Annotated in this window: 42 protein-coding genes and 1 tRNA gene; 26 read left to right on the top strand and 17 right to left on the bottom strand. The window is 52.6% G+C overall.

Translation table 11 applies throughout. From position 1 onward, the window contains the following. The first annotated feature begins 641 nt into the window (after positions 1 to 641). From HMPREF0636_RS05790 to HMPREF0636_RS05775, 4 genes are all read left to right on the top strand, one after another. Positions 642 to 2,396, top strand: a complete 1,755-nt coding sequence (locus HMPREF0636_RS05790; protein ID WP_044169099.1) for an ABC transporter ATP-binding protein — start codon at positions 642 to 644, stop codon at positions 2,394 to 2,396. A 34-nt stretch (positions 2,397 to 2,430) separates the two neighbouring features. Further along, positions 2,431 to 4,149, top strand: coding sequence for an ABC transporter ATP-binding protein (locus tag HMPREF0636_RS05785; protein ID WP_044169098.1), 1,719 nt, complete (start codon positions 2,431 to 2,433; stop codon positions 4,147 to 4,149). 581 nt (positions 4,150 to 4,730) lie between these two features. Continuing rightward, positions 4,731 to 5,171: a PepSY-like domain-containing protein gene (locus HMPREF0636_RS05780; RefSeq protein ID WP_044169097.1), complete on the top strand. Its 441-nt coding sequence runs from the start codon at positions 4,731 to 4,733 to the stop codon at positions 5,169 to 5,171. Between the two features lie 150 nt (positions 5,172 to 5,321). Beyond that, positions 5,322 to 5,945: a superoxide dismutase gene (locus HMPREF0636_RS05775; protein ID WP_044169207.1), complete on the top strand. Its 624-nt coding sequence runs from the start codon at positions 5,322 to 5,324 to the stop codon at positions 5,943 to 5,945. 91 nt (positions 5,946 to 6,036) lie between these two features. On the opposite strand, the gene HMPREF0636_RS05770 is transcribed toward HMPREF0636_RS05775, so the two are convergent. The 4 genes from HMPREF0636_RS05770 to HMPREF0636_RS05755 all read right to left on the bottom strand — a co-directional run bounded on the left by HMPREF0636_RS05770 (position 6,037) and on the right by HMPREF0636_RS05755 (position 10,891). Further along, complete coding sequence (locus HMPREF0636_RS05770) at positions 6,037 to 7,110, bottom strand: hypothetical protein (protein ID WP_044169096.1); 1,074 nt, start codon at positions 7,108 to 7,110, stop codon at positions 6,037 to 6,039. A gap of 27 nt (positions 7,111 to 7,137) precedes the next feature. Next, positions 7,138 to 7,917 carry a hypothetical protein gene (locus HMPREF0636_RS08250; RefSeq protein ID WP_052328769.1) on the bottom strand — a complete coding sequence of 260 codons (780 nt, stop codon included), beginning with the start codon at positions 7,915 to 7,917 and terminating at the stop codon, positions 7,138 to 7,140. Between the two features lie 57 nt (positions 7,918 to 7,974). Continuing rightward, a complete protein-coding gene (locus HMPREF0636_RS05760) occupies positions 7,975 to 10,383 on the bottom strand; it encodes a TonB-dependent receptor (RefSeq protein ID WP_248616886.1) in 2,409 nt (802 codons plus the stop codon). Between the two features lie 166 nt (positions 10,384 to 10,549). Then, the gene (locus HMPREF0636_RS05755) at positions 10,550 to 10,891 is read right to left on the bottom strand and encodes a hypothetical protein (RefSeq protein ID WP_005468490.1); all 342 of its coding nucleotides are present in this window, start codon (positions 10,889 to 10,891) and stop codon (positions 10,550 to 10,552) included. Positions 10,892 to 11,704: 813 nt separating this feature from the next. Between HMPREF0636_RS05755 and HMPREF0636_RS05750 the strand changes: the two genes are divergently transcribed. The 5 genes from HMPREF0636_RS05750 (at position 11,705) to rnr (ending at position 20,665) form a co-directional block, all read left to right on the top strand. Continuing rightward, complete coding sequence (locus HMPREF0636_RS05750) at positions 11,705 to 15,016, top strand: glycosyltransferase family 117 protein (RefSeq protein ID WP_044169095.1); 3,312 nt, start codon at positions 11,705 to 11,707, stop codon at positions 15,014 to 15,016. Between the two features lie 25 nt (positions 15,017 to 15,041). Beyond that, a complete protein-coding gene (locus HMPREF0636_RS05745; protein ID WP_044169094.1) occupies positions 15,042 to 15,674 on the top strand; it encodes a polysaccharide deacetylase family protein in 633 nt (210 codons plus the stop codon). Positions 15,675 to 15,863: 189 nt separating this feature from the next. Then, a complete protein-coding gene (locus HMPREF0636_RS05740) occupies positions 15,864 to 17,402 on the top strand; it encodes a sensor histidine kinase (protein ID WP_044169093.1) in 1,539 nt (512 codons plus the stop codon). A gap of 62 nt (positions 17,403 to 17,464) precedes the next feature. Next, the gene (locus HMPREF0636_RS05735; protein WP_005468496.1) at positions 17,465 to 18,205 is read left to right on the top strand and encodes a response regulator transcription factor; all 741 of its coding nucleotides are present in this window, start codon (positions 17,465 to 17,467) and stop codon (positions 18,203 to 18,205) included. Positions 18,206 to 18,418: 213 nt separating this feature from the next. Further along, positions 18,419 to 20,665 carry a ribonuclease R gene (gene rnr, locus HMPREF0636_RS05730; RefSeq protein ID WP_044169092.1) on the top strand — a complete coding sequence of 749 codons (2,247 nt, stop codon included), beginning with the start codon at positions 18,419 to 18,421 and terminating at the stop codon, positions 20,663 to 20,665. A gap of 117 nt (positions 20,666 to 20,782) precedes the next feature. Here rnr and dnaJ read toward each other — a convergent pair whose 3' ends face one another. Both dnaJ and HMPREF0636_RS05720 read right to left on the bottom strand, forming a co-directional pair. Beyond that, positions 20,783 to 21,940 carry a molecular chaperone DnaJ gene (gene dnaJ / locus HMPREF0636_RS05725; protein WP_044169090.1) on the bottom strand — a complete coding sequence of 386 codons (1,158 nt, stop codon included), beginning with the start codon at positions 21,938 to 21,940 and terminating at the stop codon, positions 20,783 to 20,785. A 24-nt stretch (positions 21,941 to 21,964) separates the two neighbouring features. Beyond that, a complete protein-coding gene (locus tag HMPREF0636_RS05720; RefSeq protein WP_044169203.1) occupies positions 21,965 to 22,552 on the bottom strand; it encodes a nucleotide exchange factor GrpE in 588 nt (195 codons plus the stop codon). A gap of 729 nt (positions 22,553 to 23,281) precedes the next feature. Between HMPREF0636_RS05720 and HMPREF0636_RS05715 the strand changes: the two genes are divergently transcribed. From HMPREF0636_RS05715 to HMPREF0636_RS05695, 5 genes are all read left to right on the top strand, one after another. After that, the gene (locus HMPREF0636_RS05715) at positions 23,282 to 23,752 is read left to right on the top strand and encodes a hypothetical protein (RefSeq protein ID WP_044169088.1); all 471 of its coding nucleotides are present in this window, start codon (positions 23,282 to 23,284) and stop codon (positions 23,750 to 23,752) included. A 19-nt stretch (positions 23,753 to 23,771) separates the two neighbouring features. Continuing rightward, positions 23,772 to 24,593: a metal ABC transporter permease gene (locus tag HMPREF0636_RS05710; RefSeq protein ID WP_044169086.1), complete on the top strand. Its 822-nt coding sequence runs from the start codon at positions 23,772 to 23,774 to the stop codon at positions 24,591 to 24,593. Further along, positions 24,554 to 26,905 (top strand): type IX secretion system periplasmic lipoprotein PorW/SprE, encoded by a 2,352-nt coding sequence (porW, locus tag HMPREF0636_RS05705; RefSeq protein WP_044169084.1) that lies wholly within the window; start codon positions 24,554 to 24,556, stop codon positions 26,903 to 26,905. The genes HMPREF0636_RS05710 and porW overlap by 40 nt, the downstream gene beginning before the upstream one ends. A gap of 361 nt (positions 26,906 to 27,266) precedes the next feature. Then, positions 27,267 to 27,340, top strand: a tRNA-Ala gene (locus HMPREF0636_RS05700). Positions 27,341 to 27,575: 235 nt separating this feature from the next. Then, positions 27,576 to 27,794, top strand: coding sequence for a hypothetical protein (locus HMPREF0636_RS05695; RefSeq protein WP_005468504.1), 219 nt, complete (start codon positions 27,576 to 27,578; stop codon positions 27,792 to 27,794). 237 nt (positions 27,795 to 28,031) lie between these two features. Here HMPREF0636_RS05695 and HMPREF0636_RS05690 read toward each other — a convergent pair whose 3' ends face one another. From HMPREF0636_RS05690 to HMPREF0636_RS05680, 3 genes are read right to left on the bottom strand one after another with little or no spacing between them, the layout of a single operon-like run. After that, entirely contained in the window at positions 28,032 to 29,444 is a 1,413-nt protein-coding gene (locus tag HMPREF0636_RS05690) for an MFS transporter (protein WP_044169082.1), read from the bottom strand. 5 nt (positions 29,445 to 29,449) lie between these two features. Continuing rightward, complete coding sequence (locus HMPREF0636_RS05685; protein WP_044169081.1) at positions 29,450 to 30,784, bottom strand: bifunctional folylpolyglutamate synthase/dihydrofolate synthase; 1,335 nt, start codon at positions 30,782 to 30,784, stop codon at positions 29,450 to 29,452. A gap of 8 nt (positions 30,785 to 30,792) precedes the next feature. After that, a complete protein-coding gene (locus HMPREF0636_RS05680; RefSeq protein ID WP_044169079.1) occupies positions 30,793 to 32,079 on the bottom strand; it encodes an adenylosuccinate synthase in 1,287 nt (428 codons plus the stop codon). Between the two features lie 616 nt (positions 32,080 to 32,695). On the opposite strand from HMPREF0636_RS05680, the gene HMPREF0636_RS05675 reads away from it, so the two are divergent. The 8 genes from HMPREF0636_RS05675 to HMPREF0636_RS05640 all read left to right on the top strand — a co-directional run bounded on the left by HMPREF0636_RS05675 (position 32,696) and on the right by HMPREF0636_RS05640 (position 40,854). Beyond that, a complete protein-coding gene (locus tag HMPREF0636_RS05675; protein ID WP_052328768.1) occupies positions 32,696 to 35,221 on the top strand; it encodes an FtsK/SpoIIIE family DNA translocase in 2,526 nt (841 codons plus the stop codon). A 53-nt stretch (positions 35,222 to 35,274) separates the two neighbouring features. After that, positions 35,275 to 35,904 (top strand): outer membrane lipoprotein periplasmic chaperone LolA1, encoded by a 630-nt coding sequence (locus HMPREF0636_RS05670; RefSeq protein WP_044169077.1) that lies wholly within the window; start codon positions 35,275 to 35,277, stop codon positions 35,902 to 35,904. Between the two features lie 26 nt (positions 35,905 to 35,930). After that, positions 35,931 to 36,677 carry an MlaE family ABC transporter permease gene (locus HMPREF0636_RS05665; RefSeq protein WP_005468510.1) on the top strand — a complete coding sequence of 249 codons (747 nt, stop codon included), beginning with the start codon at positions 35,931 to 35,933 and terminating at the stop codon, positions 36,675 to 36,677. A 20-nt stretch (positions 36,678 to 36,697) separates the two neighbouring features. Beyond that, positions 36,698 to 37,429 (top strand): ABC transporter ATP-binding protein, encoded by a 732-nt coding sequence (locus tag HMPREF0636_RS05660; protein WP_044169075.1) that lies wholly within the window; start codon positions 36,698 to 36,700, stop codon positions 37,427 to 37,429. A gap of 15 nt (positions 37,430 to 37,444) precedes the next feature. Next, entirely contained in the window at positions 37,445 to 38,125 is a 681-nt protein-coding gene (locus HMPREF0636_RS05655) for a PASTA domain-containing protein (RefSeq protein WP_044169073.1), read from the top strand. Next, positions 38,112 to 39,269 (top strand): RluA family pseudouridine synthase, encoded by a 1,158-nt coding sequence (locus HMPREF0636_RS05650; protein ID WP_155807302.1) that lies wholly within the window; start codon positions 38,112 to 38,114, stop codon positions 39,267 to 39,269. Before HMPREF0636_RS05655 ends, HMPREF0636_RS05650 begins: the two co-directional genes overlap by 14 nt. 485 nt (positions 39,270 to 39,754) lie before the next feature. Beyond that, a complete protein-coding gene (locus HMPREF0636_RS05645) occupies positions 39,755 to 40,318 on the top strand; it encodes a CvpA family protein (RefSeq protein ID WP_044169072.1) in 564 nt (187 codons plus the stop codon). Continuing rightward, a complete protein-coding gene (locus HMPREF0636_RS05640; protein WP_044169070.1) occupies positions 40,315 to 40,854 on the top strand; it encodes an HD domain-containing protein in 540 nt (179 codons plus the stop codon). Before HMPREF0636_RS05645 ends, HMPREF0636_RS05640 begins: the two co-directional genes overlap by 4 nt. A 134-nt stretch (positions 40,855 to 40,988) precedes the next feature. Here HMPREF0636_RS05640 and HMPREF0636_RS05635 read toward each other — a convergent pair whose 3' ends face one another. The 6 genes from HMPREF0636_RS05635 to murC are packed head-to-tail and all read right to left on the bottom strand — an operon-like array spanning position 40,989 to position 47,423. Further along, positions 40,989 to 41,471 carry a MoaF-related domain-containing protein gene (locus HMPREF0636_RS05635; protein WP_248616885.1) on the bottom strand — a complete coding sequence of 161 codons (483 nt, stop codon included), beginning with the start codon at positions 41,469 to 41,471 and terminating at the stop codon, positions 40,989 to 40,991. Positions 41,472 to 41,526: 55 nt separating this feature from the next. After that, complete coding sequence (locus tag HMPREF0636_RS05630) at positions 41,527 to 41,961, bottom strand: BT0820 family HAD-type phosphatase (protein WP_044169068.1); 435 nt, start codon at positions 41,959 to 41,961, stop codon at positions 41,527 to 41,529. 23 nt (positions 41,962 to 41,984) lie between these two features. Then, entirely contained in the window at positions 41,985 to 43,466 is a 1,482-nt protein-coding gene (gene ftsZ, locus HMPREF0636_RS05625; RefSeq protein ID WP_044169067.1) for a cell division protein FtsZ, read from the bottom strand. 29 nt (positions 43,467 to 43,495) lie between these two features. After that, complete coding sequence (locus HMPREF0636_RS05620; protein WP_044169066.1) at positions 43,496 to 44,932, bottom strand: cell division protein FtsA; 1,437 nt, start codon at positions 44,930 to 44,932, stop codon at positions 43,496 to 43,498. Further along, entirely contained in the window at positions 44,929 to 46,044 is a 1,116-nt protein-coding gene (locus tag HMPREF0636_RS05615) for a hypothetical protein (protein WP_044169064.1), read from the bottom strand. The genes HMPREF0636_RS05620 and HMPREF0636_RS05615 overlap by 4 nt, the downstream gene beginning before the upstream one ends. Then, on the bottom strand, positions 46,041 to 47,423 hold the full coding sequence (murC, locus tag HMPREF0636_RS05610) for a UDP-N-acetylmuramate--L-alanine ligase (protein WP_044169062.1): 1,383 nt from the start codon (positions 47,421 to 47,423) through the stop codon (positions 46,041 to 46,043). Before murC ends, HMPREF0636_RS05615 begins: the two co-directional genes overlap by 4 nt. Positions 47,424 to 48,327: 904 nt before the next feature. Here murC and typA point away from each other — a divergent pair. The 4 genes from typA to HMPREF0636_RS05590 all read left to right on the top strand — a co-directional run bounded on the left by typA (position 48,328) and on the right by HMPREF0636_RS05590 (position 53,216). Further along, positions 48,328 to 50,133, top strand: coding sequence for a translational GTPase TypA (typA, locus tag HMPREF0636_RS05605; RefSeq protein ID WP_005468525.1), 1,806 nt, complete (start codon positions 48,328 to 48,330; stop codon positions 50,131 to 50,133). A gap of 34 nt (positions 50,134 to 50,167) precedes the next feature. Beyond that, entirely contained in the window at positions 50,168 to 51,133 is a 966-nt protein-coding gene (locus tag HMPREF0636_RS05600; RefSeq protein WP_044169061.1) for a capsular polysaccharide synthesis protein, read from the top strand. Positions 51,134 to 51,267: 134 nt separating this feature from the next. Further along, complete coding sequence (locus HMPREF0636_RS05595) at positions 51,268 to 52,455, top strand: dicarboxylate/amino acid:cation symporter (RefSeq protein ID WP_044169060.1); 1,188 nt, start codon at positions 51,268 to 51,270, stop codon at positions 52,453 to 52,455. An 11-nt stretch (positions 52,456 to 52,466) separates the two neighbouring features. After that, positions 52,467 to 53,216 carry an inorganic diphosphatase gene (locus HMPREF0636_RS05590; protein ID WP_044169058.1) on the top strand — a complete coding sequence of 250 codons (750 nt, stop codon included), beginning with the start codon at positions 52,467 to 52,469 and terminating at the stop codon, positions 53,214 to 53,216. Positions 53,217 to 53,635: 419 nt separating this feature from the next. On the opposite strand, the gene HMPREF0636_RS05585 is transcribed toward HMPREF0636_RS05590, so the two are convergent. Together HMPREF0636_RS05585 and pheT are read right to left on the bottom strand one after the other, a co-directional pair. Continuing rightward, a complete protein-coding gene (locus HMPREF0636_RS05585; RefSeq protein ID WP_044169057.1) occupies positions 53,636 to 54,364 on the bottom strand; it encodes a YebC/PmpR family DNA-binding transcriptional regulator in 729 nt (242 codons plus the stop codon). 36 nt (positions 54,365 to 54,400) lie between these two features. Beyond that, positions 54,401 to 56,875, bottom strand: coding sequence for a phenylalanine--tRNA ligase subunit beta (pheT, locus tag HMPREF0636_RS05580; RefSeq protein WP_044169056.1), 2,475 nt, complete (start codon positions 56,873 to 56,875; stop codon positions 54,401 to 54,403). Positions 56,876 to 57,671 lie beyond the last annotated feature (796 nt).

Raw genomic sequence — 57,671 nt, 5'->3', positions numbered from 1 at the left:
TTGCTTGAGGGGATGGCATGAAGTAGCCCCTAGGTACCCTAGTACCTAGGGGCTACTTTGTTTGGATATGCTTCCTTTTCCCTCAATCACTCATGTTTACTTGTGCCAATATCCCTGTTTAGTCATCTGTAAACCAGGCTGATATGAATGTGTGAGGATGCCTCTAAACGACTTACCATAACTCGTCGCAGCGAGTTGTGGTAAGTCGTTTAAATGAGTTATGGTAAGTCATTACGGCGAGTTATGGCAAGTCGTTTTGCCCCTCTCGAAAAGCCCCTATTTAGGCACATTTACAAAGGGTAGTAACCGAATAAAGAAGGAGAGAGAATTAAATGACAATGAGCGACTATTTCCTATGCACCGAGCTTGCATCATAGTGGTTACGTACATGGGATCTCGTATGACACTATGCATACAGCAAATACCCACATATATGTATCTAATGAACTAGAGGAAGAAGCATCCCCCAAGGTAGGAGGGGAGAAGGTGAGACTAAACACAACTTGCACATCGTTCAAAGAGGCTTATAAAGAGGCGATTAATGCTTGGTAATAGTAGCTGGCTTTCTTACCTTTGCCCCCAGAGCTAGGTAGGTATCAGGAAGTCCCCGAAGGACATACCTAGCCAAAAATAAATACAGTATGATGGATATACTCAAACGCTTCAAAGACTATATGCAGGGCAGGACGAGCCTACTACCCATCTCTCTCATCCTCTCTGCTCTGAGTGGAGTACTTTCACTTCTCCCCTACTTCTTCATTTGGCTGATTATCCGTACACTCCTCAGTGGGAGCGTGGAGTATACCCATGTGATGCGCTACGCACTGTGGGCACTCGCAACAGCTGTGGGAAGTCTCGTTTGCTACTTTGCCTCGGGGATGCTATCACATCTAGCAGCCTTCCGTGTGGAGGTAAACATGCGTAGACGTGCCATGCACTCACTCCTCGCTCTGCCATTAGGTTTCTTTGACGGGCAGAGTGGAGGGCGGATACGCAAGGTGATTGATGAGAATGCCTCAGAGACGCACACCTTCATCGCTCATATCCTACCAGACCTAGTGGGCAGTATCCTAGCTCCTGTCTTAGTTTTCATTCTGATCTTTGTCTTCGACTGGAGGCTAGGGCTAGCATGTCTCATACCAATCCTACTGGCATTCCTTACGATAGCCACAATGATGAAAGCCGAGACAAATACCTTCCAAAAGCAGTACCTTGCTGCTCTGGAGGTAATCAGTGGTGAGGCTGTGGAATATGTACGAGGGATCCCTGTAGTTAAGGTCTTCCAGCAGACGGTCTATTCGTTTAAACGATTTTATGACAGCATAATTAATTACCGAGACCTAGTCACCCAGTACACAAAGAGTCTAAGGGTGAGGATGCAGCTCTATCAGACATTTATTCATGCTCTTCCTTTCTTCCTCGTCCCGACAGCAATGCTTATCATCCATCACGGAGGAGACTATGGAGGGACAATCTCTGACACGCTACTCTATATCCTCATCACCCCAATCCTTACGGGGAGTGTCATGAAGATCATGAACCTACAGTATTCGCTCTATAATGCGGGGCAAGCCATCGACCGCATGGAGAGCCTAACACAAGGTACGGAGCCTCTATCTTACCCCAAGGTTACATCTCTCCCCAAGCAACATGACCTACGTTTTGAGCATGTTTCATTTCGCTATCCTGGAGCAAGCGAAGACACCCTGCGAGACATCAGCTTCCATATCCCTGAGGGGAAAACATTTGCTCTTGTAGGACCCTCTGGCGGAGGAAAGACGACAATTGCACGGTTAGTTCCTCGCTTCTGGGACGTAGCAGAAGGCACAATCTCTATCGGAGGTGTGGATGTAAGGGATATGGCCAAGACAGAACTCATGCGGGAGGTATCCTTTGCCTTCCAAGATGCACGCCTCTTTAAAACCACACTGAGGGATAACATTGTCTACGGGTCTACACACACTACAGAGGAGGACATCCATCGGGTACTTCGTCTTGCCCAGTGCCAGAGCTTCGTAGAGCAACTACCCAAAGGACTCCAAACACAGATAGGGGGCAAGGACGGAGTATATCTCTCAGGGGGAGAACAGCAGCGTATAGCACTAGCTCGTGTCCTACTGAAGGATGCACCTATCGTTATCCTCGATGAAGCTACAGCCTTCGCAGACCCAGAGAATGAAGCTTTAATCCAACAAGCGCTCACCGAACTCATGCGAGGGAAAACAGCACTCATGATTGCACATCGCTTGACAACGATCCAGCATATAGACCATATCCTTGTCATTGACAAGGGTTGTATCGCAGAGCAAGGTACACATGACGAACTTCTCGCCCAAGGTGGACTCTATGCCCATATGTGGGCTGAGTACCACAAAGCAGTGGCATGGAATATCTAAGCTGACATATTCACCTCTATTTCTATTACGTCTTATGACTTTCCTTCAACATCGCCTCGCCCTTTCACCCTCTGGGGAGAGGGACTTCAAGCGAGGTGTACTCTATACGACGTTACTCAACATTGCCTTTATCCTCCCCATCACCTTTATCTTCCTTTTCCTCTCAGATTACCTCCGTCCACTACTGGGCATGGGCGAGCCGACATATAGCTGGACGCTCTATGCAGGGCTAGCTATCGCTTTCTCTGTCATACTCTATATACTCAGTGGACTACAATACAAGAGTACCTTCGAGGCTGTCTATAACGAGAGTGCAAACCGTAGAATACGAGTGGCGGAGAAGCTCCGTCGCCTCCCGCTTGCCTTCTTCGGACAACATGACCTCTCCGACCTCACTTCGACAGTGATGGCTGACAATACCGAGCTAGAGCATACCTTCTCTCATGCTGTGCCTCAACTCTTTGCTGCGGTCATTAGTGTTCTCCTCATAGCTCTCGGACTCTTCTTCTATGATTGGCGATTAGCTCTCTCGATCTTCTGGGTCGTACCTCTTGCACTTGTCGTTATTCTCTTTGCTAGGAGGCTGGTCGCCCAGCGCTTTGTAGAGAACTATCAGCTCAAGCGCCGTGTGACGGAGGATATCCAACAAGGCATCGAGAACATTAGGGAGATCAAAGCTTACAATGGGGAAGAGGCATACCTGCGAGATCTCAATCTCTCACTCATAGCCCTAGAGAAGGAGATGGTTCGCGATGAGCTTACGGGGAGTGTGCTGATCAATACCTCTGTAGCTCTACTCAAGCTAGGCCTCGTCTCTGTCATCATTACGGGGATTACCCTCCTAGAGACAGGTAAGGTAGACCTGATGACGTACCTCATCTTCCTCGTCTTTGGTGCTGGGGTATATGCTCCCGTGGAGGAGGTATTCAATTACTCCATCCTCCTCAGCTACCTCGATGTACGTATCAAGCGTATGCGCGAGATAGAGGAGATGCCTACACAGATAGGGAAGACCGACTACACACTCCGTAGCTATGATATTACCTTCTCTCATGTGGACTTCTCTTACGAGGAAGGCAAGCAGGTACTTCGAGATATATCCTTTACTGCCAAGCAAGGCGAGATCACGGCACTTGTAGGTCCTTCGGGTGGAGGAAAGAGTACAATTGCAAAGCTTGCTGCCCGCTTCTGGGATATTGATAATGGTCTGATTACTCTGGGAGGAGAAGACATTTCGAAGATTGATCCCGAAGCCCTACTTAGCCACTTCGCTATTGTCTTTCAGGACGTGGTACTTTTCAACACATCAGTACTGGAGAACATCCGTATCGGGAGGCAAAGTGCTACAGACGAAGAGGTGAGGGAAGCCGCTCGACTAGCTCGTTGCGAAGACTTCATCACCCGCCTACCTGACGGCTACGAGACTGTAATCGGGGAGAATGGGCAGAAGCTCTCTGGAGGTGAAAGACAGCGTATCAGCATTGCACGAGCCTTGCTGAAGAATGCCCCTGTCATCCTCTTAGATGAAGCCACGGCAAGCCTCGATGTAGAGAATGAGACGTTGATGCAAGAAGGCATCAGCGAACTAGTGAAGGATAAGACCGTACTAATCATAGCTCATCGTATGCGTACCATCCGTAGAGCCAACCAAGTGGTTGTGCTACGAGATGGTGCAGTCTCCGAGTGTGGTACTCCCGATGATTTGCTAGCTCGCCACGGCGATTTTGCCTCGCTTGTCGAGAGACAGTCCTAAGAAATAATACAACAAGCCAAGAGCGGCAGGCATGGGTGCATGCAATTAGACACTTGATGATGTATTAACACGCATTCGGCACATTAGGTATAGCCACTCTACGTAGCGTTGAAGTAGCTATTCGGTTAAGCTCATCTACACAGTCCATAGACTAAGATGACGCCCTATGATGGCTGCTTCTTCGCTCTTTTCTTTTTAGCTCTCCTCCCTCCTCCGTATACCTTATTCCTCTACCCTTCACAAACACCCTAAATACGAGGCTTGTGAAGAGGCGATAACAACTTACCATAACTCGTCTAAACGAGTTACCACAACTCGCTTCGAGGACTTACTATAATTCGCTGAAGCAAGTTACCACAACTCTCTGTAACGACTTATGGTAACTCGTCATCACTAATTTTTCATCCTTCGTATTTCATTCAGTATAAGCTCGATACAAGCCACATCTGAAAGGGTTGATGAACTCATGCCCAAATACACGCATACACTGAGAATAAACTGGTGTAAAACAACCTTTTCTCCTTACCGCTGGTTATAAAGGTAGTTTCGTATTTTATAAACTACATAGATTCACATTCATTATGAAGAGATTCTTGGCCTTTGCCCTCGCGTTCCTCGCCCTGTCGGTGACGACACTCCGAGCAGATAACGATCGCATCATCGAGTTCAATGAGCTCCCTAAAGCTGCACAGCAGTTTGTGACCAAGTACTTCGCTGGCCGTAGCGCTGTCCTAGTCAAGCTGGATCGCGACTTTCTGTCCACGACCTACGAGGTAACTCTCTCCGATGGTACAGAAATAGATTTCAACTCCAATGGTCTGTGGAAGGATGTCGATGCTAAGTACAACACTATGCCCCTTGGCTTCATCCCAGCCCAGATTACCAAGACCCTCAATGCTCGCCATGCTGGTGACCCCATCAAGCAGATCGAGCGTAAGGGACGAGGATATAAGGTAGAGCTGAGCTCAGGGCTGGAGGCGTACTTCAACGCTAAGCTACAGCTCGTCCGCTACGACGACTAACCCACTATTACAATGAAAAGACGAAGCATCATCCCGCTGACCCTCCTAACCCTTTCCCTACTCTCTACCCCTATGCTCTCGGCACAGGAGGGGGGTAAGGTAAGTAGTGAGGCAGGGCTTCAGCCCCGCACAGCTGCCCTCCAGCAGGGCATGGCAGACGGCGCAGTCCACCAGCTCATTGCACTACCCTATGCAACGAACGCCCTTGAGCCTGTGATCAGCGAGCGTACGGTGAAGCTACACCATGGCAAGCACTTAGCTGGCTATGTCTCGAAGCTAAACCAGCTACTCGTTGAGAATAAGATCATGGAGCGGGATCTGGTGAAGCTGGTGAAGTTCGCTAGTGGTTCGGTCTTTGACAATGCTGGTCAGCTACTGAACCACAACCTGTACTTCACGCAGTTCAAACCTGCCAATATGAAACAGATCGAGGAGCCGAAGGGTGCCCTGGCTGAGGCTATTAAACGTAGCTTTGGGAGCTTCGAGAAGTTTCGTGAGCGGTTTGAGAAGGCTGGTACTTCGATTTTCGGATCCGGCTGGTTGTGGCTAGCAGCAAATGAGCATGGTAGCCTCTATATCGACAAGGAGCCTAATGGGGGCAACCCTGTCACGATTGGCCTTATCCCTATCCTCGGGATAGATGTCTGGGAGCACGCCTACTACCTCGACTACGAGAATAGACGTGCCGAGCATCTCAAGCAGATCTGGCATATCATTGACTGGGAGGTAGTCAGCCGTCGCTACGAGGAGCGTGCGAGCTTCTTCTCAAAGTAAGCAACCACTCTCCATCATACCATATAAGTAACAGGGCTATCCACGAGAAGTGGATAGCCCTGTTACTTATATCCTTATCGGAGGGAGGGGGCTAGAAGTAGCCCTCGGGATCGTTGTTATGCTTGTAGCTCTTGTAGTAGCGGAAGAAGTCGAGCGAGACGCTCTCCCAGTCCTTAGCACCAAGGAGCTTCACGATACGTAATGCATATACCTTGTTCTTATCCGATAGCTTCTCGAAGGGGTATGGCTCTGGCTTAATATTTTCCTTCTCGTTATCGGGAGCTGCATCTACCCTGCGGTCGTAGTCTGTACTGATGTAGGAGACAACCTCGTCCTGGAAGTCCTTGGAGGCATAGACATTCATTGGCAGACTCATGTGGAGGAGCTGCTTCCCTGACTTAACCGTAGCATTAGGCGCATAGAAGGGAGAGGCCTTACCCTCCTCTAGCTTCCCCTTGGGGCTGTGCCACAGGTCGATGTTCAGCGTGAACTGACTGATTGTAGGATTCTGGAAGTACCCCTTGATACCAATGGGCTCTGTGTCCTTGAGGAAGTAGTAGAGCTTATTCCCCTTGTCATCCTGGGGGCTCTTGCTCGCAGACTTGTTCCATACGTTCGTATCGCAGTAGACATACTTGAGTATGCTGGTAGGGTTGCTTGCGTCGAAGCTAATACTCTTACCATCGAAGTCCTTAGCCTCCGTGGGGTAGAAGAAGAACTGATAGTAGGGGCGGTTAGCCTCGGAGGCATACTGATCGTTGATGAGCTCTCCCTTAGCATTGTAGAGGTAAATGATGGCTCCATAGTCAGGCGCTGCAGAGGTGGGGTCGTTGGCGTCGTATTGCTGGACTTGGTAGCCGATGAAGTCTGTATAGGGAGCATCACTGGAGAGCACCCACTGGTCCCCATTCTTGACGAAGGTATATTCCTGTCGGTCGTAGATATTCCGATACGTGAACGTACCCCCTGATGGGACATAGTGGAAGACCTTCGTGCCGTGCAGGTGCCCATTGCTCAGTGTGATGCGCACCTTGGCTATCTCGTCTATCGTAGTCTGTTTATTGTCTGGCTTGGGGATGACGGGCTCATCCTTTCGGCATGAGGTGAGGGCAAAGGCGCAAGCCATGAGGCCTAGAGAGAAGGCCTTTATGATACGTGTTCTCATCTTGTTGCTAGTTGTTTGGGTGGATACTTAGTTAGCTTTTATAGTGAAGTCTATATTCATATTGATGTCCGTGTCGGCACCAGGTGTGACAGAAGTATGGAAGGGGAGCACACTACCATCCTTAAACTTCGTTCCGTAGAAGTGCGCTAGCGTGATGACCATCTTTAGCTCCTTGGTCTTATCTGTGTCGGTAACCCGAGGACGAACGAACTGAATGAGCCCAGTGAAGCCTACAGGATTACGCTCTTGGTAAGTCGTCCCGTTAGCCTTCTTACGAGTGAAGACATCGCAGTAGGCATACCGGTAGCTCAGCAGGGAGGATGGAGCATAGTCCACCTCATTATTATCACGGACTCTCCATATTTCCTTGAAGAAGTGCTGGTGGCGATTGATCTGCTCATCGGAGATAAGCTGGTCGTTCATGAGCTGCCCCGAGAGGTTCTTGTAGGCGATCTTCAGTAGGTAGACACGATTGGGCGTCTTGGCTGTACTCTCGATGGTGAACTTCTTGGAGTAGCCTGGCCCCTCGATGAAGCGAAGAGTACCCCCACTGTTATCCAAGCCTATCTTCTGTACTGCTTCTGTGGAGAGGTCTACGTCATCGAGGGTCGTCTCGGTGGAGAAGGTCTTACCTGCCTTCAGGGTCGCCTCGGTGAGGGTGAGCTCAGCGTAGGTAGGGTTATCATGCCCCTTGTTCTGCCTTTCGTCTACGGGTGGCTTCGGTGTATTCTTGCCACAGGAGACCAGCGTGCCGGTGAGGGCTAGGGCGAATGCTCCGAGGAGGAGCGGTGCTAGTGTCTTACTCATTGCTTTATTATTGATAAGAGAGTTCTGTCAAAGGAGTGAGGGATAAGCAGGGATCTGCTAGAAGTGCCAGTGCAGAGCGAGACGGACATCCCGCCCGACATCGTGCGAGTAGTAGCGTGCGCGGTTCGTGTACTCCTTGTACTCGGTGTCGAGGAGGTTATCGACACTGAGGGAGAGACTGAGCGACTGCCGCTCCGTCATCTGCTTCGTCACACGAGCCTCGAGCCCGAAGAGATGGTAGGCAGGCGGACTCTGGGTGAGGTCGGTAGCAGGGTCAAAGCGACGCTGACGATCTACGAAGCGGTGCGAGAGCGAGAACTCCCCCGTGTACGAAGAGCCAAAGACCTTGCGCAGACCAAGCTCCTCCGAGATCCTAAGCGCAGGTATGTAGGGATAGTAGCGTCCCGTCTTCATCTCATTCGCCCAGATCATAGAGCCCTGCACACGGGCATAGAGGAGACTAGGGATGAAGAAGTAACGGGCATCGAGGTCGAGCCCACGGAAGAAGGCATCGCTCTGCTTGTAGCGGAAGACGGGATACTGTCCCGCCAGCGTCTCGGCATACTCCTGCGAAGGCTCATCATAGATATAGCCCTTGATCCAATGCAGGTAGCCATCGAGTGTCAGATCCCATCGCTCAGAGTGATGGACGAGGGAGCTCACCCACTTGTAGCCTCGCTCGGAGCGCAGTGTGCGGTCACCATAGACGAAGATAGCAGAGCCGTGCTGGCTACCTAGGCTGTAGAGCTCCTGCACGTGGGGACTGCGCCAGGCGAGTCCGAAGTTGGAGGTTACCTTCCACCCCTGCCCGAGGTGCACGTGTCCACCTAGGCTGTAGGTGAGGTTCAGGAAGGAATGGTCGCCCGAGAAGTATTGGCCTGCGACATCGTAGCCTGCTACGGACATCTGCTGGCCGTCTAGACGCACCCCCAGCTCTGCCCCGAAGTGATCATCCGCATAGCGCTGTAGGGCATAGCCACCCCAGGTACTCTGGGTATAGTTGGGGATAGGAGGTGTGAAGCCCGTACCACTATTGCTGTAGTTATCGACGTACTCGCCATGTACCCCAGCCTCGCTGTCCCAGCGGTGGTAATGCTTGCGCCATGAGGCATCGAGCTGGGTGGAGGAGAGAGAGAGGGAGAGGGTGGGGACATTAGCATAGGCGGTATTACGGCGGATTGCATACTCGTCTCTATTGTCCCGCTGGAGCGAGGCCTGCAGGGTAAAGCGACCGAGGTGGTCGTTCTCCCAGCTCCCCTTGACCTTGCCGAGGTAGTGGACGACATGGTGGTAGGGATTGCTGATACTGCGGGAGAAGGGACGGAAGATGTCGGGCATCCCACGACGCAGGAGCTCCGCCATACCCTCACGGCTACGTAGGTGCCCCGAGGGAAGGAGACCCGTCTTATTCTCATAGCGACTGAAGAGCCCTTCGACACTCCACTCCCCGTGCTTCCAGCCCAGTGCCAGCGAGGTATTGAACTCACGTACACCGGTATTCATCAGCCGATACTTAGCAGAGGAGCGGTCACCAGCATTGGTATAGGAGCCTTGTACTCGGTAGGCTAGGCTACGATCGGAGAGTGTAGCCCCCTCTAGGCGTAGAGAGGTACTCCCCCGATGACCATTGGTAGCATAGGCAGCCCCGACGGCTCCGTGGAGCGACTCCTCGCCGTAGGGTAGACTCGCCTGCTCCATGACGATAGCCCCCGCCATAGCCTCGGCACCATAGCGTACGGCCTCAGCACCCTTAATCACCTGTATGTGGTTATTGCCCTCGACATCCACCTCGGGGGCATGGTCCTCGCCCCACTGCTGTCCAGACTGGCGCACACCATTATTCATGATGAGCACACGATTGCCATACATACCGTGGATGACAGGCTTAGCGGTCGTGGTGCCCGTCTGTAGGCTCGTCACACCGCTGATCTCGGTGAGGAGCGAGGCGAGGTTACGCCCGAGGCTTCGCTCGATCTGCTGGGAGCTGAGGCGACTGACCACGGCATTAGCCGAGACCACACGACGTGTACCCTGCACGGTGACCCCCGTGAGCACACGCTCCTCGCTCGTCATATATAGGGTATAGCTCCCCTCGGTAGGACTCCCTTCGCTACGGCGTAGGGTCTCGAGGGAGACGAAGCCCTCATGATAGCCGAGGGCATGGACATGTAGACCATCCGTCTCATCGGGAGAGAGGGATAGTTTGACCTCGCCAGAGGTGTTAGCCTGATACGTTTGCTTGCCGAGGTGTGCGACAGCCTGTGGGAGGGGCTCCTTCGTGCGGGCATCGAGGATGCGCACGAGGATATTCCTCACCGTTACCTGTGCCCTAGCTGGACTATATAGCCCTAGGAGTAGGACAACGAGCACACATCGGTACCAAAGATGGATACGTGATGAATGATACATGAAAGGATGGATGGAATGACACTCACCGAGGAGCTGTGTGCCATAGAACTGGGACACGACGACGCTCGATAAGGCAGATAGTGACATGGATGAGACGACCCTAGGATAGGGTATTCATACATGTATGTTGTGTATGGAATCGTGATGTGAGACGGAGGAGTTCCATTCCTAGGAACTCACCCTCCACCAGAGAGGCGCATGAAGCCCCTCAAGCGTTCTTGGCTTAGGCTAAGGTATCAGCAGGTGGTGCTCGTAGCTGGGCTAGGCACAGATGGTCACACGACCAGATGCTCTCGAGACGAGAGCTGAGGAGACGCACACCGAGCACTGTGGCGAGCAGTATGACGCCTAGAGTAAGTGCAAGGAAGGGGGTATGGACGAACTGACAGAGCACACAGTCCGTCTGGTCTGCGTGTGTGGTTAGTTCCTGAGAGGTAGATACAGGGACAGCCTGCACATCATCAGCTCGGTGGCTGAAGTCATGCAGGGTAACCATCGCTAGAAGCCCTAGGAAGAGCCCTAGGAAGATGGCAGCTAGTCGTCTCTGATATCCCTTTGAGTGCATTTAGCTCCCGTTTACCAATTATTGCGACAAATATAGTGATTTCTACCAAAGTTTATCCTTTGCTCACAACTCGCATCTTGGTGCCTCGGTAGGCTTTTCTTTCGTTCTTCTCCTCTAGCTGAGCTATAGATTCTTTGCTCATATAACGATGGTGCGGTGGGTTAACGTACGTTACCAGACTAGAGTACTGTGGAGAGACCCTTCTCCACCATCTTCTGCTTCTCCTTCATTCTACTCTCATGGTCTATGGGTCTAATGATCTGTAACAAGATGTCCCAAGTTGTCTTGTGAAAGTGTCTGGTTTATAGTCTGTTGCGGAGGTGTAAAAAACAACAGCAAGCGACTTACCATAACTCGCCGTAACGAGTTATGGTAAGTCGCTTGTACGAGTTGTGGTAAGTGGTCGAAGAGAGTTATGGTAACTCGTTACGGCGAGTTATGGTAAGTCGTTGGAGCCTTTCGCAAAAGCCTCTAGATAGGGAGATTTGGGGAGGGTTAAATGATGAGTGGAGGATGCTCTCGCTGAGCTGGCTCATTGGAGAAGTAATAGATAGGGGGAGGGGAGGCGGAGGTCTATCTATGTGCTTGAGGCGTAAGACAAGAGCCAACGATGCGTTTTAGAGGAAGGAGGAGGTGCAGAGGCTGGGCGTATATGTGGCGTAGGTATAGGTCATGGGTGGGGGTGGAAACGAAGAGGGGTAGGGGGGATGCAGTAGGGTGACGGACAAAGGTATGTTGCTTGTATTGACTATCTTTGTGCACATTTGATCATAGTGAGTCCACTGTTGTGTTGGGCTGATAAGTATAGACTACATGAATTGGAAACAATTTAATCGAGCAAATAACCTCTTGGGATGGGCTATCTTTGCTGTGGCTACCTTGAGCTATTTGCTTACGATTGGTCCCTCGGCGAGCCTCTGGGACTGTGCAGAGTTCATCGCTTGTGTCTTTAAGCTAGAGATTGGGCACCCGCCAGGAGCTCCCTTCTTCATGCTCGTATATAATGTCATCTCACATCTAGGTGGAGGTATCGCACATGTAGCATGGCTTGCTAACGCAACGAGTGCCGTGCTTAGTGGGCTGACAATCCTCTTCCTTTTCTGGACGATTACGCACATGGTGCGGCGAGTGCTGACTCCAGAGGTGCGCTTACTCTCGGGTGGTCTTGCCCCTGAGGGTGAGGTGATGAGCCTTGGACAGGGGATCACGATCCTTGGTGCAGGGCTGGTGGGTAGTTTGGTCTATACCTATTCGGACTCATTTTGGTTCAGCGCAGTAGAGGCGGAGGTATATGCGTTTAGTTCGTTCTTTACGGCTGTGGTCTTCTGGCTGATGTTTAAGTGGGAGGAGCGTAGTCAGAATGAACGCTCTGATCGCTGGCTGGTGCTGATTGCTTACCTCATGGGGCTAAGTATCGGTGTGCACCTGCTGAACTTGCTTTGCCTACCAGCGATGGCCTTGGTTTACTACTATCGTACAGCCAAGACTGCGACACTCAAGGGCGGAGCCTTGGCACTACTGGCATCATTTGCTCTTGTGGGGCTGATGATGTATGGTGTGATACAGGGTGTGCCTAAGCTCGCTGGGAAGTGGGATATGATCTTCGTCAATGGGCTAGGCATGAGCTATAATAGTGGCTTGTATATCTACCTCGTTGTCCTAGCACTCGTCTTGATATGGGGCGTCTACGAGACACAGCAGGCAGTGGCAGGGAGAACCAAGGCTGGGAACCTTCGCCTTCGTCTTTCGCTCGCCCTCTCCTTAATATTGATGGGACTTCCACTCATCGGTGGAGGATTGATTTCCATTGTCCTAACCCTTGTTATCCTAGGCTCCCTCTACTACTATAAGGGGATTACGGCACGTGTGGCACACCTCATACAGATGTGTCTCGTAGCTATTGCCTTCGGCTTCTCTACCTATGGGGTAATCCTCGTGCGTGCGGTAGCTGATCCTCCGATGAATGAGAATGCACCTGCTGATGCCTTCTCGCTACGCTACTACTTGGCACGTGAGCAGTATGGTACTGCCCCCTTGTTTTATGGCCCAACCTTTGCCTCACAAATAAAGTATGGCCCCGATGGCTACCCTGTGATGAAGGAGGGCGAGCCAACCTATGGGCGCATTCATAAGGCTGATGCCAATACCCCTGATGAGTATGTGGTACGCACTAAGAAGGAAGAGCCTGAATACGAGCCCGAAGGGATGATGCTCTTCCCTCGTGTCTATGACCGAGGGCATGCTGCGATGTACAACTCCTGGATGGGACGTGCGGAGGATGATATGACGGTACCCACCTTCGGCGATAACCTCACTTACTTCTTCAACTACCAGGTGAACTACATGTATTGGCGTTACTTCCTCTGGAACTTTGTGGGACGGCAAAACGACCTACAGGGCGACGGAGGACTGCTCCGTGGAGGTGTGATGACGGGTATTCCCTTCATTGACTCGATCTTCTACGGAGATGCTGATACCTGGCCTGAGCAGATGGTTGATAACAAGGGGCATAATGTCTACTATGCTCTTCCTCTCCTTCTTGGCTTGCTTGGTCTCTTCTTCCAGCTAGGCTACGGACGAAAGGGTACGGAGAGCTTTTGGACAACGTTCATGCTCTTCTTCATGACAGGGCTTGCCATCGTACTGTATATCAATCAATATCCTGGTCAACCACGAGAGCGCGACTATTCTTTCGCTGGTTCATTCTATGCCTTCTCTATATGGGTGGGCTTTGGTGTGGCTGCTCTTGGGGTGTTCCTCAGCCGCTTCCTCGATAAGAAGTCGAAACAAGCTAGCTCAGCTAAGGGACAAACCACACAGCCACGTCTTGCTCCGATTTCTCCAGCTACGGCACTCATCGTGACTCTAGTAGGGCTTATCATCCCGATACAGATGGCTGGGCAGAATTGGGATGACCACGACCGATCTGGGCGCACTGTCGCTAGTGATATGGGACATAACTACCTAGAGAGTTGTGACCCAAATGCCATCCTCTTCTGCTTCGGTGATAACGATACCTTCCCCCTGTGGTATGCACAGGAGGTAGAGGGGATACGCACCGATATCCGTACAGTGAACCTCTCTTATCTCGGTGGGGATTGGTATATAGATCAGATGAAGAAGCAGGCCTACGAAGGACAACCATTGCCTATAGGGCTTCTCCCAACCTCATATTACTATTATCACATCTATGCCCTCGTCAATGGACAGGGACAGACCGTACAGACTGTACCTGAGGCTCTAGGCTCTCTTGCCTCAGTGGGCAAGGATGAGCCAGGGCGTATCGCTACACCACACCTCATTCTCCCTGTGGATAGTGCTGCTGTAGCTCAACGCTTCCAGAGCAAATATCCTTCGCTCGTCAGTAGCTTCACGCCCGAGATGGAGCTGTCGCTCTCCGGGAAGAACTATCTCGATATAGGCGGACTGACGGTACTTGACTTGCTAGCTAGCAATAAGTGGGAACGCCCAATCTATTGGGCTATCACCTCTCCCCGCAATATCTTCGCTGGGATGGATCAGCGTATGGTGCAGATGGGGATGGCGTATCAGCTACTCCCTCTGAAGCAAGTCTCCGACAGCTCAGGGCGTGCCTTGAGCTATGGGATTGGTGATCTAGACCGTATGTACGAGCTGGTGATGACAAAGTTCCGCTGGTGTGGAGCAGATCAGGTTGGGACGTACTTTGACGAGAATGCTCGAGGCATCGTCGCCACACTACGTAATCAGATCTTTACGCCTCTGGCTGAGGGCTTCCTTGATCGAGGAGACAAAGCCAAGGCACAAGAGGTGCTCAGGAAGTGCCTCAGCGTAATCCGTGAGGAGACTGTACCCTACGAGGTGAACTCTGTGTATTTCGCTCGCACACTCTACCGTGCAGGTCTCACGAAGGAGGCCGATCATGTCCTACAAGCTATCACACGCAAGTCGCTGGGGATGCTGGTGTGGATGACTCGCCTCTCACCAGAGAAGCTGGAGCAACTTAGTAGCCACGGAGAGATGCAGGAGGCCTATATGGGCATTAGCTATCCGCTAGATATCGCGAAGGAGTTTGGCTCTACTGCGCTCAAGCATTATGAGGCAGAGATTAACCAGCTCATCCGAGCCCTCGGGGGCGGACGCTAGCGGTACAAACCTTTAGCTGAAGCAGATGGTCGAGAGACTCCTTTGCCGTGTACCGATGTGGTACCGTATGCTTATCCCTGGGGCAAGATGGCGTATCCCAGCTATCACAGGGCGGAGCATCTACCTTACGTTCGATGATGGTCCAATACCCGAGGTGACACCTTGGGTATTGGATCAGCTTGACGAACTTGGGATCAAAGCCACGTTCTTTTGTGTCGCGGACAATGTACGTCGCTATCCAGAGCTCTTCGCTGAGATACAGCGTCGAGGGCATCAGGTGGGTAATCATACCTACCACCATATACAGGGACTCTTTCATTCGACAAAGTCCTATATGAAGGATGTGCATGCTGCGCACGAACTCATTCATTCACGCTACTTCCGCCCTCCGCATGGGCATCTTCGTCTCTCGCAGAATCTCGAGCTGAGCCATAGCTTCGAGCTCATCATGTGGGATGTCGTCACCCGTGACTATAACCCTAAGCTAAGTCCAGAGACGATCCTTGGTTATGTGAAGCGTTATGCTCGTAATGGCTCGATTATTGTCTTCCATGACTCATTGAAGGCAGAGAAGAATATGCGTCAGGCGATGCCTGAGGCTGTTCGCTGGCTTCAGTCGGAGGGTTATCACTTCCTGCGTATAGGTGATGCTCCGTAGCTATTTACGTTGGATAATGACATCGCAGGGCTCACAGGTTTGGTCGTTGCCACCTATGAGCCCTGCTCTGTTTCTTACAGAGTATTTGCATTTTACACGATATGTAAAATTCGGGTAGAATACGTACCTTTGCTGAGTCAAGTAAAAGATTTGTAGCTAGTTCCCCCTTGCTCTTCAGGACAAGTAGGTATGAAAAAAAGAGTTATCTGGGTCATCGTCCTTGCGCTTATCTCAGCATATGGTTTGCTGTCATGGGTGCAGTACCAGTACTATGACCGCATCTTGACCCTGCGCAAAGAGAATATGCGTAGTCAGATGAAGGATGCTCTTAGCGAGGTCGCCGAGGAGCTACAAGTGCGTGAGCTCGTCCGATATCTAAATAAAGGAGTTGGGAGTAAGGATGCTCCTCTCTCCTCCCCAGAGTTTGTTGCTTCTGACGTTGCCCCATTCGATATCTGGCCTCGGACGAAGACCGATACGCTGACAGTGCGGCAGGCGATAGATGCAGATCAGGTTGTGCTTCGGCTGCCCAATAAGGGGAAAACAAATCGCATAGACTACCGTCCTTCGGAGATGCTACTTCATGCTTACTTTGTTAATCTCCATGCATTAGATAAGTACCTGCTGAAGTATATCTATGACACCAGTATGAACGAGAGCGTCGAGCAGCTGGTGAATGTACGCCTACTAAAGAACCTTATTCGTGAGCGTCTCGACAGTAAGAACCTCTGTGTGGCTTACCAAATGACGCTCTATGACTATCAGGGGAATGTACTCTACGAGTATCGTCCACCAGGAGTAATGCGTGGTGACTGGGAGGAAGATGAGAACTCAATAACACAGCATCTCTTCGTCCCAACAGATGGCTCAACCGAAGGTAGACCCTATATGCGCGTATCGCTAGACCTCGATCCAACACGTGCAGAGGTGCTTCGTCTTGCCTTGCCGAGCTTCATCTCTACAATTATTGTGTTGCTCCTCGGCTTCTCTGCGCTGGGAGTCTTGCTTAAGTATTTCAGTTTCTCCTCACAGCGGACGAACTTCATCAATAACATGACCCATGAGCTGAAGACCCCGATTAGCTCGATCGTCCTCTCAACAAAGCTCCTAGAGGAGAGTACCTCACCAGCAAGTACCTCACCAAAGCAACGGCAGATGGTGTCGGTCATCTCGATGGAGGCGCAGCGGCTGAAGTTCTTAATCGATAAAGTCCTTCAGCTATCCATCCTCGAGGGCCATACGGGTAAGTTCTCCCTTGAGACCCTAGATGTCAACGAACTTATCCTGCCTGTGGCGGAGATATATACCTTTCATGCTCAGCAGAGAGAGGGAGACCTAATCTTGGACTTGGAGGCAACGAATACGTGGGTGCGAGGAAATCAAATGCATCTCTCCAATGTCTTCTTTAATCTCTTGGACAACGCTGTGAAGTACAGCAATCCCGACCGACCGCTCCGACTGAGGGTGAGTACGCAGGACGATGGAGACTATATCCTCATTACGGTTGAGGATAATGGTATCGGTATGGAGCGGAAGGAGCTTAGACGTATCTTTGACCGCTTCTATAGGATAAGCTCCGGGAAGAGGCATGATGTGCGGGGCTTTGGTCTGGGACTCGCCTATGTCTACTCTGTTATACGCCAGAGTAAAGGCAAAATAACAGCAGAGAGTGATATAGGAGTAGGCACGAAGATGACCATTCGCCTTCCTGTCTATCACGATGTGTAGAAGGGTTATTTTCCCCTGTATGATATAAACTGAATTATTTACCCTCAAAAGATAAACGTTTCATGGATGAACAAGTCAGAATCCTTCTCTGTGAAGATGAAGAGAACCTGGGTACAATCCTCAAGGAGCTCCTCGAGAGCAAGCATTATAAAGTAGACCTGTGTGCCGATGGAGAGCAGGGCTGGAAGGCCTTCCGTCTACATAAGTATGACCTTTGCCTTCTGGATATCATGATGCCTAAGCGTGATGGTCTAACGCTGGCAAAGGACATTCGTAGTATGAGAGATGATGTGCCTATCATCTTCCTCACAGCTCTCGGTATGCGTGAGAATATCCTTGAAGGCTTTCGCTCTGGAGCGGATGACTACATTACGAAGCCCTTCAGTATGGAGGAGCTTGTGCTACGTATTGAGGCCATCCTCCGACGTACAGCTAAGCATGATGCCGAGAGGGAGCCACAACGTATCTACTATATTGGTGGATATACCTTCAACACAACAAACCAAACGCTTACCTTCAACGAGCAGTCTCGTCGTCTGACGACTAAGGAATGTGAGCTACTCTCTCTGCTCTGCCTCTTTGCCAACCAGACACTAGAGCGTGCGTATGCACTGAACGTCATCTGGGGAATTACTGAGCCCTCAGGTGCGAATGAGAATTCATTCAGCCAGCGTAGTATGGATGTCTATGTGACTAAGCTGCGCCGTATGCTCGCTGATGATCCTAGCATCGAGATTAAGAACGTGCATGGTAAGGGTTACAAGCTCGTTATCCCTCCTGTTGCAGCTCCCGAAGAGCACTAGAACTACGAAGCTTACTCATCCGACAACATACATCCTCAAGCCACCCCACATCGATAGTGGTCGCTATCGGTGTCGGGGTGGCTTCCCCATTTATTCTCCCAATGAGCTGAGCACACCTAGGTGGCCTGGGTTCCCAATAAGTACTGATGAGGTTTGCTGGGCTAGGTCGACAAACCTTGTATCACTAGATTACTGAAACCTTTAGACAAAACGATGAGTAAAAAGAAACAACTATCTACCATAACGAAGAAGGGTAAGCACCATTCTCATGAGACATCCTCTATGAATAAGCGTGAGATCCAGCGTATCGCTCATCTGGTCTTTGATGCAAACGAAGGACATGTCCTGTCTTATAAGCAAGTATGCCACGCTTTTGGCAAGACTACAATGGGACAGAAGCGTATGATCTATCAGGCTCTCTCCGAGATGGCACAGCTGGGAGAGCTACAGGAGCTGGAGCCTGGACGCTTCACCCGTGGTAGCTCGGAGGGAAATACCCTCGAAGGGCGTTTTGACTGCCGTGCAGGTCGCCCCTCCTTCATCCCAGAGGATGCGGAGCTTGATCCTATTTCGCTCTCTGATCGTTCGTGTGCGCATGCATTGCATGGCGATAGGGTACGTCTTGCCTTCCACCGCACACGGAAGGGGGAGATTAAGGCGGCACGTATCATCGAGATCCTTGAGCGTAGGGAGGCCATCTATGTTGGTACCTTGCAGAAATCTCGTGGCTACTCCTTCTTTGTGACGAATAATAAAGAGCTGCGCCAAGATGTCTTTATCCCTGATGATAAGTGCCTCGGGGCAACCAGCCGAGATAAGGTTGTTGTGCGGATCCTTGATTGGGATGCTCGAGCCAAGAATCCTCGCGGGGAGGTCATAGATGTCCTAGGTAAGTCGGGGGAGAACTCTACCGAGATGCATGCCATCCTCGCTGAGTTTGGTCTCCCATATAAGTATCCAGAGGAGGTGGAGCGAGCAGCTGAAGAGCTGTCCGGTGAGATCACAAGCGAGGAGCTTGCCCAGCGTGAGGACTTCCGTGGTGTACTGACCTGCACGATTGACCCACGTGATGCGAAGGACTTCGATGATGCCCTTTCGTTTCGTCCATTATCAGGTAACCGCTACGAGGTCGGGGTGCATATTGCAGATGTGAGTCACTATGTGCAGCCTGGAGGGATTATTGATGACGAAGCTTACCGCCGAGCCACCAGTGTGTATCTCGTGGATCGAACGATACCGATGTTGCCTGAGCGACTCAGTAACTTCCTTTGCTCGCTTCGCCCAGATGAGGATAAGTATGCCTACAGCTGTATCTTCACCCTTGATGCAGAGGCTCAGCTCGTCTCAGCACGCATTGCGCGCACTGTGATTCGTAGTACTCGGCGTTTCTCCTACGAGGAGGCACAGGAGATTATTGACACGGGGCAGGGAGATTATGCTGAGGCAATCCTTACACTCCACCAGCTGGCACAAAAGCTCCGTGCGAGGAGGTTTGAGAAGGGTAGTATTGCCTTCGACCGCCCAGAGGTGCGGTTCGAGTTAGATAAGGATGGGAAACCGATAGCAGTCCATATCAAGGAAAGCAAGCCTGCTCACCAGCTGATCGAGGAATTCATGTTGCTGGCAAATCGTACCGTTGCCGAGCGTATCTCGGATGCTTCACGTCAAGATATCACACCAGCTCTTCACCTGAAGAAGCGCACCCCTCCTACCTTCGTCTATCGTATCCACGAGGCACCTGATGAGGGGAAGCTACGTAGTCTCTCGGAGTTTGTTGCCCGCATGGGCTATAAGCTCCGTACGGAGGGGGGGGCTGAGGCGGTTACCCAAAGTCTGAATAAGCTCCTCAATGACATCAAGGGGAAGCCTGAGGAGAATATGATCTCCATGCTAGCGATACGCTCCATGGCGAAGGCTCGCTATACGACAGCGCATATTGGGCATTATGGGCTGGGCTTTGAGAGCTATACACATTTCACCTCTCCCATACGTCGTTATCCCGACCTCATGGTGCATCGCCTGCTCACTCGCTATCTCATCGAGGGTAAGGAGAGTGCAGATGTTTCTTCGACCGAAGAGCAGTGTGACCATGCCTCTGATATGGAGTCGGTGGCCGCTAATGCGGAGCGTAGCTCCATCAAGTATAAGCAGGTCGAGTACATGATTCCACGGCTGGGGCAGACATTCACTGGTGTTATTACGGGGCTTGCAGACTGGGGAATCTACGTAGAGCTGGATGAGAATAAGTGTGAAGGGCTTGTGCCAGCTCGTGATCTAGAGGATGACTACTACGAGTATGATGAGACGAATTTCTCTTTGGTTGGTCGGCACACAGGTCGTCGCTTCCGTCTCGGGGATCAGCTAGAGGTCACTGTGGCGCAGGCTGATTTGGCTCGTCGGCAACTCGACTTTGCCCTTGCCGAGAGCTCTAGGCTTCGCCCTCGCAGACGCCTTCGCTAGTCTTGCTCGGAGGAGCTGGGAGCTCTAGCTATCCCCTCTGTCCGCGACTTGATATGACACAGCCCGATTACCTCACTGAGAGGTAATCGGGCTGTGCTGTATTTAGTGGGATGATGCCTATCGAAGCATCTGCCGGTAGTGTTGGTCGATTTCCTTGCGTGCTTCCTCTGTAGGCTGGAAGGCTGAGCCCGACATCTCTCCAAGTACGCTAGCATCCGCTTTTTCATCCAGCTTGGGGATGAAGACATTCACGTTTATAAGCAGGTCTCCTCGTCCATAGCCGTTTACAGAGGGCAATCCCTTGCTGCGTAGGCGTAGCACCTTACCTGGCTGTGTGCCTGCGGCGATAGTCACCCGTGCCTTCCCGCCTATGGTAGGCACCTCTACTGAGCCCCCTTGAGCTGCAGTGGGGATAGAGACAAGGAGGTTGTAAATTAGGTCATTCCCATTGCGGATGAGATTGGGGTCTTCTTCCTCCTGGATAATAATATGTAGGTCCCCAGGTTCGCCGCCACGAGGACCTGCGTTCCCCTTACCAGAGACGTTGAGCTGCATACCTTCGGACACCCCAGCTGGTATGCGGAAGGTCACGACTTCCTCACCGATCTGAGTTCCCTTACCCTTACAGTAGGAGCAAGGCTTGGTAATCACCTCGCCAGAGCCCTCACAGGTAGGACAGACACTCTGGGTCTGTACCATCCCGAAGATGCCTCTCTGCGCCGAGATGACGACCCCTGAGCCATGACATGTCCCACAGGTCTGCTTCCCATCCTTGTCGTTTGTCCCTTCGCCGTGGCAGTGGGTACATGCGACTTGCTTCTTGACCTTGAGCTTCTTCTCGACGCCCTTGTCGATCTCCTCGAGGTTGAGACGTACCCGAGCTCTGAGGTCTGAGCCACGCATCACGTGACGCCCTCCTCCGCCAGAGAAGCCTCCGAACCCGCCGAAGTCAAAGCCTCCACCCCCGAAGAGGTCGCCGAAGCGGCTAAATATATCCTCCATGGACATACCGCCACCACTGAAGCCTCCGCCTCCTGCAGCACTGCTCCCTACACCTGCGTGACCGAACTGGTCATACCGCTGGCGTTTCTGTGGGTCACTCAGTACGTCGTAGGCCTCGGCAAGCTCCTTGAACTTCTCTTCGGCCTCTTTGTCTCCTGGATTTTTATCTGGGTGGTACTTGATGGCGAGCTTGCGGTAGGCTTTCTTGAGCTCTTCATCGCTCGCCCCCTTGCTGACACCTAGTACCTCGTAGTAATCTCTTTTTGTTGCCATTGCTGTATTCTATCTCTTCCTTCGTTACTGCCCGACGACGACAGAGGCGTGGCGAAGGACCTTATCGTTCAGCGTATAGCCCTTCTTGACGCAGTCGATGACCTTCCCCTTCTGAGCCTCTTCGGTAGCAGGGAAGGTGGCGATAGCCTCGTGGTACTCCTCGTTGAAGTCCTGTCCCGTCGCCTCGATGGGGCGTACCCCTTGTCGCTGGAGGTAGTCGAGGAACTTTGTGTGGATGAGGTGCATACCCTCCTTCAGAGCCTCTAGGTCGGTCGCCTTGTCGAGGTTTTGTAGGGCAATATCCAGATCATCCACGACAGGAAGGAGGTCTCCTAGCACCTTCTCTCCACCACTGCGAATGAGTTCGCTCTTCTCTTTGAGGGTGCGCTTGCGGTAGTTATCGTACTCCGCTACGAGGCGCAGATGGGTGTCCTTGAGCTTCTCTAGCTCAAGGCGTAGGCGGTCTTCTTCATTCTCGGGAGAAGAATCTTCCTCTGACAATTTTTCCGTAGACGCCTCGTCTGCAGGTATTTCACTCTGACACTCTGTCTTGCTCTCCTGCTCTAGGAGCTCTTCTTGTGCAGTAAGAGGCTCCTTGATTTCTTCGCTCATATTGTAGTCTTTTATTCTGTTACAAAGCCTGTTAGCCCATACCATGGTCGTGCCCAACCCCCTCAAGGGGATGGGGATAGCCATATAGGTATAAGCCCGATATACATCTTCCCAGCAAATATGATACCGAAGCCCGAATATTCTATTGGGCTCGTGTGGCTTGGTGTCGATCTTCCCGAAGGCATCGAAGGAGACCTGTATCCTGACCTTATTTTTGTGCTCTAGGGGGATGTTGTATTGTGTTGATAAACAGTTGTATGTGAGATGGCCTGAATGTCCCCTTGGCGAGTTGTGGTAACTCGTCTAAACGACTTACTATAACTCGTTGCGGAGACTTACCATAACTCTTGATGACGAGTTACCATAACTCTCTGCGACGACTTATGGTAACTCGCTGAAGGGGGATTTTTGGGGGGCATTTTCTCTTTTATAAGCAGTTGTTTTCATGTGCTTTAGGGGAGGAGAATGACCGATGCCTTAACTCTAGTGAAGTTTTGTCTTTGGAGGGTTAAGGAGATAGGCCTCGGTTTCTTTATCTGCTTCTTTGCTCCGTGGTGACGGGGCATGTGCTAGGGAACACAGAGCTTGCTCCTGCTGTAGAGTATATAGATAAGGGGATTGTCGGATATCGTCGCTCTGGGTGGGGGATATGCTTGCTTGTAATGAACTATCTTTGCACGAATGCGCTTATTCTATTGCATTTAGAATAGGATCTTAGACAACGATTTTATGGGAAGTATTTTGGTGATTGTACTGGCCTTGCTCGTGCTGGGTGCTGTAGCTGCGCTTGTGGCTTCATTACAATCGTACCTCAAGGCTCGACGTATCGCCCGTGGTGAAGACGTGGCAGAGGAAGAGGAGTTCGTGCCGAGCGAGGGGGGATGCTGTGGTAATCACTTGACCTGCGAGCATGATAGCCTCCTAGCTGCTGTTAGCCCAGAGATCGTCTACTACGACGACGAGGAGCTAGATCGGTATCGTGGGGTGACTGCTGGTGGCTATACGGAGCGACAGGTGGAGGAGTTTCGTGAGATCCTCCTCTCGCTTGACGATGACGATGTGCCTGGGTGGGTACGTAGCTTACAGCTGAGAGGAATAGAGTTCCCTGAGACGCTTCGCCCAGAGCTTTACCTTATAGTTGTCGAGCATCGTGACTACCATGCTATCGTAGGAAGGCACGAAGCAGAGCCCACACTTTAGCCCAAGCCTCACGAAGCACATGGAGAGCATCTTCTCGTATCAATTCTTTCAGAATGCCCTCATCGCCTCACTGCTCACTGCGGTGGTGTGCGGTGTGGTGGGTTCGTATATCGTGGTACGGAGGATTGTCTTCATCAGCGGAGGGATTACCCATGCCTCCTTCGGGGGGATAGGGTTAGGGCTGTACCTTGGTATTAATCCTCTGCTCTCGGCCGCTGGGGCAGCTGTACTCGCTGCCTTCTCCATAGGTAAGATGAGTGAGACCGAGGGGGTGCGTGAGGACTCTGCAATAGCCAGTGTGTGGGCTCTAGGGATGGCGCTGGGGGTGCTCTTTATGACCTTGACCCCGGGCTATACGACAAGCCTGCCATCCTATCTCTTTGGGAACATCCTGCTTGTCACGAGGGAAGACCTCGGAGTACTTACCGTACTTGCCCTGGGGCTTATCCTGCTCTTCTCCCTGCGTTATCGTACCATCCTTTATCTCGCTTTTGATAGAGATTTTGCTGCAACACGAGGGGTAGCTGTCGTGTGGTGGGAGCGTGGACTTCTGCTGGTCATTGCCATAAGCATGGTGCTAGCTATCCGTACAGTGGGGATTATGCTCCTCTTATCTCTGCTGACCCTTCCCCAGACCATTGTGGGTTTTTTCACGGCTGACTTCAAGAAGATCATCCTCGGCTCAATCCTGCTCTCCCTACTGGCAAGCGTCGGGGGGCTACTGCTGAGCTACTATGTACTCTCTGTGCCATCAGGGGTGCTGATCATCCTATTGCTTTTCCTCTTTTTAGCCCTTAGCTGGTGTGTACGTTCGCTCAAGCATCGACGAGGCATAGGCTAGGCTGCTTATTCCTTGTTGCCCTACTCCTTGGCCTTAACTTCGGTTGTTCGCGTCGGACAACTACCGCCACTAGTCGCCTTTACCATGCTCTATCTGCACGCTACAACACCCTATATAATGCCTCTCTTGCTTACGACGAGTCCTACACAGCCTTCTTGGAGGGCGTAGCGGAGGACTACAATGCACTCCTGCCTCTTGACCCTATTGCCTATGCTGTGCGAGGGGAGGGGAAAGGTGGAGACTTCCAGCGAAGTAAAGCCAAGGCAGAGAAAGCCATACATGAGCATAGCCTACAGCGTAAGCCTGCCCGAAAGCCTGGGTGGCGACGTGATCCAAGAGCCGTCGCTGAGCAGGCTAAGACAGAATATAATCCTGCCCTCAGCTCTGCGTGGCTCCTGCTCGGGAAGTGCTACGTCTACGAGGCGAACCTCCCCAAGGCACTGGCAACCTTCCAAGAGGCAAGCCGCATCTATGCTACCGAGGCGGAGGTAAGAGACGTGGCTCTGCTGTGGCAGGCACGGTGCTACCTCATCGAGGAGCGAGCCTCCGAAGCTCTTGAGCTCCTACAACGCATAGAGCGTACACCGAACTCCCCCGTTCGTCAGACCGAACTCTTCCATACCGTTGCTGCCGAGTATGCCCTCCTTTGTGGGAACTATCCACAGGCAATCACCAGCCTTCTTCACCTCATACCTTCTACACAGCCTCGCCTGCAACGGGCCCGACTCTATTACTTACTCGGAGAGCTATATGAAGGGATGGGGGCGACAGAGAAGGCTCGAAAAGCCTATCAAAAGAGCGGACGTACGAGTCTCAAGCCTGCCCTAGAGTTTGCTGCATGTCTGAAAGAAAACAGCCTAAACCCTTCGCGTAAAGATGCTATCCGCACCCTCACGAAGCTCGTGAAGACCCCGAACTATCGTGCGCATCGCTCCGATGTGTACCTTGCCTTAGGTCAAGCGCATCTGGCTATGCGAGATAGCCTGCGAGCGGAGCAGAGCTTTCGGGCTTGTGTTGATTCTGCTCTTGGTAGCCCTTCCTCAATGGCTTTGGCGAACCTATTGCTGGTCGAGCTGTCCCTCTCTCGTGAGCTTTACCCAGAGGCTCTAGAGCATCTACGCCTTAGCCTGCCCCACCTTCCCCCGAGCTATCCGAGGTACGACGAATTAACCTCCCTCTCTGCCAGCCTCACAAGGCTGGCTCCACTTGCCCTCACCCTTCGCCATCAGGATAGCCTTGCCCTCCATACCTCTTCCCCGGAAGAGCGAGCTAAAGCTCAGGCACAAACTGCCCCTGTGCTCCTCGGTATGGCACAAATCCTCTATGGGGAGCTGGGGGATAGCAAACGAGCCGAAGCCCTTTACCTTAGGATCATGAACGACTTGCCGAAGACCAAGGAGCGTCCAGAGGCAATTTACCGCTATTTGCTATTAACACTTAGGGAAAAGCAGGGCGAACGAGCCGAGATGCTCCGACATCGCTTCCTCTCAGAGTATCCCGACGACCCAAGGGCAAAGCTCTTAGCTCAGAGTGACTATATCTCTGGTCTCGAAGCAAGAGAGGCTCTCGCCACTAAGCTCTATCACGAAGCCTTCACTGCCTATCGTAAGGGACAAGGAGAAGAGGCGGAGGTACGGCTGAAGCAGTTTAGGGAGCTGTACCCCGATCATGAGCTGAGGCCTCAAGCACTTCTCTTGGGGGCTTTGGTTCGAGCGCAGGGAGGGGATAACGAGGGCTTCCGCAGGCAACTAGAGCAACTTATTCGCACTACCCCCCGAGGGGATGTGGTGGAGCTAGCTACGGCGATGCTTCGCAAGCTGGACGGAGGGCATCGGGTAGCGGGTGGTGTGCTTACGACACCCCAAGGGCTGATTCACCCTCAAGAGCAACCTATACGTACCGATAGCCTCTTCACCCGACCTCACCCAGCGGAGATCCCAGAGCTACTTCTCATCTATCCGATAGATCGCCTCGCCGCTCATGAGGTACTCTTTGCCATCACAGCGTTTGACTACCAGTACTTCACACAACGACCACTCGAGGTCACGCCCTGGGAGGGCTCTTCGCTACGTGGGTTTCGTATCCGAGGCTTTCAGAGCCAAGGAGAGGTCGCTCGCTATCTGCGACTTGCAGGGGAAGTAGGGGGACTGCTTCCAGCCCTACCCTTGGAATGCCTACTCCTTCCCATTACGCCCAAGAACCTTACTCGTTTGACTCAAGAGACGCTGGCGATCTACCGACAATGGCTGGCGGAGTCATCCCCAAGCACCCCAACTAATCCAAGCGAAGGACTTGGCAAAACTTCCCGTTAAATATATTGGAATAAGGTAGGGGAGGTTGAGCTGGAGGCTCTGATGCCTCCCTCTGTGCGCCCGTAAGGGTTTCCTCGGTACCTTGAGAGAGGTATCCTCGTAACCTCCGAGGAGTTTCCCCCGATACCTCTTTAGAGTTTCCCTCGGTACCCCTTGGGGGCTTCTTCTAGAGCTTTGAAGAGGTCTCTCTTACGACCCTATGTCGAGCCATGGAGTGGGTAGGGTAGGGAGAGAGGAAATACAAATAAAGGGAGGACAGGTAGGAGTCCTTTGTGCTGAACCATAGTGTGGTATAAAGAAATATTTGTACCTTTGTCCGCAAATGAGGGCAAGTGGCACCTCAGGTTAAATGAGATGCTATGGGGTATTAGCTCATCTGGCTAGAGCGCGACACTGGCAGTGTCGAGGTGAGCGGTTCGAGTCCGCTATACTCCACCGTGAGGAATATAGGCAAGCGTGCCTTCGCTCCTCACTAATACCGAAAGACCCTTACCTACCTAATGGAGATTTGGGCATACGTCGAGGTGGCTTTAATTCTAAGGACACTTCGGTGTACGTAGCATGAGCTGGTCGATACCCTTGTTTGGTGAATCGAAAAGTTGGTGTATCTTTGCGGTGTTATTAAATAGCGAATTCGAAATTTATAACCAATTAAACGTAAGAAAGAAAGATGAAGAAGTTTTTCGCCTTCGCAGTTGTAGCTGTAGCTACACTTGCTTCTTGTGGTGGTAACAGCGAAAACAAGGCTGCTGATTCAACAGCTGTTGATTCTGCTGCTGTTGTAGCTCCAGTCGTTGAAGAAGTTGTTGCAACTGTTGATTCAGCTGCTGCTACTCTAGACTCAGCTGCTACTCAGGCTCAGGCTGCCGTAGAAGCTGCTACAAAGTAAGCTAAGCTCTCACGCGAAGAGTTTGATTTAGGGCTCGGAAAATTGCCCTAAACACAGACAGTAAACACGCCTCATGATCCTCGGATCGTGAGGCGTGTTTCCGTATACCCCTAGTCTGTATACTCCAGACTACCAGTAACTATATTGGGGAAGTCTCAGCTGAGACTTCCCCAATATAGTTACGACCGAATAGTCTGTTTGACTCTTGGGCAGAATAGATGCAGACCGAGAAGTAGATTACTTCTTGACGTTGGGGAGCTCTAGCCCATACCCCTTCTTCTTGTCTACAATCTTCAGGAAGGCACTTAGCACGAAGGCTGCTACACCGAAGCTAGCGAAGATGAGCATCGCCAGCGTGTAGTCCTTGGGCTGACCTTCGGGCACATTCTTGTTCACGCTGTCCAGCACGCTACCCACGATGATGGGCACAGACATCAGACCGACATTCTGTATCCAGAAGATGGCTGAGTAGGCAGACCCCAGTACCTTATTATCTATAAGCTTGGGCACGGAAGGCCAAAGCGTAGCAGGCACGAGTGAGAAGGAGATCCCGAGGAGTATAATCGCAGAGAAGGCCACGGCTGTACTAGACGAGCTTCCACTCACAAAGGGATACAGCGCAAAGGTCATGTGGCACACAATCATCAGGATCGAGCCAAGGATGAGCATGGTAGCCCCTTTACCCTTGCGGTCGAGGAAGTAACCCAAGAAGGGGGTAACAATCATAGCTCCGATAGGGAAGTAGCTGAAGATATCCGAAGCTTCCTTTAGCTCGAAGCCCACCTTATAGTGGAGCATCTCGGTGGCAAACTTCTGGAAGGGGAAGATGGCAGAGTAGTAAAGTACACACAGGAGTGCTACGATCCAGAAGATACCCTTACCAAAGACCTTACCCAGGTCACTGAACTTAAAGGGTTCCTCTTCCTCTACTTCCTCGTCTCCGAGTTCATTATCAAGTGCACGATCCATGAACCAATACACGACGTAGAGGAGCAGGCCAATGCAGAGCAGGAGCGCACAGAAGATCACTGGAGCCTGTACTGACTCAAACTTCTCGGATAGCCAAGGAGAGATACGGAAGATCATGAAGACCCCGAAGCGAGCTAGCGCCATCTCTATACCCATGGCTAGCGCCATTTCCTTACCCTTGAACCACTTGACAATGGCTCGGGACACCGTTACACCTGCCATCTCGGTACCACAACCAAAGATCATGAAGCCCAAGCTAGCAAGCATCGCCGTCGGTGGTAGCTCCCATCCGAAGACATTCTTGATACCTCCGGTGAGGCCACTAATCGTCTCATAGCCTATTCCCCCGTTACGGAAGGTGGCACTAAGAGCATAAACCTTGAGCCCTGCCCCTATGACCATCAGGGATCCCGACAGTAGAGCCGTGAAGCGGACTCCCATCTTATCTAGGATGATGCCTGCTAGGATCAGGAAGCCAACGAATACGTTAAGGAAGAATTCACTCCCCCCGTAAAGTCCGAAGACCGTAGAGTCCCACCCGAGTTCCTTCTCTACAAGTATCTTGACGGGCGAAAGCACGTCAACGAACATGTAGGCAAAGAACATCGTCAGTGAGACCAGTGCTAGTGCTCCCCAGCGAGCTGCGGGTTTGTCTCGGAGGGAGCTACGTAGTTGTTCCATAGAGATTATAATTTGTGAGTTGATTGATATTCCAATAGATCTGCCACGAGGAAGTTACTCCCCCCTACGAAGAGGACATCCTGAGGCTCTCGCTCTGCCTTCGCCGTCTCTAGGGCAGAGGCTAGAGTGGGAAATGCCCGTCCCTTCAGACCGCACTCCGTAGCTAGACGAAGGAGCTCCCCTGCAGGCATTGCCCTAGGGACTGAGGCCTCGGTGAAGTAGTAGGTCGCCTCGGGTGGTAGGGCGGAGAGGGCGGAGGTTATATCCTTGTCACTGACCATGCCGAAGATGATCCTCAGTGGACGCTTTAGAGCTCGTAGTCCCTCGGTGACGTAGCGAATGCCCTCCTCGTTGTGCCCTGTGTCGCAGATGAGTAGCGGGTCTGTCTCCACGATCTCCCAACGTCCTCTTAGCCCTGTCCTCTGGGCTACATCCCGAAGGCCTGCCCGTAGACCCTCCTCCGAGACTCCGAGCCCCACGGAGGTCAAGATACGAGTAGCCGTAAGGATCGTCCTTAGGTTCAGTCGCTGGACACCACCCTGCAAACCGAAGAATAGCGAGGGGGTAGAAAGCAACCTATGAGGTGAGGTAAGGATAGGTGAGGATGGATCGAGGGTGAAGAGCTGTCCGTGGGGCTGAGGCTCCGCAGTGGAGACTATGACCTCCTCGTCAGCAAAGGCAATAGGTGCACATAGCTCCTGAGCCCTCTCTACGAAGACTTGGCGTACCTCTGACTCCTCGGCATGCCCGATGACCACTGGGGTCTTAGCCTTGATGATCCCAGCCTTCTCCCCTGCTATCTCGGTGAGGGTATCCCCGAGGTACTGCGTATGGTCTAGGCTGATCCCCGTGATGATGGAGAGTAGAGGCTGGATGATGTTGGTACTATCAAGTCTGCCCCCCATGCCCACTTCTATCACAGCGATATCGACGTTAGCCTCACGGAAGTACACGAGTGCCATCAGGGTAGTTAGCTCGAAGAACGAGGGGCAGTATTGCTCGACAAGAGGACGAACTTCCTCTACAAAGCTGATGACAAACTCCTCACTCACCACCTCTCCGTCTACACGGATACGCTCCCTGAAGTCCACCAAGTGGGGCGAGGTAAATAGCCCTACTCGGTAGCCAGAGGCCATGAGGATACTGGCTAGGCTGTGTGAGGTAGAGCCCTTGCCATTCGTCCCCGCCACATGGATCGTCTTATAGGTGGTGTGTGGGTGCTGGTAGTAGGCATCGAGGGCTTGGGTTGTCTCTAGCCCAGGCTTGTAGGCACTACCGCCATCTCGCTGGAAGACTGGGGTAGCCGTATAGAGGAAGTGCAGTGCCTCCTGATAGGTCATCGTGGGGCTTAGTGAGGCAAGAGAGTGGGGTGCAGTGTGATGGTTTGCTCTCGGTCAGGTCCTACTGATACTACTGCAATGGGCACACCGACTGCCCGCTCAATGAAGGCGATGTAGTCACGTAGCTCCTGTGGGAATTCCTCGGCAGAGGTCATACGAGAGGTGTCGCATCGCCAGCCGGGGAGCTCCTCATAGATGGGCTCAACATCCGCTCCTAGTTCATAGGGTAGATCCTCGGTCTCTGTGCCATGGATACGGTAGCGTGTGCAGACATGTATCGTCTCAAAGGAGTCGAGGACATCACTCTTCATCATGATCAGTCTCGTCACTCCGCTCAGCATGATGGTATAGCGAAGTGCTACGAGGTCGAGCCAGCCACAGCGTCTACGACGCCCCGTAACCGATCCGAACTCATGCCCGAGGGAGCAGAGGCGTTCGCCTGTCTCGTCCTCCAGCTCTGTCGGGAAAGGCCCTGAGCCGACACGAGTACAATAGGCCTTGAAGATCCCATAGACCTCGCCGATACTTCGTGGGGCAATCCCCAGTCCGGTACAGCAGCCAGCAGCGATTGTGTTGCTAGAGGTAACGAAGGGATAGGAGCCGAAGTCAATGTCCAGCATCGAGCCCTGTGCCCCTTCGGCGAGCACACGGCGACCCTCACGTAGGGCACGGCCTAGGTACTGCTCACTATCTACGAAGGAGTACTGACGGAGATACTCGATAGCCTCGAGCCATTCACGCTCTAGAGCCTCCAGCCCGTCTGTGGGATAGTCGTAGGCACGAAGCAGGGTAAGGTGACGTTGCTTTGCCTCTTGATATTTCTTGGGGAAGTCGTGTTCCGTATCTCCGACACGCAGGCCGGTGCGGGCGACTTTGTCGGTATAGGTCGGGCCTATTCCCTTGCCTGTCGTCCCGACCTTAGCATCGCCCTTCATGGCCTCTTGTGCCGCATCTATGAGGCGATGTGTCGGTAGGATCAGATGTGCCTTACGAGAGATAACGAGTCGTCCCTTCAGGTCATGCCCGCTACGGGAGAGCGACTCTGCCTCCTCACGGAATAGGATAGGATCGAGGACGACGCCACTACCGATCACATTGACCTTATCCCCCTGGAAGATCCCCGAGGGTATGGAGCGAAGGATGTACTTGTTGCCCTCAAACTCCAGCGTATGTCCCGCATTGGGTCCACCCTGGAAGCGGGCGATGAGGTCATAGGCAGGCGTCAGGACGTCCACGATCTTTCCCTTACCTTCGTCGCCCCACTGCAGGCCGAGCAGGACATCTACCTTTTCCATCACGTTGTATGTATTTATAGTTGTTAGAGTCTATCTTTTGTCCTCAGAGGGTGCTAGCCCCTAGAGCACACAGAGACGACTGCCCCTAGGAGCTTCGCCCATGCGGTCTCGAGGCAACGAGGAGTCAATCGTACAGCACAAATATACTCTTTTTCGACCACTATTTCGGAGGGAGAAAGGTCACTCCTTTGGCTCACCCTCCTTCGCCACCCTCATGGAGGTATCGAGGGAAACTCTAGAGAGGTACTGAGGGAAACTGCTCGGAGGTTACGGGGATACCTCTGGAGGGGTTACGGGGGTACCTCCAGCGAAGGGTTAGGTGAGGAGCAAAAATGGTCGCAGTAGCGCAGGAGAGGAGCGTAGAGCATGAAGACGTTTTGTGTGCCTAGCTCTCCTAGGGCGTAGACGGCATGTAAGGGAATAGGAGGATGTGGGATAGCTATGAGCCTGAGTAGGGGTGTGGCTTGCTAGAGCCTAGCATCAGCGTATTTCTAAGAATGAGCGGGTTTCGTTAATTTTGTAAGCTGGTAGCGTGTGCGAAGTTGTAGCTAGAGGCATGCAGGACTTAAACACGTTGCACTGATACATTTAGAGAAGATAGAGGCAAAACATATCAATGGGTAAACCAACAAAGCAAGCATCAGGACGTGGCGCCAGCTCCCGAGGGAAGAGTGCAGGGCGAAGCTCCAGAAGCGAAGGAGAGGTCTTCGCGTGGATTTCAAGAAGTATCTCGGGGTTCTTCGGGCACGTCAGTACCAATTATCGGAATAGGCGCATCCCCGTCGTCCTCGGGCTTTGCCTGCTTGCCTTCATGACCGTTGCCCTCTTCTCTGTCTTGACCTTCCTCCTCTCCAAGGGGAGTGACCAGAGCCTCATTGCTCCGCTAGCAGAGGGCGAAGTGCTGGAGGAGAGCAGTCGGAGTACAGCTAACCTCTTCGGGATACCTGGAGCAAGGCTTGCCGATTACCTCTTCAATCGTCTCCTCGGCTGGGGGATTTTCTTCCTCTTTGCCTATGCCCTCTACTTCATCTATCATCTCATCTGGCGTCCAGGGGAGCGCATCCTAAGGTATATCTCACGATTCCTGCTTCTGGGCTTCCTGAGCCTCTGGACTGCCATCGCTATGTCTGCGCTCCAGCATGCCTTCCCATCAGATACCTTCCTTGTATGGGGAGGTACCCAAGGGGTGCGCCTCTACCGTTATATACAGGACAGTGTTGGCTCGGCTGGACTCGTAGTCATTCTAGGCTTTAGCTTGCTCATCTTCGCTGTGCTATGTAACGACCGAGTCCTTAGGACGGTGCAGTCGCCCTCAATCTCAAAGCCTCAGTTCAAGAAGCCCTCCTTCCTAGAGCGTATCGAGGCTCTCTTTAAGCGAAAGAGAGAAACGGAGTATGAGGTAGGTGAGGAAGAGGATGCAAACGCCCTACAGGACGAGGATGCTTGGCGAGACGAACTCAAAGAGGATGGGAACCTAAGAGATGAAGAAGAGGAACCCTTTATCCAGCCTACTCCACAGACACGATACAGCTACCCAGAGCATGGGGATGAGGGTGATGAGCTCCAGATGATCGTGGAGCAAGCACCAGAGGACGACCTCGTGGAGGATAACCACTTCTCCCCCGAGCCTACGAACCCAGGTGTCCTGCTGGCTCTATATCAGAAGCCCTCTACCGAACTCCTTCGTGACTACGAGCAGGGTAGCTCGGAGATTGATATGCAGGAGATCGAGCTCAACAAACAGCGCATCATCGACACGCTAGCCAGCTTCAAGATGCGGGTGACACCGATGAAGGCAACCGTAGGGCCCACCGTGACCCTCTACGAGGTTGTCCCCGACTCGGGGATCAAGGTCTCCCGTATCAAGACGATGGAGGATGACATAGCCATGAGCCTCAAGAGTGAGGGGGTGCGTATCATCGCCCCTATGCCTGGTCAAGGGACGATTGGCATAGAGGTGCCGAACTCCTTGCCCCAGACCGTCTCCATGCGTAGCATCCTTGCCTCGAGGAAGTTTAAGGAGCAACAAGAGAAGATGGAGCTCCCCATCGGTATCGGGAAAACCATCACCAACGAGCCCTTCATCTTCGACCTAACGAAGATGCCTCACCTCTTGATCGCTGGGGCAACTGGGCAGGGGAAGAGCGTTGGGCTAAATGCACTGATTACATCGCTGCTCTACAGCAAACGCCCCGAGGAACTCAAGTTCGTCATGGTAGACCCTAAGATGCTGGAGTTCTCTATCTACGAGGAAATCGAGAAGCACTTCCTGGCGAAACTTCCCGATTCGGACAAGGCAATCATCACCGATATGAGCAGGGTCGTGGCGACTCTCAATTCGCTGTGTATCGAGATGGACAACCGCTACCACCTCCTACAGCATGCTGGGCGTGCCGTCCGAAACATCAAGGAGTATAATGAGCAGGTGCGCTCGGGAGAGCTACGGCGTATTGACGGGCATGAGATCCTACCCTATATCGTGCTGATCGTGGATGAGTTCGCCGATCTGATGATGACGGTCGGCAAGGAGGTCGAGCAACCCATTGCCCGTCTAGCTCAGAAGGCTCGTGCCGCAGGCATCCACATGGTCATCGCCACACAGCGTCCTTCGACAGACGTTATAACGGGACTCATCAAGGCGAACTTCCCAGCCCGTATTGCCTTCAAGGTCTTCTCGATGGTAGACTCACGCACCGTACTGGATTCCCCCGGGGCCAACCAGCTCATTGGGCGGGGAGATATGCTCTTCTATCAAGGCAAGGAGATGGTACGTGTGCAATGTGCCTTCATGGATACCCCCGAGACTGAGGCGATTGTCTCACACATAGCACATCAGGAGAGTACGGGGAGCGCCCTCATCCTACCTGAATATGTCCCCGAGGGGGAGGATGGCGGTGCAAAGACCTTCAACCCCAACGAGAAGGATAGCCTCTTCGACGAGGTTGCTCGCATGGTCGTACAGACACAGGTGGGATCGACGTCTAACATCCAACGCAAGTTCAACATCGGCTACAACCGTGCAGGACGACTGATGGACCAGCTCGAGGGTGCAGGTATCGTCGGCCCACAAGAGGGCAGTAAACCCCGAGAGGTGTTCATCAAGGACCAGATTAGCCTCGAGGAGCTACTCCAGCGACTCTAGTCAAGGGAGGCTGGGAGAAGTTACCAATATTTACACTTATCTTTGGAAGCAATATGAGACATATAGTTTTGATGCTTGCTCTCTGCCTCGTGAGCCTCGCAGGTCAGGCGCAGAGCAAGGGGAATATCCCACAGATGCTTGAGCGTGCCGAGAAGGCTCTTTACTCATCGGGAGCAACCATCGTAGAGTTCTCCTCCACGATGGGAGACAAGTCAGGTAAGATGGGGCCAACCGAGAAAGGAATGATGTATCTACAGGGAGATGCCTTCCGACTAGAGATGGGTACCCTCACGGCAGTGTACCAGGGGGGGACACTCAGCTACTACGATAGCTCCGAGGCAACCTTCACCATCTCTCGCCCATCGGCGGACGAGCTGATGTTGATTAACCCATTGTACTTCCTCCGCTCACGTGCTAAGGGCTTTGCTCCTCAGTCGCTCTCCGTCACCTCCTCGCAGGAAGTGGTGCGTTTTACCCCACAGCAGAAGAGCAATGTCAAGCATGTTGATGCCACATTCAATCAAGGGAGTGGCCTGCCAAGCCAGCTTATTTTCTTAGCCAAGGATGGTGGGCGTCTCATCGCTAACATCCCGCAGATTAAGCGCAGAGCAGCGTACCCTCAGAGCTTCTTCACTCTGAGTGCTGACAGCTATCCTGGCTGCGAAGTAGTGGATCTACGCTAGTCAAGCTGCCCCAATATATCCAATAGATGCAATCAAAGTTCTTAGTCAGCATAGGTGAGTACACTCAGCTCATGGGACGCGTCTTCACGCTACCGATGCGCTGGCGTATGTTTCATCGATCTGTCCTCAGAGAGGTCTACAGCCTAGGCGTGGGGTCGATGTGGATTGTCTTCATCATCTCCTTCTTCATCGGTGCCGTCATCACGATTCAGCTTTCGATCAACATGACGAGTCCCCTTATCCCACGCTTCACCATTGGTTATTCCTCACGTGAGATCATGATCCTAGAGTTCTCCTCAACGGTGATGTGCCTCATCCTCTCGGGGAAAGTTGGGTCAAGTATTGCCTCAGAGCTGGGGACCATGCGTGTGACAGAGCAAATAGATGCGATGGAGATCATGGGGGTAAACTCCGCCAATTTCCTTATCCTCCCCAAGATCGTTGGCTTCATGAGTTTCATCCCCGTACTGTCCATCTTCTCCATGGCTACTGGGATATATGGTGGGTACGTAGCGTGTGACTTTGCACAGAGTCTCTCCCATCAAGACTACATCTATGGTCTGCAACTCTACTTCACACCTTCGTATGTGGGTCACTCAATTGTCAAGTCTCTGGTCTACGCCTTCATCATCTCATCGGTAGCCTCGTACTACGGGTACTGTGTGAAGGGTGGTGCGCTACAAGTCGGCTCATCTAGCACGAAGGCTGTGGTCAATAGTAGCGTGCTCATCCTCTTCTTTGACCTCGTGCTGACAAACCTCATGCTTACTTAATCCTCAGCTGGCTACTACCTATGATACAAGTCAAGTCACTCTATAAGGAGTTCGCAGGCAAAGAGGTCATCAAGGGCATAGATGCCACCTTTGAAGCGGGGAAGACCAACCTAATCATCGGGCGAAGTGGTGCTGGGAAGTCCGTCTTCGTTAAGTGCATGATTGGGCTTATCCAGCCCGATAAAGGCGAGATACTCTTCGATGGACGAGACATCACTCAGATGGATAAACCCGAGCTACTTCGCCTCAGACGTGAGATGGGGATGCTCTTCCAGGGCTCTGCACTTTTCGATAGCATGACGGTCATAGAGAACGTACTCTTTCCGATGGAGATGTTCTCATCTGATTCCTATGACAAGTCGCATCATCGAGCCCTTGAGCTACTGGATCGTGTCGGCCTTGCCGATGCAGCGGATAAGTACCCTGCCGAGATAAGTGGTGGGATGATGAAGCGTACCGCCATCGCACGAGCCATAGCTCTTAATCCGAAGTACCTCTTCTGCGATGAGCCAAACTCAGGGCTCGACCCCAAGACCTCTACGGTGATCGACCAACTCATTTACGAGATCACCAAGGAGTATAATATTACCACCATCGTCAATACGCATGACATGAATTCTGTCCACGCTATCGGGGATAAGATTATCTATATCCACCACGGAATCAAGGAGTGGGAAGGCACGAGTGCTGATCTCTCCCAGCCGAACCTCCCCGAGAGTGTTGTACACTTCATCAATGCTGGACGTCTCTAACAAACCGATCGAGCTATGACCAACCTCAAGAATAAGCTCTTCCGCAAAGACTCGCTCCTCACACACGTACTTGTGATGGTGCTTATCTCTATTGTCTTCATTTTACTCCTGACCTTCGGGCTAGATCTCTATACGAAGCATGGGAATTCTATTGTTGTGCCAGACCTGCGTGGTAAGACACTTGAGGAGGCACGAGCCATCCTCAAGGAAGCGGATCTGGACTTTGAAATCAACGACTCTACGTTCTCCAAGACAGCTCGTCCTGGGACGATACGTGATGTCGTCCCCTCCCCTGGTAGCAGAGTGAAGGCAGGACGTATCCTCTTCATCTCCATCAATGGCTTTTCACCTCGTAAGCAGACCATCCCTATCTATAAGGATCAATCTGCCCGACAGATCCTTGCTCTACTACGGGGGCTTGGCTTTGAGTCTGTCGAGCAACGTGTCGTCCCCGGTGGGTATATTGGCTCTGTCGTGGGTCTACAAACCCCAGATGGGCGTAGCATAGAGCCAGGAGCACAAGTCTCGATCGACACCAAACTCATCCTATTGGTCTCTGGTCAGAAGGTAGATACGCTCGGGTTGGATCGCTTAATAGAGGGCTACGGACAAGAGGGACGGATGGATAGCACGATGCTTCCCCCTAACCCTAACCAGCAGAAGCGAGACAGTAGCGTCAGCAATGACTGGTGGTAGCGAGATGAGTGTCGAGCTCTTCGACGAGGGGGAGATATGGGCTGACGAAGAGGACCTTCTCGGGTCGGAGGAAGACCTTGGTGTAGAAGTTCTCTCCCCAGAGGAAGCTGTATCCTATATACAGCATGCCGATAGCTCACCGCTCTATGAGCACTATCGTGTCATTGCCGATAAGGGGCAAGCACTGCTGAGGGTAGACAAGTTCCTCGCCTCACGTATGACAGGCTCTTCACGCAGTCGTATCCAGCAGGCGTTGGATGGTGGCTACGTCTTCGTCAATGGAGTAGCTGTCAAGGCCAATTACCGCATCAAGCCACAGGATGTCGTCACGCTCCAGCTACGACGCCCTAAGCACACACTAGAGATTATCCCCGAGGATATCCCACTGGAGATTGTTTACGAAGACCCATACCTGCTCGTGGTGAATAAGCCTGCTGGGCTGGTCGTTCACCCTGGGCATGGGAATTACTCTGGTACGCTCGTCAATGCCCTTGCTTATTACCTCAAGGACGATCCTCACTATGATCCTGCAGACCCTCGTGTAGGGCTTGTGCATCGTATCGATAAGGATACGAGTGGGCTGCTTGTCGTAGCCAAACGACCAGAGACCAAGACACATCTAGCTCGACAATTCTTTGAAAAGACGACCCATCGCTCCTATCGTGCATTGGTATGGGGACGCTTTACTGAGCCTCAAGGTACCATTATAGGCAACATTGGACGGGATGAACGAGACCGCCTGCAGATGGCTGTCTATCCCGAGGGAAGTGAGCGGGGTAAGCACGCTGTGACCCACTACGAAGTGCTCGAAGAACTCACCTATGTCAGCTGGGTGGAGTGTAGGCTAGAGACGGGGCGCACCCATCAGATACGTGCTCACATGAAGCATATCGGGCATCCTCTCTTCGCTGATGTGCGCTATGGGGGCGACAAGATACTCTGGGGAAATCAGTTCTCTCGCTATAAGCAGTTCGTCCAAAACTGTTTTGCCCTCTGTCCTCGTCAAGCACTTCATGCCAAGACCTTAGGCTTCGTCCACCCCGAGACGGGCGAAGAGCTTCTCTTTGACAGCAAGCTCCCCTCCGATCTCTCTGCCCTGCTGGATCGTTGGCGCACCTATGCTGCTCACGTTGCCGATGAGTAGTCTCTAGCAGAGCCTACGCCCCACTAGTTACATCCCCTAGTGCCCATTGCTTCTTCTGGGAGGCTAGCAGATCTGGCCTTCTAGATTACTCGGTCTGTTGAGAGATATAGACTAACTAAAACCACCTATGCTCTCTTGCTTGTTGTCGCAGGGCGTTGCCCTAGGTTTCTCCACCCGCTACCCCAAACCTTTTAGCACCCCTAGCAGACTTAGTGGATAGCCGTATGGGTAGAAACAAACTCCCTCTTAAACACCTCTGAAGATCAGTGTCTTACAAATCCTCTCGTCGAGTTACCATAAGTCGTTGCGACGACTTATGGTAACTCGTTTTAAAGAGTTGTGGTAAGTCGCCACAGAGAGTTATGGTAAGTCGTCACAACGAGTTACCATAACTCGTGAACAGGAGGTTTTGGAGGTCTCTACATCCTTGTGTATGTGGTAGATAAGAAGTACCTTTGAGCTCTGTAATTAGGTAAGGAAACAAGATGAACCAACTAGATATATTCCTGGGCGGTGTCGTGCTACTCTTCACCCTAGGAGGTCTTTTCGGGGGTGCGGTGTACCGAGTGGTGCAGGTAGCTGCTCTCGTCATTGCATTCCGTGAGTCGTGGCGTATCACACCTTGGATTGAGAGCCTCATCGAAGGCTTTGTAGGGCACCCCCTTGGCGGATGGGGTTTCCTCATACCGCTGGTCTCGTTCACGATAGTGTATTTCGTGATTCGCTCTTTGGGCAAGTGGTTTTCGTCCCTTACCAAAGGGACATTCCTCTGGGTGATAGATAAGCTCCTCGGCCTACTCCTTGGGCTACTGGTGGGTGTTTACCTGATGGGCTATGGCTGTTTGCTCTTTGAGGGAATATTCCCCACACCACCTTACAATTCCTCCAACTCAGCACCTCCAAGTGTACGTCAGCGCTCCATGCTCTACCCCAAGCTCATTCATGCTGTCGAGGATATTCGTGTGGCCAAAACATTGCTTTTCGGTGGCGAAAAGGAGGAGCCACAAGAGACTACACCTGCTCCCTCTCCCAAGAAGAAGGAACGATGAATCCACTAGAGCTTATCCATCGTTATTATCCCGAGGGGAGTGATATAGAGCGTGTCCTGCGTATGCACAGTAAGGATGTCACAGGGCTGGCCCTTGAGCTAGCAGACCGACACCCTGAGATGGAGCTTGACCGAGCGTTCATAGCTGAGGCTGCGATGCTTCATGATATCGGGATATTCAAGACCAACGCTCCAGATATATACTGTGTAGGTGATGCGCCTTATATTTTGCATGGCTACCTTGGGGCGGAGCTACTAAGAGAACTCGGTTTGCCTCGCCATGCATTCGTGGCGGAGCGTCACACTGGGAGTGGGCTGACGGATGAGGAGATACGAGCGAGAGGGATTGGTCTGCCTCCGGGGATTTATACGCCACAGAGCCTTGAGGAGAAGCTCATTTGCTATGCGGATAAGTTCTACTCAAAGACAAAGCTCGGTCAGCGCAAAAGCCTCGAAAAGGTACGCAGTGGCTTTGCCAAGCATGGCGATGATGTACTCCGTCGCTTTGACGCACTCCACGAGCTATTTGGTCAGTAGATATAAGGGGTAAGTACTCGGTGGCTTCTCCCTAGAAGCTGTGAGGTGTAGTCCCCACTTCCCCATAAACTCCAAACGATTACCGCCCCAGTTCCTCGAGAGGAGCTGGGGCGGTAATCGTTTGGCGGGAAGGGCTACTCGAAGAGGATATGTGTACTGTCCTCGATGCGAGAAATCTTGCCTGAGAGGACGACTGTGACTCGTTTGTCCTTGTTGGGCGAATAGATATTCGATGTCAGGAAGGCTTGGCAGGTGCGTGCCCTTAGATCGAGTACCTGGCTCACTGTCGTACCATCACGCTCCACCCAATTCACAAAGAAGACATGGGGCTCGATGTGTAGAGAGTTGTAGAAGTCTTTTCCCTCCTTTGTGCCATGAATGGAGTCACGAGAGAGCCAGAAGAGATGTTGGTCCGAGAGATACTCCACGACGGAGATATTTGACTCAAACTCTAGGTACAGACGCTTCCCAACGAGTGTGGTGTCGCTACCCTGTACGGTGGTGGAGTCCGTGCGGTGAATGGGCGTTGCATTTACTTTCGTTGTGGTCTTTGTCTCACGACAAGCGACAAGGGGAAGCAAAGAGAAGCCAAGGATGGCCAGCATTCTCGATGTCATAGAATAGAATATTGATATAGGGAAGTCAAAGAAAAGGAGACCACACAAGCATCTGCTAACGCTTGCCAAAAAGCCGAGAGAGAAAACCCTTCCGTTCGCCCTCTTCATCATCCTCATAGGCCAGGTGTGACCAATCGCTCTCAAGCGCTTTCCCTGCACGTATGCGGTGATAGATCGTCCCCCAGTCGGGCAAGCCACCGAAGTTGCGATCGTCGATGAAGAGGTCAGCCTTGATCTTACGTGAGAAGCCTGAGCCCGTGGCATCCTCCTCTGGGAAGTCTCGGTTAACAGCGTAGAACTCTACGCCACGAGCCTTGCACCACTCGATAGCCTCATCCAGCAGCCTACCCTCACGGACAGTCCACAGAATCAGTCGATGACGCTCGCTGATGAGCATGCGGAGCGTATCGGTAGCGAAGGGGATTTCCTCCCCGATCTTTGGATAGCGATGGCGTACAATCGTGCCATCAAAGTCTACGGCTATAGTCATTCGTTTTTTGGAGCCTCTTGTCCTTAGAAGTTAGAGAAGTGGATGACCTCTGCCTTCGATTCCTCATCGTTAGGCTCTTCCCCTGTCTCTGTGCCATTGGGTACATAGGCAGGAGATACTGGCTCTGGAGAAGGCTGAGGCCTCTGTGGGGAGGGAGAGGAGAAGCTGGAAGAGCTATTGAGGGAGAATCTGTCTGCCTTCGAGCTGAGGTGACTCCCCTCGGAGGGCTGTCGAGAGCCAAGGGGGGCAATGCGGACTGTGCGCTGTGATGACCGCTCGGCACGCTTGGTATAGAATAGCTGGCTGTTACGCTGGATAGAGGGTGTCTCCTCGAGCAGAAGCAGTAGCTCTTCATCGTCAAGCTCGTCGATGAGTAGTGCTATCGGCTCGACCTTAGGACGGATGAGGGCGGAGTCACCATAGGTGCGACGAATGAGATCGTCCTCTGCATTTCGCCTTCCCTCTCTGTGGATACGTTCGAGGGGGTCTTGAGGCTTGGAAATGCCAGGACGAAAGTCTTCTTCCTCGAAGTCAAAGCCCGAGGCTAGGATTGTGACTGCGACCTTAGGGCCGAGGTCTTCTCGGTAGGCATAGCCGAAGATGGTCTCTACATCGTTGGTGAAGGTCTCGGTGAACTCCGAGAGTTCGCTTAGCTCCTTCGTCGTCAGAGGTTCTTCGGTACTCTGGTAGACATTGATGAGTAGGTGCCGAGCTTGGTTGATGCTGTTGTTGTTCAGCAGAGGCGAGTTCAGAGCGTCGTTGATGGCGGTCATCACACGACCAGGGCCTTCGCCGTAGCCTGTGTTGATTACCGCCACACCTCCGCCTCTCAGTGTGGTCTCTACATCGGCGAAGTCGAGGTTAATCTTCCCCGCAGCATTCACCATGTCCGAGATGCCACGTGCGGCATTGCTGAGCGTGTCGTCAGCCTTCTCGAAGGCGTTATCCATCGTGTAGTCCGCATAGATCTCTATGAGGCGTTGGTTGTTGACGACAAGGAGGGCATCCACACTTTGTCTCATCTGCTTCACCCCATCGAGAGCCTGCAAAATCTTCCTCTTTCCCTCGAAGAGAAAGGGGATCGTTACAATGCCGATGGTCAGGAGCCCTGCCTGCATAGCGATACGACCGATGACGGGAGCGGCCCCTGTACCTGTACCGCCTCCCATCCCTGCGGTGATGAAGACCATTCGGGTGTCGCCCTTGGTAAGTGCCTCTTGGATGACCTCGTGGCTCTCCTCGGCGGCTGCCCGGGCTCGCTCGGGTTTATTTCCTGCACCCAAGCCCTGTGTTACGCTGGGGCCGATGACGATACGCTCGGGGACAGCACTCTTGCTGAGAGCCTGAGCATCGGTGTTACAAAGTAGGAAAGATACGCCTGGGACAGTTCCCATCGTGCACATCTTGTTTACGGCATTCCCACCGCCACCACCTACGCCTACGACCTTGATGAGTTGTGGGGCTTCGGTCTCACTGTATTGAAAGTCCAGACTTCCTCGTTCCATTGTTTTCTATCCTTAATTAGTGGTGTGGACTAATCATCTTCTCCCGTGTCAAAGATTTCGGTGAGCTGGTCCTTCACCCGAGAGATCCATGAGGGACGTTGCACACGGCTTTCCTCGCGACTTTCTTCCTCTTCGCCTGCATACTCCTCGGGCAGAGGGTCTGTTTGGTTGTGGAAGGTATAGCCACCCTCGAGTCGCTCTCCGCTCGTAGTCGAGGGAGAAGGGCGTGAGGGCTCTATGGTGGAGAAGGCTGGCTCTGGTCTCTCCTCCATTAGGGTTTCCAAAGGAAGGACTTCATACGACACACCTTCCTTCTTTGCTCCCCAAGCTAGGGCAATGACTGAGGCATATTCCTCCACAAACTCTGGGCTAACTCCCTCTGCGTATACGTCACGCCTTAGGCGGGCTTCGCGGAACTCAAAGCGGAGCTTCCTTAGGGTCTCATAGAAATAATCCGTCCGAGTAACGCCACCAGCCAGTATGAGCCCCTTGGGGACATTTGCCCCGAAGCCTGCCTCATCGATGATGCTGATGACATTCTTCAGAATCTCTCGCACCCGAGCATCGATGTAGCGGTTGATGTCCAGCTGGGAGAACGTCTTGGATTGTCCGCCTGTGGTGGAGGTTGCCTCAATCTGGAGCGTCTTGGAGACGGATGTATTCATCGAGCCATGCTGCAGTTTGAGTAGCTCTGCATCGCTCTCCAGGAGGCGGGTATTCAGGTGGGTCAGATCACGGGTAATATTATCCCCCCCGAGGGGTAGGATATAAAGAGCCGAGAGGAGCCGCTCCTGATAGATGGCAATAGAGGTTGTCCCCCCGCCTATATTGACGTAGGCACAGCCTAAGGCACTCTCCTCTGTGGTGAGGGTTGCCACAGCCTCAGCGATAGGGGTGGGGATGATGCCGAGTAGGCGAAGACCAAGACGCTTCGTGATGGTCTCCTCTACGTTTGTTATGATATTCTGCCGAGCTACGACGAGTTGGTAGGTAGCCTCCAGCTGTCTGCAACGTACGCCTCGAGGGGTGTATTCGCGCTTACCATCGGCACGGTAGCGAGGGTCGGTGACCGAGAGAATCTCCATCCCCGAGTATTTGGCTTGGTTGACTTCGTCCTCTAGGGCCTTGAGGTCATCTTGTGTCACGATACGGCCATCCTCGCCAAGCTGTATGGAGGCGAGGTAGGTCTCTGCATGCATGGACCTACACTCCAGCCCTACATAGACCCCTGTGATGGAGGCTCCATCGGGTAGGGACTCGGAGAGCCTGTCGATGAGTAGACTAATCAGACGTGCCGCCTCCTCGATGTTGTGGATACAGCCCTGACGGATGCACCCATGCGTCGGGATACGATGTGCTGTGATGGGCTCTACTCTCCCATCTGACCCCTTGTAGGCCAGCAGGCCAGAGAGGTAGGAGCTACCGAGGTTAATGACGGCGTAGATGCTGTCCCTTCGTTCGTTCATTTCTTCTTTGTCTGATTGGTTTTTTGCTTCGTGGACTCGGGCTTCTTACTGTCCCTTGCTGGGGCAGGGGTGGAGGTGGTGCCCTTCTTAGGCTTGGGGCGTGCCTCGGGGGCAGGCTTAGGCGTGGGCTTGGAGGGCTTCTTGGGGGAGGAGCTTGGAGGTTTCGGGGAAACCTCTCGTGAGGTTACGGGTGTACCTCCCTTGGGGTTACGGGGATACCTCTCTTGAGGTGCTGGGGATACCTCCCGAGGGGATGTTGGAGCAGGAGCTGTGCTGGGCTGTGGATAGGCCTCGTCACTGCTGAGGCGTACCAGCTCTCCGTCTTCATCTCGAGCAAAGCCCTGGATGCCGTGGCGATCCCGTGCCACTACTTGCCCTTCGTAGTCGAGGTTTACGTAGGCAAAAGCGTTCAAGCCTCGCTTGGGAAGCACAGCTTCGCTAAAGAGCCTCCATTTATGAAGTTTCTCTGCCCAGTTTGGGCTTTTACCCATGATAACACGAGTCGTCCCTACCCGAGGAATGAGGATGACCCCCTGTGTGGCGTCTACATAGATCTGCCCGAAGTAGTCAGCGAAGTAGCTGTCTCGCCTTAGGGTCTCCACGAGGTCATAGACCGCTGTGGTGGCGTAGGGGAGGTCGAGGTCTCCTGAGGCAATGGGTAGGTAGGTTGCGAAGCCTACCCGTACGGGGATTGTCCCTCTACCCTCGGTGACGTAGTGGCTTTGCCCCTTCCGATCCTGCACGATGAATAGAGGATGTTTTTCCCGAAGGCGAATCTGCACCGATGCCGAAGCGGGAGAGACGAAGGCCTCGACACGCTCATAGACGGGTACGGCTCGCAGTACACGCTCTACACGGCGTAGGTCGATGGAGTCGAGTCGTTTGCCCTTGAGCAGGACTCCGTGGTGGGTGAGTTCATCCAGCACCCCTTCTGGAGGGAGGAAGAGCGGTTCACCACCTCCTCGCGCCTCTATGTGTATGTCCACACGCTGACAGCGCACCCCGGAGCCCTCTCCTCGTGGAGTACTGAGCATGAAGTACACGAGGGCAAGGAGGGTTACGAGGGCGAGTATCCCGATGATGCTGTTTTTGATGAGCCGTGCCTTCCTCATAGTCTGGTGCGTATCCACTCTGCTACCTGGGGAACAAGTCTATCGATGTCGCCTGCCCCGACCATGAGGATCACTTCGGGTAGTTTACTCTGCTCTTTGAGGAAGGGAAGTAGGTCAGCCTTGGACAAGACTTGCACCTTCGCCCGATGCATTTCCCCTGCGATTAGCTCGGATGTGACCCCTGGGATGGGGCGCTCTCGGGCAGGATAGATGTCCAGCAGGATGACCTCATCTAGTGTGTCAAGTGCCTCGGCAAATTCCCGATAGAAGTCCTGCGTCCTGCTGTAGAGGTGTGGCTGGAAGACCCCGAGGATGTGCCTACCAGGGTAAAGCTCCTTCACAGAGCGAATGCTCGGGGCTAGCTCGTGTGGATGGTGGGCGTAGTCATCGATAAGTACACACTGGGGGGTATCGATGACTCGGTCGAAGCGGCGGTGTACCCCACGGAACGAGGCTACGCCTGCCTGTAGCTCCTCTTCGGTAGCCCCTACGAGGAAGGCTACGGCCATAGCCGCCACAGCATTCTCCACATTTACCAGTAGGGGTACACCGAGCTCTACACGGAGCTGTCCTGCTGGTCGCCCCTCAAGTGCTGGGTAATGCCAAGTGAAGAAGAGCTTCCCCTCTGCTACATGGATATCTGTCGCCCTAAAGTCGGCTTCCTTGTCCTCTAGTGCATAGGTGTAGAGGCGTGTACCTGGTTGCAATCGGGGCGTCATGGGGATGCCCTTCTTCATCACCAATGCTCCCTCAGGGGAGATGAGCGAGGAGAAGTGCTCGAAGCTCTCCCGATAGGCCACTGCCGTATGGTATATATCCAGATGGTCGGGGTCTGCCGAGGTGATGATGGCGATGAAGGGGGAGAGGTGGTGGAAGGAGCGGTCGAACTCGTCCGCCTCTATGACAGCGTAGTCGCTATGCTCAGAGAGGAGGAAGTTTGTCTTGTAATTATTGGAGATCCCGCCGAGGAAGGCATGGCAGTCTACGTGGCTCTGTCGTAGGAGGTGTGCTAGTAGGGTCGAGGTGGTTGTCTTGCCGTGTGTCCCTGCGACACAGAGCCCCCGCTCGCGACGTGTCAGTTCACCCAGTAGCTCGGCACGCTTGATGACCCGATTCCCTTGCTCTCGGAAGAAGCGTAGCTCTTTGTGGTCTTGGGGTACGGCAGGTGTATAGACCACCAGCACATCAGGAGAGCGGAAGGCGGTAGGGATGCTCTGAGGGTCATCCTCAAAGTGTACGCTTGCTCCCTCTTGTACGAGAGCATCGATAAGGGGGGAGGGGGTGAGGTCATATCCTGCTACTTGGTCGCCCTTGCTGAGGAAGTAACGTACCAAGGCACTCATGCCGATCCCACCGATGCCGATGAAGTATAATTTCATTTTACACCTCTGTATATTATCGTTTAGCACAAAGATACAAAAGAAACGCCCAAGTCCCTACATTTTAGGGGATAAGCTCGGTGTTTTCTCTCCTTTTGAGAGCAAAGCCTATTTGGGTAAAGCTGCACAAGATGAATGGGGTGTCTTCCCTTCCCTTTCCTGCCTCTCCTCATTTCGCCTCTCTTGGGGAGGTACGCTCCGTATGCGTGGCAAAGGAGCGAAAAGCAAGTAGGTCATGCCTCTCATCTCATCTGAGGAAGCATGACCTACCCTATTGGGGGAGCCACGAGCGGATAAAGCGAAAACTCCTATGAATAGGATTTGAGCGCCTTGATACCTTTGTAATCTACTGTATCCCTCAGCGTGTGAGGGAGCGAGAGCCGAGGCTCTCGTTATAGCCCGCCATTAGTACCTCGGTTTGTCTCGGTTTTCTATAATTGTACGATGAGTTTCCCTATCGACACCGTGGCTCTATACTTTTTCTTACCAGCAAAGGTAGCTTTTTCTAACAAATAAAGCAAATCATAACACTTTGCTTATCTGAGAGTGCTTCTCCTGCTCTACTTGGGTTCCCTTAGGGTCTTTGTTTGTTATTTTGCTTTTTCTTTTCCCCGCTTATCTAAGCTCTCTTTATTGCCTTTTTCAGCCTACGTCCTGATAGGGGGTGCCACTATGTCTCGGGAGGTACCCTCGATACCTCCCGAGAGGTTACGAGGGAAACTCATCTGAGGTTACGAGGGTACCTTGAGGGAGGTTTCCCCGTAACCTATTGGGTGGCAATCAGGGAGGAAGGCGAGGCCTGGTAGGGGTAAGCTAGGGGAAAAGGTTGGGGTGCTCGGGCGAAAGGAGTGCGCATATTTGACTACCTTTGCGCTCGTAAAATAGATGACTTTTAGAGAAGAAAATGCAAGACATTCGCAATATAGCGATTATCGCACATGTGGATCATGGTAAGACCACCCTTGTCGATAAAATGCTCCTAGCTGGCAAGCTATTCAGGGATGATAAAGCTGCCGAAGTGGATACCTACCTCGATAATAACGACCTCGAACGTGAACGAGGAATTACCATCCTATCCAAGAACGTAAGTATCCGATACAAGGACGTAAAGATCAACATCATCGATACGCCAGGTCACGCTGACTTCGGCGGTGAGGTAGAGCGTGTGCTTAACCTTGCCGACGGGTGCCTTCTCCTCGTAGACGCCTTTGAGGGGCCGATGCCTCAGACCCGCTTTGTCCTGCAAAAGGCCATTGAGATGGGCTTGAAGCCAATCGTGGTGATTAACAAGGTCGATAAACCTAATTGCCGTCCTGCCGAGGTAGAGGATATGGTCTTCGACCTCATGTTTAGCCTCGGTGCTACGGAGGAGCAATTGGGTTTCCCAACGATCTACGGCTCAGCTAAACAAGGCTGGATGAGTACGGACTACAATCACCCGACAGAGGATATAACGATCCTACTCGACACCATTATCCAGCATATACCTGCCCCGACACAGATTGAGGGGCCAGCCCAGATGCTCATCACCTCACTCGACTACTCCTCGTATGTGGGACGTATAGCTGTGGGGCGTGTGCACCGGGGGACGTTCTGCGAGGGTCAAGAGGTTGCCCTCTGCAAGCGTGACGGCTCGACGACGAAGATGCGCATTAAGGAAGTCAATATCTTTGAGGGGCTTGGGCGTACGAAGGTGGAGCGTGTTTCTTCGGGAGACATCTGTGCTTTGGTTGGCATAGAGGGCTTTGAGATTGGAGAGACGATTGCCGATAGCTCCTGCCCAGAAGCTCTCGAGACCATCGCCGTGGATGAACCAACCATGAGCATGCTTTTCACGATAAATAACTCGCCTTTCTACGGGAGGGAGGGGAAGTTCGTCACCTCACGCCATATCCACGATCGCCTGATGCGTGAGCTGGACAAGAACCTTGCCCTGCGTGTAGAGCCCGCCGAATCTGCCGATAGCTGGATCGTATATGGTCGAGGAGTCTTGCACCTCTCCGTCCTCATCGAGACCATGCGTCGTGAGGGGTATGAGTTACAGGTAGGTCAGCCACAGGTGATCCTGCATGAGGTGGATGGCGTACGCCACGAACCCGTGGAGCTACTGACGGTGAACCTGCCCGAGGAGTCCGCAAGCAAGATCATCGATATCGTCACACGTCGCAAGGGTGAGATGACGATGATGGAGACCAAGGGAGACCGTGTCTTCCTCGAGTTTACCATTCCTTCTCGAGGGATTATAGGACTAAACAACTATGTACTTACTGCTTCTGCTGGGGAAGCGGTGCTGGCACATCGTTTCCTAGAGTACCAGCCTTGGAAGGGGGATATTGAGCGCAGAAGCAATGGCTCCATCATTGCGCTAGAGACAGGGACTGCCTACGCCTACGCCCTGAATAATCTACAGAGCCGTGGTCGCTTCTTTATCTCGCCACAAGAGGAGGTGTATGCCGGTCAGGTGATCGGTGAGCATACCAAGGAGGGCGACCTAGCAGTGAATGTATGTAAGAGCAAGAAGCTAACGAACATGCGTGCCTCTGGTAGTGATGACAAGGTATCGCTTGCTCCGCCCGTAGTCTTCAGTCTAGAGGATGCGCTGGAGTACATTCGCCCAGATGAATACGTCGAGATCACTCCGCAGTCGATGCGCATGCGCAAGATCATCCTCGATGAGACCGAGCGCAAGCGTCAGAGCCGGCAGAGCTAAGGAAATCTCAATACACAGCTGAACTAACTATCCCATGGCGTCTCTCTTCATTCGTGCCCTGCAACGGGTGCTTCCCCAGACCCTTTGGCTTAACCTTCGCCAGAGACCCATTATAAAGCAGCATGAGCGAGTGGCTCGCTACTGGCAACCCCTCATCGCTAAATGGCAAGAGGGGAGGCTCCCGCACTATGAGCTAACTCCCAAGAAAGACTTGCCAAGAGATAAAGTGATTTGGCAATACTGGGGGCAGGGCATCGCAGAGGATAGTCTGCCCGAAGTGGTGAAGCTATGCTTTGCCTCTGTCGATCGCTATCGTGGGGAGTATCAGGTGATTCGTCTCTCAGATGATACCATTGGGGAGTACCTTGATGTCCCCGAGTTTGTATGGGAGAAGCTAAAGGGAAATGATGCTTTCACGCGTACGTTCTTCTCTGACCTTCTTCGCCTGATGTTGCTCCATACGTATGGGGGCGTTTGGCTGGATGCAACGGTGCTACTCTCAGGTGACCTCCCAAGGGAGTACCTAGAGATGGATTTCTTCGCTTTTCAGCGTGACGATGCCGAGAGGGACAAGGCTCTGTGGCGCAGTACCTACTATTCCTATTATGGATGGGGTAGGGGATACCGAGTGCGACTTCTAAATAGTATCCTCTTCGCTAAGAAGGGTAGTCGTGTCATAGATGCAATGCTGGATCTGCTCTTGTACTATTGGGAACATGAAGAGGATATCCTGGACTACTTCTTCTTCCAAATCCTTTTCTATGAACTGGTGCAAGAGGGACCTCTTCGAGCGGAGAACTGCCCAATCGTCAGCGACTGCTTCCCGCATGTCGTGCAGAAGAAGCTCTCATCTCCGAGCTACAATCGATACAGTTTCTCAGAGATTCTGACGAAGCTACATCTACATAAGATGTCCTATTACAACGAGGCAACTCTACGGCATCTGAAGGATATTCTTTGCAAGGAGCTACCAGAGCTGAGTCCGAGTATCTTGAGCTAAGAGGTCAGTATAGAATCGGCACACATACCTCGAAGGGTATGTGTGCCGATCTTCTATAAATGCTTGGATGGGATAGGTAGAAATAGCTACCTTAGAGCCACAAAGACTACACTAAATGAAAACTACTAGTTCCGATGAAAAGGATTAAGATCAGTCTCCTGGGGCGCATAGCTATTGCGATTATCCTTGCTCTGCTCTTGGGCTATGCGATGCCAGCATGGGTAGGACTTACTATTCCGAGCTTCATTACACGATGTTTCCTGACGTTTAATGCCATCTTTGCCCAGTTCTTGGGCTTCGTTATCCCGCTGGTCATCCTCGCACTCGTGGCAGAGGCAATTGGGAGTATTGGGATGAAGGCGGGTAGGATGCTCCTCATCACCTTAGCGATTGCTTATGGCTCAACGGTCTTCTCGGGTTACTTGGCCTTCTTGACGGGAAGTGCTGTTTTCCCTCGGCTCATTACTCCAGAGCCGAGTGCGCAGATGGAGGGAGCTTCGGCTATGCTGAGCCCTTATTTCACGATCGATATGCCCCCTGTGATGGGGGTGACGACGGCCCTTATCCTTGCCTTTATCCTCGGGCTGGGTGTGGCACGGGGTAGGGCGGAGACGCTACGCGGGCTGATCGTAGATGTGAAGAACATCATCACCGACATCATTGAGTACGTGATTATACCGCTTTTGCCGCTGTATATCTTCGGCGTATTCCTAGGGATGACGGCAGACACACGGGTGCTGGATACGCTCGTGTCGTTTGCGAAGGTAATTGGAGTGATTTTCATTCTGCACGTCTTCCTGCTGGTGTTGCAGTACGTGCTGGCTGGTGTGATAGCGGGGAAGAATCCCTTCCGTAGCCTCGGGAGGATGCTCCCTGCTTACTTTACCGCCTTGGGGACGGCGTCCTCGGCCGCAACCATACCCGTTACGCTAGCACAAGCTCAGAAGAACGGTGTGAGCGAAGAGGTCGCCTCCTTTGTTATCCCTCTGTGCGCTACGATTCATCTCTCGGGGAGCATGCTGAAGATCGTCTCGTGCGCCCTTGCGCTGATGGTTATGACGGGATTGGGGTACGATGTGTCGCTTTTCACGGAGTTCATCCTCATGCTGGGCATCACGATGGTGGCAGCTCCTGGCGTACCTGGTGGCGCAATCATGGCGGCGTTGCCTATCCTGAAGGGGACACTGGGCTTCGACGACCCTCAGCTCGCACTGATGATCTCACTGTACATAGCGATGGACAGCTTCGGTACAGCGTGCAACGTCACGGGTGATGGGGCAATCGCAATGGTCGTGGATAGGCTCTCTGGGAGGAAGAAGTAAAAGCAAGCTAAATGAATCAACCAAACAAAATACAAGAAGCTATACACGCCTACCGCACGAGGCATCACCTGGCTGGGGTGCAACCTCTGCGTGCGGTGCTCTTCGATATGGATGGCGTCCTTTTCGACTCGATGCCTGCGCATGTTCGCTCGTGGACGGAGGCTGCTCGTGAGGTTGGGTTGCGGATGTCCTCGGAGGATGTCTACTGGTTCGAGGGGCAGACAGGAGGCTATACTATCAATCTCCTTTACGAGCGAACGTTCGGAAGGAAGGCCACCGAAGAGGAGCGAAAGTACCTCTATGCGCGCAAGACCGAGCTCTTTGTCGCCTACGACTCTGGGGCGGTGCTTCCTGATGTGGGGCTGGTGCTGGAGGGTGTCCGGGACTTAAAGCGGTTAGTCGTCACGGGCTCTTCGCAAGCCTCGCTACTGGATCGCCTAGACGTTGCCTTCCCCAATACATTCACGCCCGAACTGACGGTCACGGGCAAGGACGTAAGCAAGGGCAAACCAGATCCCGAGCCTTATCTCATGGGGCTGAAGCTGGCGGGCGTCTCTGCCTCCGAGACTTGGGTCGTAGAGAATGCACCGATGGGTGTGCGCTCGGCTGTCGGGGCTGGTATCTTCACGCTCGCCGTCAATACGGGGCTACTACCCGATACGGCGCTCTTGGATGAAGGTGCAAGCCTCGTCTTCCGCTCGATGACGGAGCTAGCAGAAACGCTTCCCCTGCTCCGCTCGTGCTGGGAAGCGGAAGGCTAGCTGGTTTGCTTGTGAAAAACCTAATACTTACGGAAGGCTTTCTCCACATAAAAGTCTGGAGAGAAGCCTTCTCCCAAAGCCTTTAATTAAGGGTTCAAACTTTAAGCTCAAGGCATCCATTCGCGACCAATATACCTCGCATTTGCGAGGTATATTGGTCGCAAACGCGAGGTATATTGGTCGCGAATGCAAGGTATATACGGTGCAAACGCACCCAATATAGGGTGCAACTGCACCGTATATACCTTGCAAAAAGTAGGATTGATGAGCCTAGTTTTTAGCATGTGTTTCACCCGCCCAGCAAGGAAGTGAATGGTGTGAAATTCAGCCTAAATAGAGGAAAGCCATCCTCATTAAATGCATTGCGCCCCCTACCAGCACGTGGCTAGTAGGGGGCGCAGATTTCTTTGAGAAAAGCGTTAGGCTTCGTCTTCTTCCTCCTGCATATTGGTGAAGACATTCTGCACGTCCTCGTCCTCCTCGAGCTTGTCGATGAGCTTGGTGAGCGTCTCACGCTGCTCGGCGGTGACAGGCTTGGTGTCGTTCGGCAGACGGACGAACTCGGCCGAGGTAATCTCGTAGCCGGCACTCTCTAGGTAGGACTGGATCTGGGCGTTGGCGGAGAATGCACCGTAGAGGATGATCTCGTTGTCGTCTTCCTCCAGCTCGTCTACGCCGTAGTCGATGAGTTCGAGTTCGAGCTCCTCGAGGTCCATGCCTTCCTTCTTGGTGATGTGGAAGATGCACTTGTGGTCGAAGAGGAATTCGAGGCTTCCTGAGGTGCCGAGACTGCCCCCGAACTTATTGAAGTAGCTACGGACGTTGGCCACGGTGCGGGTGGTGTTGTCGGTGGCTGTTTCGACGAAGATGGCGATGCCAAAGGGGCCGTAACCCTCGTAGTTCATTTCCTTGTAGTCGGAGAAGTCTTTGGATGTTGCCTTCTTGATGGCACGCTCGACGTTCTCCTTGGGCATATTCTCCTTCTTCGCAGTCTGCATGAGCACACGCAGACGAGGGTTGGTCTCAGGCTCTGCTCCACCGGCCTTGACAGCGATGGTGATTTCCTTGCCGAGCTTCGTGAAGACTCGTGCCATATTCCCCCAACGCTTCATCTTGCGCGCCTTGCGGTATTCAAATGCTCTTCCCATGTTTAATATTGTAGTTACAATTGGTAATTCTTGTCGTTATCGTAGCTCCGCCCCGAACGTGTCCTTGAGGGACGTTTGGATCTTTGCCATGATGGCGTCGATTTGCTTATCGCTCATCGTGCGCTCGGTGTCCTGCAGGGAGAAGGTGAGGGCGTAGCTCTTTTTCCCCTCGGGCAAGTTCTTCCCTTCGTATACGTCGAAGAGGGTAACGTCCTTCAGCAGTTTCTTCTCTGCTCGGCGTGCCACCTCTGCCAGCTCGGCGAAGGTCACTTCCTTGCCGATGAGCAACGAGAGGTCACGGCGCACGATGGGGAACTTCGGTAGGTCGCTGATGACGGTCTTCACTCGCTCCGCAAGGCGACTGAGAGCTGTCCAGTCGATTGAGGCGAAGTAAACGGGTAGGTCGATCTCCCAGCGCTCCACGAGACTCTGTGCAACACGTCCAAGGATAGCAATCTGCTTGCCGTCGTGTGTCGTCCACGTGAGTGCCTTCCCTGCGAAGATGTCTTCTTCAGAGAAAGCAACCTTTAGGGATGAAGGGCTTATCCCCAGTCGATCGAAGAGGTGAAGCACATGCGCCTTTAGCTCGAAGGGCGAGGCCGTCTCATCAGGGTGCGCCCAGCTATTCTGTATGTGTTCCCCTGCGAGCCACAGCCCGAGGGTCTCGGTCTCTCTATAGCCAGCAAGCGTCTTGGTAGAGGCAGGGATGCTGGAGTCTGCCGTGTAGCAATTCCCCCACTCATAGTAGTAGAAGCTCTTTTGCTGACGGCGTAGATTACGGCTGATGGTGGATAGCCCGCCGAAGAGGAGTGTCTGACGTAGGACGTTTAGTTCTCCACTAAGCGGGTTGAGTAGCTGAACGAGCTTTTCCTTAGGGAAGGAGGTAAGCCCTTCGTAGTAGCTCTCTGAGGAAAGGGAGTTGTTGAGTAGCTCGTTGAAGCCTGCACCCGTGAGCTGCTCAGAGAGCAAGAGGCGTCGGTTGTACGCTCTGTCTACCTCGCTCTGCGCACTGAGGTTGGCATGGATGTATCCGCTGAGCTCCACACGGTTGTAGCCGTAGATGCGTAGGATATCTTCGATTACATCGACCTCGCGTGTGACATCTATGCGGTAGCGAGGTACACGTAGTTGCCAGAGGTCACCCTCTTGCTTCACGATTTCGATCTCCAGCTGATTGAGGATGCGTTTGACGTCCTCTACTGGGATCGCTAGCCCGAGTAGACGTGTCATCCTGTCTAGGCTTAGCTCCACCTCATAGGGCTTCGCTACCGTGGGATAGTGGTCAAATACCCCGCCATCGACATAGCTACCAGGACAAAGGTCTAGAATGAGTTTGCTTGCACGAAGGAGTGCCCACTCTGTATTGTTCGGATCAAGGCCACGCTCGAAGCGGAAGGAAGAATCACTACTAACCCCGAGGCGACGTGCCGTCTTGCGCACAGATGAGGCATTGAAGTTCGCGGACTCTAGGAATATATCTGTTGTTGCTTCTGTCGTACCTGAGTTGAGGGCCCCCATGACACCTGCCACGCAGAGCGGAGTATGGTCGCTAGCAGAGGCGATGATGAGATCATCTCCGGTGAGGCTTGCCTCGCTGTGGTCGAGGAGTGTTACCTTCCCCTCGCTTGCTAGGCATACACGTAGCCCGTCCTTCCCCACTTTATTAAGGTCATAGGCGTGTAGAGGCTGACCGAACTCGTGTAGCACAAAGTTTGTGACGTCTACTACATTGTTAATAGGCTTTAGCCCCAAGGTCTCTAGTCGACGACGAAGCCACTCTGGGCTCTCTGTAACCCGAACGCCCCTGATGACTACCCCTTCGAAGCGAGGGCAGAGCTCCTTCGTAACATCTACTTGTACGGCTACGGGACAAGCCCCTGATGGGCGTGCTAATATCTCGGGACGTGTTGCTTGGACGGCCTGCTTTGTCTGTACCGAGAGGTAAGCGGCTAGGTCTCGAGCTACGCCATAGTGTGAGGTTGCATCTACTCGGTTGGGGGTAATGTCCACCTCGAGTACATAGTCAGAGGTGACGCCAAAGTGCTCAGCTGCAGGCATGCCAACGGTGATTTCATTGGCATCAAGGAGTATGATCCCGCTATTGTCTTTCCCTATACCAATCTCCACCTCACTGCAGAGCATCCCGAAGCTCTCCACGCCTCGTATCTTGCTTTTCTTGATGGTGAAGGTTTCGTCACCCGAGTGAAGGATAGTACCTAGGGTTGCTACAACGACGCCCTTGCCTGCTGCGACATTGGGTGCGCCACAGACAATCTGTAGAGGAGCATCAGCTCCGATGTCCACTGTCGTGACGTGCAGGTGATCGGAATTCTCATGTACGTCACAGGTGAGGACCTTCCCGATGACAAGTCCTTTGAGCCCGCCAGGGATGGATTCCACCTGTTCGATACTACCGGTCTCTAGTCCGATAGAGGTTAGTGCGGCGGCGACTTCCTCGGGGGTAAGGTCTGTCGACACATAGCTTCGTAGTAGGTCGTAGGATATATTCATTCGTCTCCTCGTGTCTATATATAATAATGTAGGGATACCCTTAATTAGGCTACAAATGTACGAAAAGCCCCTTATAGTGCTTTAATTAGCTCCCTTGTATCTATCCCTTGTATCTAATTGTAATGCTTAGCTCGCCATGTGACACCCTCATTTTTTCTTTTGCTAAGGGTTTTATATTTGGCTTGTAGTCAATCGGTTGTCCAGCTCTCCCAAAGAGGTGATTACGAGTTGTGGTAACTCGCTTTAACGAGTTATGGTAAGTCGCTCAGACGAGTTACGGTAAGTCGTTGTGAAGAGTTATGGTAAGTCTCCGAGACGAGTTATGGTAACTCGTGGTGAGTGCTTTTGGGTTGCTTGTAATCGTTTGATTATTAGTTTTTTTTGTGTTTATGTTGTTCGGGAGGGAAAAAGGTAGTGTCAGACGGGAGTCGTGTATGCCATAGGTGTATCGTCCTTCTCCTATTCGTGGAGTGCATGGACTTATGGCAACTCGTCTCTACTCATTATTATATAAGGGGTATACCTCTTCATAAAGCCAGTAGTATCTATTTGCTTGCCCTTGTCCCTTCTTCTATTTGGAGATGTTGTTGTAAAAGCACTACCTTTGCCGTCACGATCTTGCTGGCGGGTTGTTAGAGGTGTCTGCTGGGATTCTCTATTGCGAGTAGCCATTTTTGGGAGGCAGACTGATTAGTCTTTAGCTGGAGACGCATTAGACAATTTGCGGATTGTTTTGGTAGTTTAGAAAAAAGCATTACCTTTGCAACCGCAAAAGCGAGGAAGCCTGTTTAGTCAG

The organism is Porphyromonas catoniae ATCC 51270, from assembly GCF_000565015.1.
GTDB lineage: Bacteria > Bacteroidota > Bacteroidia > Bacteroidales > Porphyromonadaceae > Porphyromonas > Porphyromonas catoniae.
This window is presented reverse-complemented; position numbering and strand designations above follow the sequence as displayed.

Excerpts from the sequence above, each read along its gene's own strand:
- pheT (WP_044169056.1), bottom strand. The coding sequence starts at position 56,875 with ATGAATATATCCTACGACCTACTACGAAGCTATGTGTCGACAGACCTT.
- dnaJ (WP_044169090.1), bottom strand. The coding sequence starts at position 21,940 with ATGGCAACAAAAAGAGATTACTACGAGGTACTAGGTGTCAGCAAGGGG.
- HMPREF0636_RS05645 (WP_044169072.1), top strand. The coding sequence starts at position 39,755 with ATGAACCAACTAGATATATTCCTGGGCGGTGTCGTGCTACTCTTCACC.
- ftsZ (WP_044169067.1), bottom strand. The coding sequence starts at position 43,466 with ATGGAACGAGGAAGTCTGGACTTTCAATACAGTGAGACCGAAGCCCCA.
- HMPREF0636_RS05655 (WP_044169073.1), top strand. The coding sequence starts at position 37,445 with ATGACCAACCTCAAGAATAAGCTCTTCCGCAAAGACTCGCTCCTCACA.
- HMPREF0636_RS05590 (WP_044169058.1), top strand. The coding sequence starts at position 52,467 with ATGAATCAACCAAACAAAATACAAGAAGCTATACACGCCTACCGCACG.
- HMPREF0636_RS05715 (WP_044169088.1), top strand. The coding sequence starts at position 23,282 with ATGGGAAGTATTTTGGTGATTGTACTGGCCTTGCTCGTGCTGGGTGCT.
- HMPREF0636_RS05720 (WP_044169203.1), bottom strand. The coding sequence starts at position 22,552 with ATGAGCGAAGAAATCAAGGAGCCTCTTACTGCACAAGAAGAGCTCCTA.
- HMPREF0636_RS05665 (WP_005468510.1), top strand. The coding sequence starts at position 35,931 with ATGCAATCAAAGTTCTTAGTCAGCATAGGTGAGTACACTCAGCTCATG.
- HMPREF0636_RS05710 (WP_044169086.1), top strand. The coding sequence starts at position 23,772 with ATGGAGAGCATCTTCTCGTATCAATTCTTTCAGAATGCCCTCATCGCC.
- HMPREF0636_RS05615 (WP_044169064.1), bottom strand. The coding sequence starts at position 46,044 with ATGAGGAAGGCACGGCTCATCAAAAACAGCATCATCGGGATACTCGCC.
- HMPREF0636_RS05675 (WP_052328768.1), top strand. The coding sequence starts at position 32,696 with ATGGGTAAACCAACAAAGCAAGCATCAGGACGTGGCGCCAGCTCCCGA.
- rnr (WP_044169092.1), top strand. The coding sequence starts at position 18,419 with ATGAGTAAAAAGAAACAACTATCTACCATAACGAAGAAGGGTAAGCAC.
- HMPREF0636_RS05650 (WP_155807302.1), top strand. The coding sequence starts at position 38,112 with ATGACTGGTGGTAGCGAGATGAGTGTCGAGCTCTTCGACGAGGGGGAG.
- HMPREF0636_RS05660 (WP_044169075.1), top strand. The coding sequence starts at position 36,698 with ATGATACAAGTCAAGTCACTCTATAAGGAGTTCGCAGGCAAAGAGGTC.
- HMPREF0636_RS05685 (WP_044169081.1), bottom strand. The coding sequence starts at position 30,784 with ATGACCTATCAGGAGGCACTGCACTTCCTCTATACGGCTACCCCAGTC.
- HMPREF0636_RS05775 (WP_044169207.1), top strand. The coding sequence starts at position 5,322 with ATGGCAGACGGCGCAGTCCACCAGCTCATTGCACTACCCTATGCAACG.
- HMPREF0636_RS05690 (WP_044169082.1), bottom strand. The coding sequence starts at position 29,444 with ATGGAACAACTACGTAGCTCCCTCCGAGACAAACCCGCAGCTCGCTGG.
- HMPREF0636_RS05735 (WP_005468496.1), top strand. The coding sequence starts at position 17,465 with ATGGATGAACAAGTCAGAATCCTTCTCTGTGAAGATGAAGAGAACCTG.
- HMPREF0636_RS05790 (WP_044169099.1), top strand. The coding sequence starts at position 642 with ATGATGGATATACTCAAACGCTTCAAAGACTATATGCAGGGCAGGACG.
- HMPREF0636_RS05640 (WP_044169070.1), top strand. The coding sequence starts at position 40,315 with ATGAATCCACTAGAGCTTATCCATCGTTATTATCCCGAGGGGAGTGAT.
- HMPREF0636_RS05620 (WP_044169066.1), bottom strand. The coding sequence starts at position 44,932 with ATGAACGAACGAAGGGACAGCATCTACGCCGTCATTAACCTCGGTAGC.
- HMPREF0636_RS05600 (WP_044169061.1), top strand. The coding sequence starts at position 50,168 with ATGGCGTCTCTCTTCATTCGTGCCCTGCAACGGGTGCTTCCCCAGACC.
- HMPREF0636_RS08250 (WP_052328769.1), bottom strand. The coding sequence starts at position 7,917 with ATGAGTAAGACACTAGCACCGCTCCTCCTCGGAGCATTCGCCCTAGCC.
- HMPREF0636_RS05770 (WP_044169096.1), bottom strand. The coding sequence starts at position 7,110 with ATGAGAACACGTATCATAAAGGCCTTCTCTCTAGGCCTCATGGCTTGC.
- HMPREF0636_RS05755 (WP_005468490.1), bottom strand. The coding sequence starts at position 10,891 with ATGCACTCAAAGGGATATCAGAGACGACTAGCTGCCATCTTCCTAGGG.
- HMPREF0636_RS05740 (WP_044169093.1), top strand. The coding sequence starts at position 15,864 with ATGAAAAAAAGAGTTATCTGGGTCATCGTCCTTGCGCTTATCTCAGCA.
- HMPREF0636_RS05635 (WP_248616885.1), bottom strand. The coding sequence starts at position 41,471 with ATGACATCGAGAATGCTGGCCATCCTTGGCTTCTCTTTGCTTCCCCTT.
- HMPREF0636_RS05780 (WP_044169097.1), top strand. The coding sequence starts at position 4,731 with ATGAAGAGATTCTTGGCCTTTGCCCTCGCGTTCCTCGCCCTGTCGGTG.
- HMPREF0636_RS05680 (WP_044169079.1), bottom strand. The coding sequence starts at position 32,079 with ATGGAAAAGGTAGATGTCCTGCTCGGCCTGCAGTGGGGCGACGAAGGT.
- HMPREF0636_RS05670 (WP_044169077.1), top strand. The coding sequence starts at position 35,275 with ATGAGACATATAGTTTTGATGCTTGCTCTCTGCCTCGTGAGCCTCGCA.
- HMPREF0636_RS05750 (WP_044169095.1), top strand. The coding sequence starts at position 11,705 with ATGAATTGGAAACAATTTAATCGAGCAAATAACCTCTTGGGATGGGCT.
- HMPREF0636_RS05630 (WP_044169068.1), bottom strand. The coding sequence starts at position 41,961 with ATGACTATAGCCGTAGACTTTGATGGCACGATTGTACGCCATCGCTAT.
- HMPREF0636_RS05785 (WP_044169098.1), top strand. The coding sequence starts at position 2,431 with ATGACTTTCCTTCAACATCGCCTCGCCCTTTCACCCTCTGGGGAGAGG.
- HMPREF0636_RS05595 (WP_044169060.1), top strand. The coding sequence starts at position 51,268 with ATGAAAAGGATTAAGATCAGTCTCCTGGGGCGCATAGCTATTGCGATT.
- murC (WP_044169062.1), bottom strand. The coding sequence starts at position 47,423 with ATGAAATTATACTTCATCGGCATCGGTGGGATCGGCATGAGTGCCTTG.
- HMPREF0636_RS05585 (WP_044169057.1), bottom strand. The coding sequence starts at position 54,364 with ATGGGAAGAGCATTTGAATACCGCAAGGCGCGCAAGATGAAGCGTTGG.
- HMPREF0636_RS05695 (WP_005468504.1), top strand. The coding sequence starts at position 27,576 with ATGAAGAAGTTTTTCGCCTTCGCAGTTGTAGCTGTAGCTACACTTGCT.
- HMPREF0636_RS05745 (WP_044169094.1), top strand. The coding sequence starts at position 15,042 with ATGGTCGAGAGACTCCTTTGCCGTGTACCGATGTGGTACCGTATGCTT.
- typA (WP_005468525.1), top strand. The coding sequence starts at position 48,328 with ATGCAAGACATTCGCAATATAGCGATTATCGCACATGTGGATCATGGT.